Annotated in this window: 48 protein-coding genes and 1 tRNA gene (2 of these 49 cut by a window edge); 18 read left to right on the forward strand and 31 right to left on the reverse strand. The window is 72.5% G+C overall.

Features of this window, described 5'->3' with window-relative positions:
• Window positions 1-1006 carry the 5' portion of an SDR family NAD(P)-dependent oxidoreductase gene (locus AW271_RS03180; RefSeq protein ID WP_062331384.1) on the reverse strand. Its footprint begins 356 nt before the window's first position, so the window shows 1006 of its 1362 coding nt (coding positions 1-1006); its start codon is at window positions 1004-1006; the stop codon falls past the left edge of the window.
• Between the two features lie 30 nt (window positions 1007-1036).
• A tRNA-OTHER gene (locus AW271_RS03185) sits at window positions 1037-1108 on the reverse strand.
• Between the two features lie 168 nt (window positions 1109-1276).
• On the opposite strand from AW271_RS03185, the gene AW271_RS03190 reads away from it, so the two are divergent.
• Window positions 1277-2317: a cupin domain-containing protein gene (locus tag AW271_RS03190; RefSeq protein ID WP_062331387.1), complete on the forward strand. Its 1041-nt coding sequence runs from the start codon at window positions 1277-1279 to the stop codon at window positions 2315-2317.
• A 101-nt stretch (window positions 2318-2418) separates the two neighbouring features.
• On the opposite strand, the gene AW271_RS03195 is transcribed toward AW271_RS03190, so the two are convergent.
• Entirely contained in the window at window positions 2419-3612 is a 1194-nt protein-coding gene (locus AW271_RS03195; RefSeq protein WP_062331390.1) for an Nramp family divalent metal transporter, read from the reverse strand.
• Between the two features lie 207 nt (window positions 3613-3819).
• On the opposite strand from AW271_RS03195, the gene AW271_RS03200 reads away from it, so the two are divergent.
• Window positions 3820-4617, forward strand: coding sequence for an alpha/beta fold hydrolase (locus tag AW271_RS03200; RefSeq protein WP_157553922.1), 798 nt, complete (start codon window positions 3820-3822; stop codon window positions 4615-4617).
• Here the strand turns inward: AW271_RS03200 and AW271_RS39390 are convergent.
• The 6 genes from AW271_RS39390 to chvE are packed head-to-tail and all read right to left on the reverse strand — an operon-like array spanning window position 4523 to window position 10371.
• Entirely contained in the window at window positions 4523-4981 is a 459-nt protein-coding gene (locus AW271_RS39390) for a DUF3147 family protein (protein WP_169806270.1), read from the reverse strand. The genes AW271_RS03200 and AW271_RS39390 overlap by 95 nt on opposite strands.
• The gene (locus AW271_RS03205; protein ID WP_062331392.1) at window positions 4978-5319 is read right to left on the reverse strand and encodes a DUF3147 family protein; all 342 of its coding nucleotides are present in this window, start codon (window positions 5317-5319) and stop codon (window positions 4978-4980) included. Before AW271_RS03205 ends, AW271_RS39390 begins: the two co-directional genes overlap by 4 nt.
• A 57-nt stretch (window positions 5320-5376) precedes the next feature.
• Entirely contained in the window at window positions 5377-6399 is a 1023-nt protein-coding gene (locus tag AW271_RS03210; RefSeq protein WP_062331394.1) for a LacI family DNA-binding transcriptional regulator, read from the reverse strand.
• A 24-nt stretch (window positions 6400-6423) separates the two neighbouring features.
• Window positions 6424-7671: a multiple monosaccharide ABC transporter permease gene (gene mmsB / locus AW271_RS03215; protein WP_062331397.1), complete on the reverse strand. Its 1248-nt coding sequence runs from the start codon at window positions 7669-7671 to the stop codon at window positions 6424-6426.
• A gap of 37 nt (window positions 7672-7708) precedes the next feature.
• On the reverse strand, window positions 7709-9259 hold the full coding sequence (mmsA, locus tag AW271_RS03220; RefSeq protein ID WP_062331400.1) for a multiple monosaccharide ABC transporter ATP-binding protein: 1551 nt from the start codon (window positions 9257-9259) through the stop codon (window positions 7709-7711).
• Complete coding sequence (gene chvE, locus AW271_RS03225) at window positions 9256-10371, reverse strand: multiple monosaccharide ABC transporter substrate-binding protein (RefSeq protein WP_062331403.1); 1116 nt, start codon at window positions 10369-10371, stop codon at window positions 9256-9258. The genes mmsA and chvE overlap by 4 nt, the downstream gene beginning before the upstream one ends.
• A gap of 141 nt (window positions 10372-10512) precedes the next feature.
• Between chvE and AW271_RS03230 the strand changes: the two genes are divergently transcribed.
• Window positions 10513-11403 carry a bile acid:sodium symporter family protein gene (locus tag AW271_RS03230; protein ID WP_245652907.1) on the forward strand — a complete coding sequence of 297 codons (891 nt, stop codon included), beginning with the start codon at window positions 10513-10515 and terminating at the stop codon, window positions 11401-11403.
• Here the strand turns inward: AW271_RS03230 and AW271_RS03235 are convergent.
• Window positions 11357-12097, reverse strand: coding sequence for a class I SAM-dependent methyltransferase (locus tag AW271_RS03235; protein ID WP_169806271.1), 741 nt, complete (start codon window positions 12095-12097; stop codon window positions 11357-11359). The two genes, AW271_RS03230 and AW271_RS03235, sit on opposite strands and share 47 nt — an antisense overlap.
• A gap of 45 nt (window positions 12098-12142) precedes the next feature.
• Here AW271_RS03235 and AW271_RS03240 point away from each other — a divergent pair, with 45 nt between their 5' ends.
• Together AW271_RS03240 and AW271_RS03245 are read left to right on the forward strand one after the other, a co-directional pair.
• On the forward strand, window positions 12143-13231 hold the full coding sequence (locus AW271_RS03240) for an S-(hydroxymethyl)mycothiol dehydrogenase (protein ID WP_062331410.1): 1089 nt from the start codon (window positions 12143-12145) through the stop codon (window positions 13229-13231).
• 5 nt (window positions 13232-13236) lie between these two features.
• Window positions 13237-13824: an MBL fold metallo-hydrolase gene (locus AW271_RS03245; RefSeq protein WP_439648961.1), complete on the forward strand. Its 588-nt coding sequence runs from the start codon at window positions 13237-13239 to the stop codon at window positions 13822-13824.
• 4 nt (window positions 13825-13828) lie between these two features.
• Here the strand turns inward: AW271_RS03245 and AW271_RS03250 are convergent, their stop codons facing one another.
• From AW271_RS03250 to AW271_RS03260, 3 genes are read right to left on the reverse strand one after another with little or no spacing between them, the layout of a single operon-like run.
• The gene (locus AW271_RS03250; protein ID WP_062331414.1) at window positions 13829-14581 is read right to left on the reverse strand and encodes a hypothetical protein; all 753 of its coding nucleotides are present in this window, start codon (window positions 14579-14581) and stop codon (window positions 13829-13831) included.
• Window positions 14578-15105 carry an RNA polymerase sigma factor gene (locus AW271_RS03255; protein ID WP_245652908.1) on the reverse strand — a complete coding sequence of 176 codons (528 nt, stop codon included), beginning with the start codon at window positions 15103-15105 and terminating at the stop codon, window positions 14578-14580. Before AW271_RS03255 ends, AW271_RS03250 begins: the two co-directional genes overlap by 4 nt.
• Window positions 15106-15136: 31 nt before the next feature.
• Window positions 15137-15634 (reverse strand): hypothetical protein, encoded by a 498-nt coding sequence (locus AW271_RS03260; RefSeq protein ID WP_062331417.1) that lies wholly within the window; start codon window positions 15632-15634, stop codon window positions 15137-15139.
• Window positions 15635-15736: 102 nt separating this feature from the next.
• Between AW271_RS03260 and AW271_RS03265 the strand changes: the two genes are divergently transcribed.
• Window positions 15737-16540, forward strand: coding sequence for an SAM-dependent methyltransferase (locus tag AW271_RS03265; protein WP_062331420.1), 804 nt, complete (start codon window positions 15737-15739; stop codon window positions 16538-16540).
• Between the two features lie 106 nt (window positions 16541-16646).
• On the opposite strand, the gene AW271_RS03270 is transcribed toward AW271_RS03265, so the two are convergent.
• From AW271_RS03270 to AW271_RS03280, 3 genes are all read right to left on the reverse strand, one after another.
• Window positions 16647-16994 carry a PepSY domain-containing protein gene (locus AW271_RS03270; RefSeq protein WP_062331423.1) on the reverse strand — a complete coding sequence of 116 codons (348 nt, stop codon included), beginning with the start codon at window positions 16992-16994 and terminating at the stop codon, window positions 16647-16649.
• Window positions 16995-17072: 78 nt separating this feature from the next.
• Entirely contained in the window at window positions 17073-18329 is a 1257-nt protein-coding gene (locus tag AW271_RS03275) for a sensor histidine kinase (protein ID WP_062331426.1), read from the reverse strand.
• Entirely contained in the window at window positions 18326-19009 is a 684-nt protein-coding gene (locus AW271_RS03280; RefSeq protein WP_062331429.1) for a response regulator transcription factor, read from the reverse strand. Before AW271_RS03280 ends, AW271_RS03275 begins: the two co-directional genes overlap by 4 nt.
• A gap of 52 nt (window positions 19010-19061) precedes the next feature.
• On the opposite strand from AW271_RS03280, the gene AW271_RS03285 reads away from it, so the two are divergent.
• Window positions 19062-19466: a hypothetical protein gene (locus AW271_RS03285; RefSeq protein WP_062331432.1), complete on the forward strand. Its 405-nt coding sequence runs from the start codon at window positions 19062-19064 to the stop codon at window positions 19464-19466.
• Between the two features lie 20 nt (window positions 19467-19486).
• Here AW271_RS03285 and AW271_RS42130 read toward each other — a convergent pair whose 3' ends face one another.
• Genes AW271_RS42130 through AW271_RS03300 form a run of 3 tightly spaced genes read right to left on the reverse strand, consistent with a single transcriptional unit; the run spans window position 19487 to window position 24597 of the window.
• Complete coding sequence (locus AW271_RS42130; protein ID WP_062331436.1) at window positions 19487-21271, reverse strand: serine/threonine-protein kinase; 1785 nt, start codon at window positions 21269-21271, stop codon at window positions 19487-19489.
• Window positions 21271-23145 (reverse strand): serine/threonine protein kinase, encoded by a 1875-nt coding sequence (locus AW271_RS03295; protein ID WP_062331439.1) that lies wholly within the window; start codon window positions 23143-23145, stop codon window positions 21271-21273. Before AW271_RS03295 ends, AW271_RS42130 begins: the two co-directional genes overlap by 1 nt.
• A 21-nt stretch (window positions 23146-23166) precedes the next feature.
• Window positions 23167-24597: an MFS transporter gene (locus tag AW271_RS03300; RefSeq protein WP_062331443.1), complete on the reverse strand. Its 1431-nt coding sequence runs from the start codon at window positions 24595-24597 to the stop codon at window positions 23167-23169.
• A gap of 134 nt (window positions 24598-24731) precedes the next feature.
• On the opposite strand from AW271_RS03300, the gene AW271_RS03305 reads away from it, so the two are divergent.
• Entirely contained in the window at window positions 24732-30860 is a 6129-nt protein-coding gene (locus AW271_RS03305; RefSeq protein ID WP_157553873.1) for a phospholipase A2, read from the forward strand.
• A gap of 138 nt (window positions 30861-30998) precedes the next feature.
• A complete protein-coding gene (locus AW271_RS03310) occupies window positions 30999-34010 on the forward strand; it encodes an AfsR/SARP family transcriptional regulator (RefSeq protein WP_062331449.1) in 3012 nt (1003 codons plus the stop codon).
• 4 nt (window positions 34011-34014) lie between these two features.
• On the opposite strand, the gene AW271_RS03315 is transcribed toward AW271_RS03310, so the two are convergent.
• The 3 genes from AW271_RS03315 to AW271_RS03325 all read right to left on the reverse strand — a co-directional run bounded on the left by AW271_RS03315 (window position 34015) and on the right by AW271_RS03325 (window position 36721).
• Window positions 34015-35328, reverse strand: a complete 1314-nt coding sequence (locus AW271_RS03315) for a phytase (protein WP_062331452.1) — start codon at window positions 35326-35328, stop codon at window positions 34015-34017.
• Between the two features lie 35 nt (window positions 35329-35363).
• A complete protein-coding gene (locus tag AW271_RS03320) occupies window positions 35364-35891 on the reverse strand; it encodes a DUF305 domain-containing protein (protein ID WP_062331455.1) in 528 nt (175 codons plus the stop codon).
• 80 nt (window positions 35892-35971) lie between these two features.
• On the reverse strand, window positions 35972-36721 hold the full coding sequence (locus AW271_RS03325) for a lytic polysaccharide monooxygenase (RefSeq protein WP_062331458.1): 750 nt from the start codon (window positions 36719-36721) through the stop codon (window positions 35972-35974).
• 164 nt (window positions 36722-36885) lie between these two features.
• Between AW271_RS03325 and AW271_RS03330 the strand changes: the two genes are divergently transcribed.
• Together AW271_RS03330 and AW271_RS03335 are read left to right on the forward strand one after the other, a co-directional pair.
• A complete protein-coding gene (locus AW271_RS03330) occupies window positions 36886-37233 on the forward strand; it encodes an MmcQ/YjbR family DNA-binding protein (protein ID WP_062331462.1) in 348 nt (115 codons plus the stop codon).
• Entirely contained in the window at window positions 37230-38036 is an 807-nt protein-coding gene (locus tag AW271_RS03335; RefSeq protein ID WP_062331464.1) for an aldo/keto reductase, read from the forward strand. The genes AW271_RS03330 and AW271_RS03335 overlap by 4 nt, the downstream gene beginning before the upstream one ends.
• Here the strand turns inward: AW271_RS03335 and AW271_RS03340 are convergent.
• Window positions 38015-38653 (reverse strand): TetR/AcrR family transcriptional regulator, encoded by a 639-nt coding sequence (locus AW271_RS03340; RefSeq protein WP_062331468.1) that lies wholly within the window; start codon window positions 38651-38653, stop codon window positions 38015-38017. The two genes, AW271_RS03335 and AW271_RS03340, sit on opposite strands and share 22 nt — an antisense overlap.
• A gap of 166 nt (window positions 38654-38819) precedes the next feature.
• On the opposite strand from AW271_RS03340, the gene AW271_RS03345 reads away from it, so the two are divergent.
• Complete coding sequence (locus AW271_RS03345) at window positions 38820-40301, forward strand: TLP1 C-terminal extension domain-containing protein (protein WP_062331471.1); 1482 nt, start codon at window positions 38820-38822, stop codon at window positions 40299-40301.
• Here AW271_RS03345 and AW271_RS42775 read toward each other — a convergent pair.
• From AW271_RS42775 to AW271_RS42150, 3 genes are all read right to left on the reverse strand, one after another.
• Window positions 40298-43054 carry a helix-turn-helix transcriptional regulator gene (locus tag AW271_RS42775; protein WP_062331474.1) on the reverse strand — a complete coding sequence of 919 codons (2757 nt, stop codon included), beginning with the start codon at window positions 43052-43054 and terminating at the stop codon, window positions 40298-40300. The genes AW271_RS03345 and AW271_RS42775 overlap by 4 nt on opposite strands.
• 101 nt (window positions 43055-43155) lie before the next feature.
• Window positions 43156-45267 carry an SF1B family DNA helicase RecD2 gene (gene recD2, locus AW271_RS03355; protein WP_062331477.1) on the reverse strand — a complete coding sequence of 704 codons (2112 nt, stop codon included), beginning with the start codon at window positions 45265-45267 and terminating at the stop codon, window positions 43156-43158.
• A gap of 36 nt (window positions 45268-45303) precedes the next feature.
• Window positions 45304-47238, reverse strand: a complete 1935-nt coding sequence (locus tag AW271_RS42150; protein ID WP_062331480.1) for a fibronectin type III domain-containing protein — start codon at window positions 47236-47238, stop codon at window positions 45304-45306.
• Window positions 47239-47544: 306 nt separating this feature from the next.
• On the opposite strand from AW271_RS42150, the gene AW271_RS03365 reads away from it, so the two are divergent.
• Window positions 47545-47964, forward strand: coding sequence for a hypothetical protein (locus tag AW271_RS03365; protein WP_062331484.1), 420 nt, complete (start codon window positions 47545-47547; stop codon window positions 47962-47964).
• Entirely contained in the window at window positions 47961-48287 is a 327-nt protein-coding gene (locus AW271_RS03370; protein WP_062331487.1) for a winged helix-turn-helix domain-containing protein, read from the forward strand. Before AW271_RS03365 ends, AW271_RS03370 begins: the two co-directional genes overlap by 4 nt.
• On the opposite strand, the gene AW271_RS03375 is transcribed toward AW271_RS03370, so the two are convergent.
• From AW271_RS03375 to AW271_RS03385, 3 genes are read right to left on the reverse strand one after another with little or no spacing between them, the layout of a single operon-like run.
• On the reverse strand, window positions 48263-49642 hold the full coding sequence (locus tag AW271_RS03375) for a sensor histidine kinase (protein ID WP_062331491.1): 1380 nt from the start codon (window positions 49640-49642) through the stop codon (window positions 48263-48265). The two genes, AW271_RS03370 and AW271_RS03375, sit on opposite strands and share 25 nt — an antisense overlap.
• A gap of 54 nt (window positions 49643-49696) precedes the next feature.
• Window positions 49697-51541, reverse strand: a complete 1845-nt coding sequence (locus AW271_RS03380) for a hypothetical protein (protein WP_062331494.1) — start codon at window positions 51539-51541, stop codon at window positions 49697-49699.
• Window positions 51526-52281 carry an ABC transporter ATP-binding protein gene (locus tag AW271_RS03385; RefSeq protein WP_245652909.1) on the reverse strand — a complete coding sequence of 252 codons (756 nt, stop codon included), beginning with the start codon at window positions 52279-52281 and terminating at the stop codon, window positions 51526-51528. Before AW271_RS03385 ends, AW271_RS03380 begins: the two co-directional genes overlap by 16 nt.
• Before the next feature lie 144 nt (window positions 52282-52425).
• Between AW271_RS03385 and AW271_RS03390 the strand changes: the two genes are divergently transcribed.
• Together AW271_RS03390 and AW271_RS03395 are read left to right on the forward strand one after the other, a co-directional pair.
• Window positions 52426-53481, forward strand: coding sequence for a tetratricopeptide repeat protein (locus AW271_RS03390; protein ID WP_062331501.1), 1056 nt, complete (start codon window positions 52426-52428; stop codon window positions 53479-53481).
• Between the two features lie 15 nt (window positions 53482-53496).
• On the forward strand, window positions 53497-54225 hold the full coding sequence (locus AW271_RS03395) for a hypothetical protein (protein WP_062331505.1): 729 nt from the start codon (window positions 53497-53499) through the stop codon (window positions 54223-54225).
• On the opposite strand, the gene AW271_RS03400 is transcribed toward AW271_RS03395, so the two are convergent.
• Both AW271_RS03400 and AW271_RS03405 read right to left on the reverse strand, forming a co-directional pair.
• Window positions 54213-55007: a DUF1295 domain-containing protein gene (locus tag AW271_RS03400; RefSeq protein ID WP_062331508.1), complete on the reverse strand. Its 795-nt coding sequence runs from the start codon at window positions 55005-55007 to the stop codon at window positions 54213-54215. The two genes, AW271_RS03395 and AW271_RS03400, sit on opposite strands and share 13 nt — an antisense overlap.
• A gap of 1 nt (window position 55008) precedes the next feature.
• Window positions 55009-56181: an acetyl-CoA C-acyltransferase gene (locus tag AW271_RS03405; protein ID WP_062331511.1), complete on the reverse strand. Its 1173-nt coding sequence runs from the start codon at window positions 56179-56181 to the stop codon at window positions 55009-55011.
• 38 nt (window positions 56182-56219) lie between these two features.
• On the opposite strand from AW271_RS03405, the gene AW271_RS03410 reads away from it, so the two are divergent.
• Window positions 56220-57434, forward strand: a complete 1215-nt coding sequence (locus AW271_RS03410; protein WP_062331514.1) for an acetyl-CoA acetyltransferase — start codon at window positions 56220-56222, stop codon at window positions 57432-57434.
• Between the two features lie 2 nt (window positions 57435-57436).
• Window positions 57437-57671 carry the 5' end (the start) of a carotenoid oxygenase family protein gene (locus AW271_RS03415; protein ID WP_062331517.1) on the forward strand. The gene runs 1274 nt beyond the window's last position, so the window shows 235 of its 1509 coding nt (coding positions 1-235); its start codon is at window positions 57437-57439; the stop codon falls past the right edge of the window.

The following is a 57671-nucleotide window of genomic DNA, read 5'->3' on the forward strand; positions in this document are numbered from 1 at the left end:
CGAGCAGCCCCCGCAGCCGCGAGGTGAGCAGGAACGGCGCGAAGGAGTTCACCAGCTGCACCTCCAGCCACTCGGCGGCGTCGACCTCGTGCAGCCGCAGGCTCCAGCTGTTGCGGTCGCGCAGGTCGAGCGGCTCCCCGGTCTCGTCGAGCATCCCGGCGGGGAAGAGCGCCTCGAACTCGTCGGCGGCGACGAGCCCGGCCCCGTCACGGGTGGCCGTGACACTCCTCGACGCGGCGATCTCGCGCGTCGCGGGCCCGGTCGTGCGGCGGATCCGGGCGGCCGGGCCCTCCAGCGGGAGGTGCTCCGCCGCCGTCACCTCGCGGTGGTAGGCGGCCGGGCGGCGGATCGTCTGGGCCGCGTTGTTGACCAGCACGTCGAGGTGGTCGAAACGGGCGTGCACGGTCTCCAGCAGGCCCGCCACCCCGGGCAGGTCGAGCAGGTCGACGCCGTGGACGTGCAGCCGGTCGAGCCATTCGGCCGCGTCGGGCACGGCGGCGTAGCGGCGGGCCGCGTCGGCGGGGAACCGGGTCGTCACGAGGACCTCGGCCCCGTCGCGCAGCAGCTTCAGCGCCGTCTGGAAGCCGATCTTCACCCGCCCGCCGGTGACCAGCGCCCGGCGTCCGCGCAGGTCGCAGCGGGCGGTGCGGCGGGCCAGGTTCTCCTCGGCGCAGGCCGGACAGAGCCGGTGGTAGACCGAGTGGACCCGGTCGTAGACGGCCTTGCAGACGTAGCACCGCTGGGTCCCGGCCAGCGGCCGCGAGCCCGTCGGTGTGGCGACCGGGGGCGCGGAGCCGGGGTTCTGGTCGCGGTGGCGTTCGGCGGCCGCGATGACGACGTCGTCGTGCCGGCGGCGGTCGGCGCGGCGGGCCGCCTTGCGGGCCTTCTTGCCCGCCTGGTAGACCTGCGCGGCGGCCTCGCGGACCGGCGCCCAGCGCTCGTCGTCGGGATCGGCCGCGCGGGCCTCGGCCAGGACGCGCAGGCAGGTCTCCACGTCAGAAGCCATGCGCGCGTCCCCCTCCGGCAACAGAAGTGACACGGCCGACCGGATTCGAACCGGCGTCCTCCGCATCGATTTGGGGCGCGACGACCTCTGCGCTACGACCGTGTCGCCGGAAGGTTAGCGCACATCTCCGACATTCCGGATCTTGTCCCTGTCAGGGCGCGACGGCCTCTGCGCTACGACCGTGCGGCCGAAGACCAACGTGTCATTCCCCCGACTTCCGACACATGCTGCTTAACCTGGGAAAACAGTTCGCGTCCGGGGGAGCACGCCATGCGCAAGTCGCCGCACATCACCTCACTGGGGAAGGTCCGGCCCACGTTCGAGAACGAGCTGGGGTCCGTCACCGTGGTCGACGAGAAGGTGCTGCCGATCCTCGACCGGCTCTCGCTGAAGCGGGTCGTGCTGGAGCCGGGGGCGATCCGCGAGCCGCAGTGGAACGTCAACGCCAACCAGCTCGCCTACGTCGTCTCGGGCACCGTCCTGGTGTCGATCCTCGGCAACGCCGACGCGTTCTCGTCGTTCGTGGTGCGGCCGGGGCAGATGTACCACGTCGAGTCGGGCGCGGTTTACCACATCGAGAACATCGGCCCCGACCGCGCCGAGCTCGTGCTGGCCCTGCGTAGCGAGCGGCCGCAGCACTTCTCGGTGCGCGACAGCTTCACCGCGATGACCGACGCCGTGCTGGGCAACACCTTCGACCTGCAGGCGTCGGCGTTCGCCGCGTTCGACCGGTCACCGGCCCAGCAGATCGTGCGCCGCACCGGCCCGGCCGACGTGACGCCGACCGCCACGCTGCCCAACGCCAAGCTGTTCGACATCGAGAGCCAGGCGCCGGTGCTGACCTACTCCTACGGCGACGCGCGGATGGCGCGGCACCAGTTCTGGGCCGCCCTCGACGACATCTCCATGTACTCCCTGCGGGTGAAGGAGAGCGGCATGCGGGAGCCGCACTGGCACCCGGTCACCGCCGAGATGGGTTACGTCGCCAAGGGCCACGCCCGCATGCGGGTGCTCGACCCCGATCTGAGCCTGGACGAATACCTGCTCGGCCCCGGCGACCTCTATTTCGTGCCGCGCGCCTTCCCGCACCACATCGAGGTCATCGGCGACGAGGAAATCCACTTCCTGATCTTCTTCGACCAGCCGATGCCCGCCGACATCGGATACAGGGCCACCGCGACCGCCTTTTCACGGGAGGTCCTCGCCGCGAGTTTCGCCATTCCCGAGAGAGAGCTTCCGCAATTCCCGTTCACCCCGATCGACCCGCTTTTCGTGCCGCGCCTCAATCCCCGCGACCCCGTGGGCAAATAGCGCCAGCAGGCAGAGCGTGAGGGTGAGCCGGAGGTCGGCGTCCAGGAGGAAGGCGACGGCGGCCAGCGCGGCGCAGACCCGGAGCTTCGCGCGGACGGTCGTCACAGCAGCATCGTGATCGGCAGCGAGCAGCCGAGCAGGGCGACGACCGCCGCGGCGGCGGCCGCGATCCAGGTGGTGAGTGGCGCGTTGACCAGCGGGCCCATCAGGTCGCGGTCGCGGCAGAAGTACACGAGCAGGAACAGCACCACCGGGACGCCGAGCGAGATGACCACCTGGCTCAGCACCAGCAGGTCGGTGAGCGAGACCCCGGACAGCAGCGCCAGCACGGCCGGGGTCATCGTCACGATCCGGCGGGCGTGCACGGGCACCCGCACGTTCAGGAAGCCTCGCATCACGACGTCGCCGGCCAGCGTGCCGATCCCGGACGACGACAACCCCGACGACAACAACGCGACGGCGAACGCCAGGGCGGCGAACCCGCCCACGCGGGCAGCCAGTTCGGTGTGGGCGGCCGTCAGGTCACCGGTCCAGGCGCCGCCGCTGGCCACCCCGAGCCCGGCGCCGAGCGCGATCATCGACACGTTGATGACCGTGGCCACGCCAAGGGCCAGCGAGCAGTCCCACCGCAGGATGCGCCGCACCAGCGCGGGCTGGGCGCGGGCCGTCTCGGTCGACATCCCGCGCCCCTGCACCAGGGCGGAGTGCAGGTAGACCGCGTGGGGCATGACCGTCGCGCCGACGATGCCCATCGCCAGCAGCAGCGCCCCCGGCCCGCCGAGGCTCGGCACCAGCCCGGCCGCGAGCCCGCCCGCCGACTGGTGCCCGGTGGCGACGATGTCGTAGCCGACCCCGGCCCCGACGAACATCAGCGCCGCCGCGCTCATCAGCTCGAACGGCCGGGTGCGCCCCTTGCGCCGCAGTTCCAGCAGGGCCAGCGAGATGACCGCGGTGGTGATCGCCGACAACCAGACGGGCATGCCGAACAGCAACTGCATCCCGATGGCCGCCCCGACGAACTCGGCCAGGTCGGTGGCGAGCACGACGATCTCGGCCTGCGCCCACAGCAGCAGGCCGCCGCGCCGGCCGAACCGCTCGCGGCACAGTTCGGGCAGGTTGCGCCCGGTCGCCATGCCCAGCTTGGCCGCCTGGAACTGCACCAGGATCGCGACCAGGCTGGCCAGCACCACGACCCAGACGAGCAGGTAGCCGAGGGTCGCCCCGGCGGTGAGGTTGGTGGCCACGTTCCCCGGATCGACGTAGGCGATGGCCGCGACGAACGCCGGGCCCAACATGGGCGCCAGCGCGGGGACTTTCCGCGTTGATGGACGTATGCCGGATTTAGCGGGATTGGGGCGAGCAATCACAGTGATTTCCTTAATTGTGGGTTATTGGAAATCGCCACACCGAGTCAAATGTTCCCGTTGAAGGTAAGCGGTGAAACTCGGCCCCATTAATTGCGCATTTACGACAAATGCCGATATGTTCGGTTAGTGAGTAATATGAAGTCGCTGCTCGCCGTCGTCATGATCCTCACGGGCGCCGCCCCGGCCCACGCCGCCGAGGCGGCCACGCCGCGGGTGTGCCCGGTCAAACCCACGGTCGTCCTGGTCCACGGCGCGTGGGCCGACACCTCCAGCTGGGCCGGCGAGGTCCAGGAGCTCCAGCGGTCGGGCTACACCGCCCGCGCCATCGGCAACCCGCTGCGCGATCTGACCAGCGACGCCCAGACCGTGCGCGACTTCCTCGACACGGTCAAGGGGCCGGTCGTGCTGGTCGGCCACTCCTACGGCGGTTCGGTCATCACCAACGCCGCCACCGGCGACCCCGACGTCAAGGCGCTCGTGTACGTCGACGCGGCCGCCCCCGCGGCGGGCGAGAACACCATGCAGCTCAGCGGGCCGGGCTCGGCCCTGGGCGGGCAGCCGGAGACCCTCTACGACCAGGCCGCCGCGCCCGGCACCACCGCCAAGGACCTCTACCTGAAGAAGGACGTCTTCCAGAACTCCTTCGGCCAGGACCTGCCCAAGACGCGGTCGGCCGAGCTCTGGGCCGGGCAGCGGGCCGCCTCGACGGCCGCCTTCATGACCCCGTCGAAGGAGCCGGCCTGGAAGACGATCCCTTCGTGGTACTTCATCGCGAGCGGCGACAAGATCATCGTGCCGGCGTCGCAGCGCGCGATGGCCGAGCGGGCCAAGTCGAAGGTCACCGAGTTCGACGGTGGCTCCCACCTCGCCCTGGTCTCCCATCCGGAGGCCGTGACCCGCGTGATCGAAGACGCGATCTGCTCGCTTCGCTGACGACGTAGAGGAGCGCGGCCACCACCATCCACGCCACGAGCGACAGGAGCAGCACCAGCCACGACGGCAGGCGCGGCGCCAGCAGCCACACGCAGACGGCGAACGCCGTCAGGCCGCCCGCTCCGAAGATCGCGCCCATGGCGTCCTTGGCGGCCGGGCCGCGCTTGTGCTCCTCCTCCTCGATGAGGGTCAGGGTGGCGCCCAGGATGGCGGGGAAGCCCAGCCAGACGCCCCCCGCGAGCGGCCCCCAGCGCTCGCCGACCAGCCCGGCGACCACCGAGATGGCCGCGCCGAACACGAACCGCACCGCCAGGTCGCGCACCCGGGTGTGCCGCAGCCGCGACGCCCGGAACGTCACCTTCACGAGACCACCGTCCAGCCCAGCCAGGCCACGAGCGCCCACAGGACCAGCGCGCCGGTCGAGCCCTTGAGCGCGCCGAACCGGCGGACCAGCGGCACCGCCAGCGCGCAGTAGGCGATCAGCGCGACCCCGCCGGCGACCATGCCGAGGCCCGACTCGGCGAGCTCCTCGCGCCCGTCGCTCACCGCGGTGATCACCATCCCCCCGATGGCCACGGCCGGGGCGGCGGCGAAGATGCCGGCGAACCGCTTCGGCGAGGTCGCCTCCCCGAGCAGCGCGAAGCACATCACCAGGACGCCCCCGAACACCCCGCGGGCCGCGATCAACCACACGTCGTCCATGGAAGACCGTTGCCCGCTGGGGTGCTGTGATCAGGTCACGGGCGGGGCAATTCGGTTTTACCGGCGGCTGGTCGACTCCCGGACGACCAGTTCCGGTTCGACCGTGCGGCGTTCGGAGGTGTCGTGGCCGACCATCCGGTTCAGCAGTAACTGGAACGCCTGCCGGCCGAGGGTGGCGAAGTTCTGCCGGACCGTCGTGAGCGGCGGCCAGAAGTGGGCCGCCTCCGGCACGTCGTCGTAGCCGACCACGCTGACGTCTTCGGGCACCCGGCGGCCGGCTTCGCGGAAGGCCCGCATCAGCCCCAGCGCCATCGGGTCGTTGGCCACGAACACCGCCGTCACCGACGGGTCGCGCGACAACCGTTTGCCCTGTTCGTAGCCGCTGTTCGCGGACCAGTCGCCGGCCAGCGGCGGCGGGATCTCACGACCGCGCAGGGCGTGCCGCCAGCCCTGCATGCGGTTGTTGGCGTCGATCCAGTTGGCCGGGCCGCTCAGGTGGTGGACGGTCTCGTGCCCCAGTTCGAGCAGGTGCCGGGTGGCCCTGACCGCGCCGGCGTGGTGGTCGACCGCCACGGCCGGCACCGACAGGCGCTCGCCGCCGCCGACGTCGACCACCGGCAGGTCGGGCGGCAGGTCGCGCAGGCCGTCGGCGGCCGACTCGTGGGGCACGATCACGATCACGCCGTCGACCGACTGCTGCCGCAGCCGGTCGACGCCCTCGGCGATCGACCGCCGGGTCATCGCCTCGAGACTGGCGATGTTGACCAGGTAGTCGTGTTCGCGAGCGGCGCGCTCGATGGCGTAGAGGGTGGAGGCGGGGCCGTACAGAGTCGTGTCGAAACTCACCACTCCGAGCACGCCCGAGCGGCCCGTCACGAGGGAACGGGCCGCGAAGTTGGGCCGGTAGCCGAGCTCCTGGACGGCCGCGAGGACCCGCGCGCGGGTCTCGGGGCGCACCTTCTCCGGAGCGTTGAGGACGCGGGAGACCGTCATCGCCGAGACGCCCGCGAGGCCGGCGACGTCTTCGAGAACGGCCGCTTTGGTGCGTTCGGCCGGCTCGCCGCCGGGGGAAGTGGTCATGGGATCCAAGCCTATGACCTTGACCTAACGGGCGGCACGCCGCTTGGCCCACACGTCGAACGCCACCGCCGCGAGCAGCACCACGCCCTTCACGAGCATGACGCGTTCACTCGGCGATCCGATGAGGGACATGCCGTTGTTGATCACACCCATGATGAGACCTCCCGTGATCGCGCCCACGACCTTGCCGACGCCGCCCTGCACCGCCGCGCCGCCGATGAACGCCGCCGCGATGGCGTCGAGCTCGAAGGCGTTGCCGGCGGTCGGCCCGGCCTGGTTCAGCCGGCCCGCGAAGATGACCCCCGCCAGCGCGGCCAGCACGCCCATGTTGACGAAGATCCAGAACACCACCTGCTTGACCTTGATGCCCGAGAGCACCGCCGCCTGCAGGTTGCCGCCGATGGCGTAGACCTGCCGCCCGAACACCGCCCGAGTCGTGACCAGCGAGTACGCCAGCACCAGCACGGCCAGCAGCACCAGCACCCAGGGAAGGTTGCGGAACCGGGCCAGCTGCACCACCACGAACATGATGACCGCGGCGGCCGTGACGATCTTCAGCAGGAACACCGGCAGCGGGTCGACGGCCTGGCGGTAGCCGAGCCGCGCGGTCCGGGTGCGCCACTGCGACAACGCCATGCCCCCGACGACGAGGACCCCGACGAGCAGCGAGAAGATGTCGGCCCCGCCGAGCACCCCCAGCCCGATGTTGCCGAAGTAGCCGTCGGTGAACCCGTTGGAAAGCGTCCGGACGGGGTCGGGGAAGGGGCCGATGCCCTGGTTGCCCAGCACGGTCAGCGTCAGCGCGCGGAACAGCAGCATGCCGGCGAGCGTGACGATGAAGGCCGGGATCCCGAAGTAGGCGATCCAGAAGCCCTGCCAGGCCCCGATGAGCCCGCCCGCGATGAGGGTGAGCACCAGCGCCACGGGCCACGGGATGCCGTAGTCGACCATCAGCACCGCGGCGATGGCGCCGGTGACGGCGACCACCGACCCGACCGACAGGTCGATGTGCCCGGCGATGATGATCAGGATCATCCCGATCGACAGGATCAGGATGTAGGAGTTCTGGACGATGATGTTGGAGATGTTCTGCGGCTGGAGCAGCGCGCCCTCGGTCAGGATCGTGAACAGCACCACGATCAGCGCGAAGGCGATGTAGATCCCGCTCTGCCGGATGTTCAGCGAGACCCCGAAGACGGTGGTCCGGGCGGGGCCGGTCGACGGCGGCCCGGCGGGGGTGGGCGGGGCGGCGGCGGGGGAGACGCTGCTCATCGGACCTCCAGGTGCGGGTCCAGGGCTCGGCAGTCGGTCATCGGGTTGCGTCCTTGGTGGTCAACGTGGTCATGAGTGTCATCAGGCGTTCCTGGGTGGCCTCGTGCCGGGGGAGTTCGCCGGTGATGTGGCCGGCCGACATGGTGTAGATGCGGTCGCACAGGCCCAGCAGTTCGGGCAGTTCCGACGAGATCACCAGCACCGCCTTGCCGCTGTCGGCGAGGCGGTTGATGATCGAGTAGATCTCGTACTTGGCGCCCACGTCGATGCCCCGGGTGGGCTCGTCGAGGATCAGGACGTCCGCGTCGGTGAAGATCCACTTCGACAGGACGACCTTCTGCTGGTTGCCGCCGCTCAGCTTCCCGGTGACGCTCAGCACGCTCGGGGCCTTGATGTTCATGTCGTGGCGGTAGCCCTCGGCGACGCGGTACTCCTCGTTGTCGTCCACCCAGCCGCGCCGTGCCAGCCGGCCGAGGTCGGCGGCGGAGATGTTGCGTTTGATGTCCTCGATCAGGTTCAGCCCGTAGCGCTTGCGGTCCTCGGTCGCGTAGGCGATGCCGTGGCCGATCGCGTCGCGGACGTTCCTGATCTCCACCTGCTTGCCGTCGCGGTAGACCCGGCCCGAGACGTCGACGCCGTACGACCGGCCGAAGACGCTCATCGCGAGTTCGGTGCGGCCCGCACCCATCAGCCCGGCCAGGCCGACGATCTCGCCGTGCCGTACCGAGAGAGCGGCGTTCGAGACCACCACGCGGTCGCGCTGGACGGGGGAGTGCACGGTCCAGTCCTCGATCCGGAACGCCTCCTCGCCGATCGACGGCTCGTGCGGCGGGTAGCGGTGCTCCAGGTCGCGGCCGACCATGCCCGAGATGATGCGGTCCTCGGTGACGTCGTCGGCGTCCATGTCGAGCGTCTCGATCGAGCGGCCGTCGCGCAGGATGGTGACCCGGTCGGCGATCGCGGCGATCTCGTTCAGCTTGTGCGAGATGATCACGCAGGTGATGCCCTCGGCCCGCAGGCCGCGCAGCAGGTCGAGCAGGTGCGCCGAGTCCTCGTCGTTCAGCGCGGCCGTGGGCTCGTCGAGGATGAGCAGCCGCACCTCCTTCGACAGGGCCTTGGCGATCTCGACGAGCTGCTGCTTGCCGACGCCGATGTCCGAGACCGTGGTGACCGGGTTCTCGGGCAGCCCCACCCGGTCGAGCAGGGTCTGCGCCTCGTGGTTGGTGCGGTTCCAGTCGATCAGGCCGCGCCGCGAGCGCTCGTTGCCCAGGAAGATGTTCTCCGCGATCGACAACTGCGGGCAGAGCGCCAGCTCCTGGTGGATGATGACGATGCCCCGCTGCTCGCTGTCGCGGATGCCGGCGAACCGGCACTCCTGGCCGTCGAAGGAGATCTCCCCCTCGTACGAGCCGTGCGGGTACACCCCCGACAGCACCTTCATCAGCGTCGACTTCCCGGCGCCGTTCTCGCCGCAGATGGCGTGGATCTCACCCCGGCGCACGGACAGGTTCACGTCCTGGAGCGCCCGTACGCCGGGGAAGGTCTTGGTGATCTCCTGCATGCGCAGGATGTCGCCCTGGGATGTCATTGCAGTTCGGAGGCCTCGTAGTAGCCGGAGTCGACGAGCGTCTGGGTGTTGGACTTGTCGACGATGACCGGGTCGAGCAGGTAGGACGGGACCACCTTGTTGCCGTTCTCGTAGTCGGTCGTGTTGTTGACCTCCGGCTTGCCGCCCTTCAGGACGGCGTCGGTCATCTTCACGGTCACGTCGGCGAGCTGGCGGGTGTCCTTGTAGATCGTCGAGTACTGCTCGTCGGCGAGGATCGACTTGACCGAGGCGAGCTCGGCGTCCTGGCCCGTGACCACAGGGTACGGCTGCTCAGAGGTGCCGTAACCGCTGGACTTCAGGGCCGACAGGATGCCGATCGACAGGCCGTCGTAGGGGGAGAGCACGCCGTCGACGTGGTCGCCGCCGCTGTAGGTCTTGGTGAGGATGTCCTCCATGCGCTTCTGCGCGGTCGCCGGGTCCCAGCGCAGGATCGCGACCGTCTTGAAGTCGGTCTGCGTGCTCTTGACGTTCAGGACCTTCTTGTCGATGTACGGCTGGAGGACCGACATCGCGCCGTTGAAGAAGAACGTCGCGTTGTTGTCGTCGGGCGACCCGGCGAACAGCTCGATGTTCAGCGGACCCTTCGTCGAGTCGTCCACCTTCAGGCCCGCGAGGAGCGAGGTGGCCTGCTGGACGCCGACCTTGAAGTTGTCGAAGGTGGCGTAGTAGTCGACGTTGGGGGAGTTGCGGATCAGCCGGTCGTAGGCGATGACCGGGATCTTCTTGTCGGCCGCCTGCTGGAGCTGCGTGGTGATGGCGGTACCGTCGATGGAGGCCACGATCAGGAGCTTGGCGCCCTTGGTGATCTGGTTCTCGATCTGGTTGATCTGGGTGGGGATGTCGTTCTCGGCGTACTGGAGGTCGACCTGGTAACCGAGCTTCTCCAGCCCCGCCTTGACGTTCTCACCGTCGGAGATCCAGCGCTCCGACGACTTCGTGGGCATCGTCACACCGACGAGGGCGCCCGCGGGGCCGGCGGCGGCCGACTGCGAGGCTTCCGCGTCAACGGTCTTCTGGGTGGATCCGCACGCGGCCAGGGCAGTGGCCATGAGTAGAGCGGCGGCGATCCGGGGGAATCTCACGTGCGTCATGCGAAGACTGTTATCGCTAACATAAAACGTGTCAATAGCTCGTTATGAAACCGAGTCAACGGGATGGGAGCGTTACCATCCCTTGATCGCCGCTGGGACGGCTGCTACAACCGGCGGAACCCCCGAGAAATACGGTGTTCCGTGCAACAGTCGATCCTCACCACCGTCGCGCTGCCCGCCGCCCTCGCGCTCATCATGTTCGGGCTGGGCCTGTCCCTCACGATCCGCGACTTCGCCGACGTCGCCACCCGCCCCAAGGCGGTCGTGATCGCCCTGGTCGCCCAGGTGCTGATCCTGCCGGCCGTCTGCTTCGGCCTGGTCGTCCTGTTCGACCTCGAACCCCTGCTCGCGGTCGGCATGATGCTGCTGGCCGCCTCGCCCGGCGGCACCACCGCCAACCTCTACAGCCACCTGTTCGGCGGCGACGTCGCCCTCAACGTGACGCTGACCGCGGTCAACTCCGTGCTGGCCGCCTTCACCCTGCCGCTCGTGGTCAACCTGTCGATCGGCCACTTCGTCGAGGGCGGCGCCGAGCTCGGCCTCCAGGCCGACAAGGTCCTCCAGGTGTTCGCGCTGGTCCTGATCCCGGTCGTGATCGGCATGCTGGTGCGCGCCTGGAAACGGTCGTTCGCCGACCGCGCCGACAAACCGGTCCGCATCGCCTCGGCGATCGTGCTGGCCGCCGTCATCGTCGGCGCGATCGTGCAGGAGCGCGAGCGGCTGCTCGACCACCTCGCCTCGGTCGGCCTGGTCGCGGTGCTGTTCTCGGCGATCAGCCTGACCGTCGGCTACTGGCTGCCGCGCCTGTTCCGGGTCGAACGCCGCCAGGCCATCGCCTCGGGCATGGAGATCGGCATCCACAACAGCACCCTGGCCATCACGATCGCCCTCAGCCCGACCCTGCTGAACAACTCGGCGATGTCGATCCCGCCCGCCGTCTACGGCGTGCTGATGTTCGGCACCACCCTGGTCTTCGGCTACGCCGTCAGGGATTCGTCCAGATCCGGGCCAGCGTCGCCGGAAAGGGGATGACCTCGGGCTCCGACAGCAGCTCGCGCAACCGCCGGTCGAACTCGGGCAGCCGCGCGCCGAAGCGGTGCCGGGTCGAGCTCGACATCGAGTAGACCTCCGCGACCCGGGTCTCCGGGTCGCGGGTCAGGGTGTCGGCCGTCCGCATGCTCAGCCGCTTGGGGCCCGGCCAGCCCGCCGCCGCGATGATCTCCTCCTCGTCGCCGAGCCTCGGCACCCGGTATTCGCCGAGGAACTCGGTGATCAGCTCCTTCACCCGCGGCGGGATGCGGCCGGGCCGGTGCATCTCGGAGACCAGCACCAGATGGCCGCCGGGCCGGACGAAGGTCCGCAACCGGGCGGCCATCAGCGCCCGGTCGGTCCAGTGGAACGACCGCCCGAACACCGCCGCGTCGAGCTCGCCCGGCTCGAACGCCAGGTCTTCGGCCCGTGCCCGGAGCCAGGTGACCGACGGGTCGCGGCGGCGGCCCCGCGCCAGCATGTCGGGGTCGGGGTCGACGCCGACCACCCGTCCGCAGAAGGGCGCCAGCGCGACCGCGAGCAGCCCCGGCCCGCACCCGATGTCGGCCACCACCGACGCGGGGCCGAGGCCCAGCTCCTTGGCCAGCACCTCGGGCAGCTGGGCGGCGTAGGGGAGGCGGCCGAGCTCGTAGTAGTCGGCGGCGCCCTTGAACAGGTCGTCATCCCGCGGGGGCACGGCGTCCTCCTTCCGGTCGGAGATCCAGTCCATCACAATCGGTCCATGACACACGAAGTACGCGGCGTGGTGGCCCGGGCCAAGGGCGCCCCGGTGACGCTGGAGACGATTCTCGTGCCCGACCCGGGCCCGGGCGAGGCGCTGGTCAAGGTGCAGGCGTGCGGCGTCTGCCACACCGACCTGCACTACCGCGAAGGCGCGATCAACGACGACTTCCCGTTCCTGCTCGGCCACGAGGCCGCCGGCGTCGTCGAGGCGGTCGGCGAAGGCGTCACCGAGGTCGCGCCCGGCGACTTCGTGATCCTGAACTGGCGCGCCGTCTGCGGCCAGTGCCGCGCCTGCCTGCGCGGCCGGCCCTGGTACTGCTTCAACACCCACAACGCCACCCAGAAGATGACCCTCGCCGACGGCACCGTGTTGTCCCCGGCGCTGGGCATCGGCGCGTTCGCCGACAAGACCCTCGTGGCCGCCGGGCAGTGCACCAAGGTCGACCCGGCCGCCGGCGCGGCCGTGGCGGGCCTGCTGGGCTGCGGCGTCATGGCGGGCTTCGGCGCGGCGATGAACACCGGCAACGTCGGCCGGGGCGACTCGGTCGCGGTCATCGGGGCCGGCGGCGTCGGCATCGCGGCGGTCATGGGCGCCCGGCTGGCGGGGGCCGCGAAGATCATCGCGGTCGACATCGACGGCCGCAAGCTCGAATGGGCGAAGAACCTCGGCGCGACCCACACGGTCGACTCCTCCTCGGCCGACGCCGTCGAGGCCATCCGCGACCTGACCGGCGGCCACGGCGCCGACGTCGTGATCGACGCGGTCGGCATCCCGAAGACGTACGAGCAGGCCTTCTACGCCCGCGACCTGGCCGGCACCGTGGTGCTCGTCGGCGTGCCGTCGCCGGAGATGCGCCTGGACCTGCCGCTCCTCGACGTGTTCGGCCGAGGCGGCGCGCTCAAGTCGTCGTGGTACGGCGACTGCCTGCCCACCCGCGACTTCCCGATGCTGATCGACCTGCACCTCCAGGGCCGCATCGACCTGGCGGCGTTCGTGTCGGAGGAGATCCCGCTCGACGGGGTCGAGGCCGCGTTCGAGAAGATGCACCACGGCGACGTGCTCCGGTCCGTGGTGGTCTGGAAGTGACCCGGATCGACCACGCCGTCACCTCGGGCACCTTCAGCCTCGACGGCCAGACCTTCGACGTCGACAACAACGTGTGGGTGCTCGGCGACGACGCCGAGTGCGTCGTGTTCGACGCGCCCCACGACGTCGACGCGATCCTGAAGGTCGTCGCCGGCCGCCGGGTGACGGCGATCCTGGCCACCCACGCCCACGACGACCACGTCCGGCAGGCCCCGGCGCTGGCCGAGGCGACCGGCGCGCCGATCCTGCTCCACCCCGACGACCTGCCGGTGTGGCGGCTCACCCACCTCGACCGCGCCCCCGACGGCGAACTGGCCGACGGGCAGACGATCGAGGTGGGCGGCACGACCCTGACGGTCCTGCACACGCCGGGGCACGCGCCCGGGGCGTGCTGCTTCCACGCGCCCGAACTGGGGGTCGTCTTCACCGGCGACACCCTGTTCCAGGGCGGGCCGGGGGCGACGGGCCGGTCGTTCTCCGACCACGACACGATCGTGGCGTCGATCAGGGAGAGGCTGCTGACCCTGCCCCCGGAGACCGTCGTGAAGACGGGCCACGGCCCCGACACGACGATCGAGGCCGAACGTTTCTGACGGGTCAGCACAGACTCCGGGTGTTCACCGGGCCGACGTCCTGCGGCACGTCCGCGGTCGGCCCGGCCAGCAGCAGCGCCGTGCCGGCCGACCACATGACGCCGTCGTGGACGAACCAGTCGTCCTCGGCGACTCCGCCGGCGGCCGTCACGTCGGTGACGCCCTTCTCCGCCAGCAGCGCCTTCACCGCGCCGAAGCGCAGGCGGCGGAAGTCGACGCAGTGCAGCGGCTCGCCGGGGGCGTCGATCTGGCCGGGCATGGCATACCGCTCACCGGCCGCCGCCTCCCGGCCGAGCCTGATGTCGATCCCGCCCGGTTGCCCGGCCTCGATGCGCAGGGCGACGACGCAGTCGGTGAGGACGCAGTCGCCCTCCTTGGTGAGGAGGCCGACCTGCCCGCCGACGGGGATCGCGGTGCCGACGAGGCTGGGCGCGGCCGGGACCGTCCGCAGGGTCACGTCGAGGCCGACGCCGCGCAGCAGGTTCCCGTAGGTCTCCGGGTCGGCGGTCAGGTCGTTGACGGTGACCACGTAGGCGTTGCCGTCGCGGCGGATGTCGAGGGCCGCCGCCGGGCTGGGCCAGGCCGCCCAGGTGACGGCCGCGGCGGTGGCGGCGGCGACCGGCACGGCCATCCGGGCGCGGCGGCGTCTCGGCGTGGGGAGCGTCTTGACCGCCTCCAGGAGCGCGAGGGCGCCTGGCGTGATCGGGGCGTCGTCACGCGCGGGGTTGATCCGCGCCACCATCTCGTCGACGTTCATGAGTGTCCTTTCGCGAGGGATCCGGCGCGGGAGCCGTACCGGGACAGGTCGAGGTCGGCCGCGGCGAGCAGCCGGGCGAGGCGTTTCCTGGCGCGGTGGAGGCGCACCCGGGCGACCCCCTGCGGGCAGCCGAGCACCGTCGCGATCTCGGCGGTGGTCAGGCCCTCCCATCCGGCCAGGGAGAGCACCTCGCGGTCGAGGTCGCTGAGCTGGGCGAAGGCGGCGCGCACGGCGTCGGGGTCGTCGTCGGGCTCCGGGTGTGGCCGGGTGGCCAGTTCGCCGCGCAGCCGTTCGGCCAGGGCGGTGTGCCGGTGGTCGGCCCGCCGCTGGTTGGCCAGCACCCGGCGGGCCACCCCGAACAACCACAGACGGGCCTCGGCGGGGATCGTGTCGCGTTTGCGCCAGGCGGTGGCGAAGGTCTCGGCTATCGCGTCGGCGGCGTCGTCGGGTAACGCCGCGCGGCGCCTGATGTAGCCCATCACCGCCGGGTAATGGGTCAGGTAGAACTCGTCGAATGCCGTCACGATGAGGTAAGTGTCCGGCTCCCGGCGGAAGTTACAGGACGGACGCCGTGACGCCCGCGATCGCCAGCAGCAGCCCGCCTGCCGACAGCGCCGCCCCCGCGACGGCCGCGACGCGGCGGCCCGGGAGGCGGGCCCAGTACATGAGCACATAGGGCAGGAAGCCCAGACCGCCCAGCCCGACCCCCGCCAGGCTCAGCGCCGCCAGCACGCCCTTGGTCCCCGTCGGCACCGCCCGGTCGCCCTCGGGGGTGAGCTGGGCCGGGGTGACCTCGCCCGCCTCGGAGTCGGGGGAGGCGTGGACCGCGATCGACGGGCCGCCCGACGCGGGGGCGAAGACGCCGTCGCAGTCGTAGCGGCCCTGGCCCAGGGTCACGCACGACGTCACGGTCAGCGTGCCGGGGGTGCCCTCCTGGCCGGTGGCCAGCGACAACGACGGGACCGAGCCGTAGATGGACAGGCCGCAGACGGCGAGCCAGCACAGGATCAGGATGATCTTGCCGATGGGGCCGGGGCCGGGAGTCTTGCTCATGTGGCCCAGTTTGTCGGGGACGACTTGTACTGGTCTTGTAACGTACTTTGCCCCAGAAAGTATGATCTTGGCGTCCCGGACTTTTCCGTACAGGGAGCCGAAATGGCCGACGAATACACGAATCCGCGTGCCGACTACGCGGCCAGACTCAATACCAGCACGCCGCACGCCGCCCGCATCTGGAACTACTGGATGGGCGGCAAGGACAACTACGCCGCCGACCGCCAGGCGGGCGACGCGGTCGCGTCGGTCTACCCCGACATCGTCACGATGGCCAAGCAGTCGCGGAAGTTCCTCATCCGCGCCGTGCGGTGGGTGGCCGAGGAGGGCGGCGTCAAGCAGTTCCTCGACATCGGCACCGGCCTGCCGACCATGCAGAACACCCACGAGGTCGCGCAGTCGGTGCACCCCGACGCCCGCATCGTGTACGTCGACAACGACCCCATGGTCCTGGTGCACGCCCGCGCCCTGCTGGTCAACACCACCCCCGAGGGCGTGACGACCTACGTCGAGGCCGACTACCACGACCCCGAGCTGATCGTCGCCGACGCGAAGAACGTGCTCGACTTCACCAAGCCGATCTGCGTCATGTTCATGGGCGTGCTCGGCTACGTCGAGAAGCTCGACGAGCTGAAGTCGATCGTCGACCGGGTCATGGCGCACGTGCCGTCGGGCAGCTACATGATCTTCTGGGACAGCTCCGAGGGCGACGAGATCGGCGACGGGGCCGACAAGCTGGTGGAGTCGGGCGGCGTGCCCTACTACCTGCGCAGCGTCGAGGAGCTCGCGTCGGTCTTCGACGGCCTGGAGTTCGTCGAGCCCGGCCTGGTCGCGCTGTCGCAGTGGCGGCCGACCGAGTACGAGCGCCCCATCGACTCCTTCGGCGGCGTCGCCCGCAAGCCGTGAGCCGATGACCACGGCGGCCGGACCGGGCCGGCCGCCGTGACGTCACAGGCCTCGATCTCCGTTACGGCTCCCGCCTGAGGCCGGGCCGTCCACGGCCGAAGCCGTGTCAGTCGTCGTCGGCGTCGTCAGCGGCGTCGTCCGCGTCGTCGGCCTCGTCCGCGGGGGCCTGGACGACCGTGCCCTTGGCCGCGTCGACGTAGACCTCCTTGACGGCGCCGTCGGCGCCGGCCACCTCGATCTCCCAGGTCGTGCCCTCCAGATCGGACGAGACGACCCAGCCGCCGGCCACCTGGCCGAGCGCGGTGCGCTGGGCGGCGTCCACGAGCACCGTCGGCCGGGTGGGGGCCTTCTCGGCGCTGTCGTCACTGTCGGCGTTGGCGATCCCGACCCCGGCGGCGCCCGTGGCCAGGGCGGCGGCGAGCACACCGGTGGCGATGACGGTCTTCCTGCGCATATGTCGTCTCCTTCTGATGGCTTCGTGCGTGTTCCTCCACCATCGGAGACCCCGGCCTATCGAGGCCCTGCCGGTTTCCTAAGGATTTCCGAAGTCGACGATCACCTGCGCGCCCGCCGGCCCGTTCCGCACCCGCAGCGTGCCGCCCGACTCCTCGGCCGTGCGCCGGGCGATGTCCAGGCCCAGGCCGGTCGAACCGGCCCCGCTGACGCCGCGTTCGACCAGGTCGGAGCCGGGGAACCCGGGGCCCTCGTCGCTGACGGTCAGCCTTGCGCCGCCGGGCCGTCCGGCCAGGTCGACCGCGAACGCGGTGCCCTCGGGGGTGTGCGCGAACACGTTCTCCAGCAGCAGGTCGACGAGCGCGGCCAGGTCTTCGGCGCGGACCGGGACGGGGAGCGGGCCCGGCGCCAGCCGTACGGAACGGGGGCGGTTCTGGTCGTCGGCCAGGGCCGACCAGAAGGCGACCCGCTCGGCGACCACCTCGGCCGCGTCGCAGCCGGGGCCGCGTTCGGCCCCCGACCGGCGGGCCTCGGTGATGACCTGGGTGACCATACGTTCGACGCTGGCCACGGCCGCGCCGACGCGGGCGGCGTCCTCGCGGTCGCGCATCGCGTCGACCTCCAGCCGCAGCGCCGTCACCGGGGTGCGCAGCCGGTGGGACAGGTCGGCGACCGACTCGCGTTCGCGCCGCAGCAGGCCGTCGATGCGCCCGGCGAGCTGGTTGAGCGCCGCGCCGACGTCGCGGATCTCGGGCGGGCCGTCGGGGGTCACCCGCGCGGCCAGGTCGCCGCCCGCCAGCCGCCGCGACACCCCCGCCGCCTCGGCGACCGGGCCGATCAGCGACCGGGCCAGCCGGTCGGCCACCAGCGCGCCCACGGCCAGCAACGCCAGGCCGATCAGGCCGAGCACCAGCCAGGTGCGGGTCACCCCCTCGCGCAGCCGCTCGGGCGGCACCAGCGCCCGGACCACGGTCGTGCCGTCGCCCTGCACGGCGACCAGCACCTCGCGGCCCTGCGGCGTGTCGACGGTGAGGCTGCGGCCGAGCCGCGCCAGCCGCACGCCCGGCCCGCCGGCGGCGGGTTCGCCCACGAACCGGTCGCCCGGCAGGAAGACCGTCACCGGCACGCCCGCGCCCTTCGCCTGCGCGATGGCGGCGGCCAGCGCCTCACGGTCGCCGAGCGCGGCCGTCGCGGCCACCGACCCCGCCCAGGCCGCCGCCGTGCCGGTGGCCCGCTCGGCGGCCAGCGCCTGCACCAGCACGGCCAGCGGGACCAGGAACGCCACCAGCACCAGCGACGTCGTCGCCAGCGCCAGCGACGCCAGCCGCCGCCTCACCGGTCCGGGTCGACGATCTTGACGCCGACCCCGTGCACGGCGTGCAGATAGCGGGGCCGCTGGGCGGTCTCGCCGAGCTTGCGCCGCAACCACGACAGGTGCACGTCGACCGTCTTGTCGCCGCCGCCCCAGGCCATCCGCCACACCTCGGCCAGCAGCTCCCGTTTCTGCACGACCTGCCCGGCCCGCGCGGCGAGGTAGGCGAGCAGGTCGAACTCCTTCGGCGTCAGGTCGAGCCGGCGGTCGTCGAGCCACGCCTCCCGGGCCGCCGGTTCGACCCGCAGCCCACCGACGACGATCACCTCGGGCTCGGCCTGCTCCCGGCCGCGCCGCAGCACCGCCCGCACCCGGGCGTCGAGCTGGGCCGCGCCGAACGGCTTCACGACGTAGTCGTCGGCCCCCGCGTCGAGCGCCTTCACGATCTCGGGTTCGGCGTCGCGGGCGGTCGCCACGATCACCGGGATCGTGCTGACCGCCCGCAGCATGCGCAGCACCTCGCAACCGTCGACGTCGGGCAGCCCGAGGTCGAGCACGACGAGGTCGGGCCGGTCCTCCAGGGCCCGGGTCAGTCCCTCCATGCCGTGGGGCGCCGAGCTGACGGCGTGCCCGAGGCCGGTCAGCGCCCGGGTGAGGGCCGATCTGACCTGGGGGTCGTCCTCCACGAGAAGCAGGTGTGCCACCTGTCCGCCTTTCTGGGTACTACCTGTCGGGGTTCCCCGAGAAAGGCGGACGATGCGCGGAGCGGGACTGGCGGCCTGGCTGCTCGCGGCGGCCTGCGCCGCGTCGGCGGGCACCTGGGCGGTCTCGCTCATCGCCCCCGGCGGGGCCCTGACCGAGGCCCAGGTGGAGGAGGCGCTCGCCACGGCCTCGGCGCAGCCGCCCCCGCCCCCGGGCGTGACCCTGCGCGCGGGCGGCAGCTTCGCCTACGCCGAGGGCTCCGTCACCGCCGCGTGCTCCGGCGACCGGGCCGTGCTGCTGTCGTGGACGCCGGCGCAGAACCACAACGTGGAGGACGTCGAGAGGGGCCCGGCCCCGTCGGCGTCGGTGACCTTCGAGTCGGCCGACGACCGCACGACCACCGTGACGGTCCGCTGCCCCGGCCCGGTCGCCTCGGTCGCGCGCGGCACCGACGACTGAACCGGCGACTGAACCGGCGACTAGCGGGTGGTCCAGAAGATCCGCATGTCGTCGAACACCGCCTCGGGGCCCTCGGCGAGCAGCCGGACCTGCTTCCCGTCCAGGTCGAGCAGCACGACCTCGAACCGGTCGTCGCCGCGCCGGGTGGCCATGACGTGGTCGTCGTCGAGCCAGCCGCCCACGCTCAGCCCCCTGGCCAGGGGGAACCGGCGGCGCTCCGCGCCGGTCGCCGCGTCGAGCAGGCACAGCCGCCGATCGGCGCAGCCGGTCAGCAGCAGGCCGTCGCGGGTGGCGTGCAGGTCGCCGGTGCCGGCGAGCTCCGTGACGACCTGGCCGGTCAGGGTGTAGACGGTGGTCGTGCCGCCGGTCTCGCGGGCGAGCGTGCCCTCCTCCGGTCCCCAGAGGAACGGTTCGCCTCCTCCGATCGCGACGCGGACGACGGCCGAGGTCCCCTTCACGGCGTCGACCAGCACGAACCCGGTGACCGGGTCGCCCTCCTCCGGGCCTCCCATGGTGATCAGCAGGGTCGAGCCGTCGGCCGACCAGGCGGGGTGGCGGCCCAGCTCGGGACGGGGGACCGTGTCCACCTCGCGGGTCGTGCCGGTGTGGCGGTCGGTGATCTGGACGTAGTCGGAGTCGGGCGTGAGCAACCGCAACCCCGGGAAGACCGCGACGAACTGCCCTCCGGGGGAGACCCGCGCCTCGGCCAGGGGCCCGGCGGAGGTGAACGCGCCCGTGTCCGGGTCGCGGACGTAGCTGTGGCTCTCGCCGTCGCCCCGCGAGTCCTCGTAGGCGGACACCCACAGGCCGTCGGCGGGGTTCTCGTGCAGCGTGATGCCGAGGGGTTCGATCTCGACCTCGTCCGTGGCGGTCGCGGCCATGGGCCGGGCCACGACCGGGGCCACGACCGGAACGGGGGCCGGGGGCGGCGCGGCGGCCGGGGCGTCGGGCCGGGTCAGCACGACGGCCGCGGTCACGCCCACGGCGAGCAGGAGGGCGATCCACCACGACCGGGGACGGCGCGGCCGGCCGGGGGCGTCCGGCGCCGGGTCGCCGGGGGAGGCCGGTTCCCCGAGCAGCCGCATGAGCGCGGCCTGGGCGGTCGGCCGGGCCGCCGGGTCCTTGTCGAGGCACGTCTCCACCAGCTCCCGCAGTTCCCCGTCGAGCCCGTCGAGGTCGGGCTCGCGGGTGAGGATGCGGTTGATGACGGCCGGCGCCGGTTCGGTCCCGAAGGGCGGCCGCCCGGTCGCCGCGCAGACGATCGTCGACCCCCACGCGAACAGGTCGGCCGCGCTGCCCGCCGGGCCGCCGCGGAACTGCTCGGGGGCCATGTACGGCGGCGTGCCGACGACGTCGTCGGCGGCCGAGTCGCCGAGCTGGGCGATGCCGAAATCGATCACCCTCGGCCCGTCGCGCCCCAGCAGCACGTTGGCCGGCTTGAAGTCGCGGTGCACCACGCCCGCCCGGTGGATCGCCGCCAGGGCCGTCATCGTCCCGATGGCCAGCCGGCCCAGCTCCGCGCCGCGCAGCGGCCCCCGTTCGGCCAGCGCCAGGGCCAGGCTGGGGCCGTCGACGTACTCGCTGACGATGTAGGGCGAGCCGTCGGCGATCCCGGTCTCCAGCACCTGGGCGGTGCAGAAGGTGCGCACCCGGCGGACCATCTCCGACTCGGCCAGGAACGCCTCGGGGTCGCCGTCGCGCAGCACCTTGACCGCCACCCGCTCCCCGGAGGGGGATTCGCCCAGGTAGACCACGCCCTGACCGCCCGACCCGAGCCGGCCGACGATCCGGTGGCCGCCGATCATCACGGGAGCACGCCGAGTCGGAAGAACACGTCGTCGCGCTTGTCGTCGACGGTCGCCAGCACCCGCTCGAGCTTGCCGAGCAGGTCGACGACCCGGAGTTCGTACCCCTTCTTGACCGGCACCCGCAGGATGAGATGGCGGTCGGTGAACCACCCGTACCAGAGGGAGTCCTCGGGGATCGGCACGGTCGCCAGCCGGGCGCCCGAGCCCAGGTCCCAGACGCACATGTCATCGGACTTCGGGCAGAGCGTCGCCAGCCTGCGGCCCGACGGGCTGAACCAGCTCCGGTCACGCGGCAGGCCCACCCAGTGCAGGGTGCGCACCACCAGGCCCGTGCGGTCGTAGACCTTCACCCCGAGATGACTGGTGTCGGCGTACCCGCGCGCGACCTGCCCGTCGGGCATGAACCCGAACGGGTAGGCGGGCCCGCCGGTGTACTCGGTCTCCACGATCTCGGCCGCCCGGGTGTTCACGTCGACGACGGCGAATCCGTCCGTCCGTTCCTCGTCGGTGTTCTCGACGGAGAGCACGACCTCGGTGCCGTCGCGCGACCAGCTCGGCGTGACGGTCCGCTGGGGTCTGCGCACCGTGTTCACCGTGAACTCGGCCCCGGTCCTCAGATTGCGGAACCTGACGTAGTCGAAGTCGGACCGGAGGTACTTCGCCCACGGGCTCAGCACCACCCATTGGCCGTCGGGCGACACCACGGGCTCCTCGCCCCGCCCGACCTCCGTGTAGGTCCCGTCGGACCGCCGGACGTACGCGGTGAACGGATTCTTCAGCGACAGGTAGCCGTTGAGCCGCACCGGGTCGTCGGGGCTCTCGTGCAGGGTGATCGGCGTGCCGGGGACCTTGACGTCGGTCGTGTTCTCGGGCACCTCGTCGAGTTCCGCCGCGACGGTCGCCGCCGTGGTGACCGAGGGGGGCACCGCCTGTACGCGCACGTACTCGACCCTCGGCGGCACCGCGAGGAAGACCGTCAGGCCCGCGACCAGCGCGCCCGCGAGGAACGCCGTCGCGGCCCGCCAGGGGAGCCCGCGCCGGGCCGGGCGGGTCACCCGGCCGGTGACCTGGAGCAGCGACTCCTCGCCGATGAGGCGTAACAGCACGTCGCTGGCCACGGGCCGGTCGTCGGGGTTCTTCGCCAGGCAGGCCGACAACACGCTGCGCAGCTCGACGTCGATCCCGGTCAGGTCGGCGGGCTCGCGCACCACCCGGTTGACGGTCGCGGCCACCGAGTCGCCGGCGAACAGGTCGCGGCCGGTCGCCGCGAACACCATCGTCGCCGCCCACGCGAACACGTCGGCCGGGGGGCCGGGCGGCGCCGCGTCGAACTCCTCGGGCGCGCGGTAGGCGGGTTTGCCGACGTGCCGGGTCACGGTGGTCTCCGAGCCCCGGAGCGCCTCGTTCAGCCCGAAGTCGGCCATCCGGGGGCCGTCGGGCCCGAGCACGACGGTCGCGGGCCGGATGTCGCCGTGCAGCACGCCCGCCTGGTGGATGGCGACGACCGCGCTCATGGTGCCCACCGCGAGGCGGTGCAGCGCCGCCCCGGTCAGCACCCCGCTCTCCGGTACGGCCTCCGCCAGCGTCGGGCCGTCGACGTGCTCGGACACGACGTAGGGCCGGTCGCCGAGCGTGCCGCCGCCGAGCACCTGGGCGACGCAGAACGCCGGCACCCCGCGCAGCGGCCCGACGGCGGCCGTCACCCGCTCGGGCTCGGCGACGGGGGCCAGCAGCCGGATGACGACGGGTGTGCCCCGTGGGTCGGTGGCCAGGTAGGCGTCCTCGGGCCCCGGCTCGTCGATCTTGCCGGTGATCCGGTACTCCCCGACGACGGTGGGATCGTCGGGCCCCAGCGGAACGGCGCGCCCCATGCGGACATTATGGGCGAGTCGCTATGGATGCCACATCTTCTCCAGAGGATGTTTGTGGACCTGCCGGTAGACGGCCCGCTGCGCCCACCGCCCGGTCGTGAGCAGCCCGATGCCGAGCACCAGCGTGCCGCAGAACACGATGATCGCCCAGCTGATGCGGTAGGCGGCGGTGAAGCCGGGACCCGGCGCGATCACCGTGACGTGGGTGGCGATGACGCTGCCGATGATGGCCACCCCGAAGGTGACGCCCGTCTGCCGCATGGTCGACACGATGCTGGCGGCCACCCCGGCCTGCGCGTTGGGCATCCCGGAGACGGCCGTGGTGGTGATCGCGGCGTTCATCCAGCCGAGTCCGAACCCCATGAGGCCGTAACAGAGGAACATGCGCGGCCCGGTCGGCAGGTCGGGCGGCACGGCCGCGAGCAACCCGGCGCAGATGCTCCCGATGCTGCCGATCACCAGGGACCGGCGGGGTCCGTACCGGCCGACGACCCGCCCGGAGATCGGCCCGCAGACCGCCTGCAGCAGCGGCATCGGCAGGATCGCCAGCCCCGCCTCCAGCGGCGAGAAACCCCGCACGTCCTGCAGGTACAGGGTGTTGGCGATCAGGAAGCCGCCCTGCGCGGTGTACATGAGCAGCGCGATCCCGGTGGCCCCCGCGAACGGCGGCGCCTTGAAGAACCTGACGTCGATCAGCGGTTCGGGCCGGCGCCGCTCGACGATCACGAGCGCGACGAGGCAGGCCGCCGAGCCGAGCAGGGAGACCACGGTCTGCGGCGACCCCCAGCCGGTGTTCGGCGCCTCGATGATGCCGAACGTCAGCAGGAACACGGTCCCGATGACGAGGATCTGCCCGGCCGGGTCGAAGCGCCGGGCGTGCGCCGCCCTCGACTCCGGCACGTGCAGCTTGGCCAGCACGAACGCCGCGATCCCGATCGGGACGTTCACCCAGAACACCGACCGCCAGCCGACGAACTCGACCAGCGCGCCCCCGATGAGCGGCCCGGCCGCGACGCTGACCCCCACCACGCCGCCCCAGACCCCGATCGCCCGGGCCCGCTCCTTGGGCTCGGTGAACGTGTTGGTGATGATCGACATGGCGACGGGGTTGAGCATGCTGCCCCCGACCGCCTGCAGGGCCCGGAACACGGTCAGCGTCTCGAGGGTGGGCGCGATGCTGCACAGCAGCGAGCCGGTGGTGAAGACGACCAGGCCCGTCTGGAACACCTTCCGCCGGCCGATCCGGTCGGCCGTCGAGGCCGACAACATCAGGAACGAGGCGAGGGTGAGGGTGTACGCGTCGAGCGTCCACTGCGCGCCGGAGATGCTGCCGCCGAAGGCGTGCCGGATCGAGGGCAGCGCCACGTTCAGGATGCTGCTGTCCATGCCGACGATGAACACGCTCACGCAGCAGATGGCCAGCACGACGCCGGGCCTCGCACAGGTCGCCATCCGCAGGGACTACCCGCCCTGAACTGGGGAGATGTGGCCCGCGACGGGTCTTTGCGGTCCGCTGGCCGTGATCGTCAACGCCGTTTATACGAGAGCTATACGGCCGCTCACGAGGCTGGCCTCCGATAAGCCGGATGACTCTTCTCGGAGGCCCGACGGTGTTGCGCGAACGGCGGCAGGGCGCCGCATTACCCACCCTCATCTCGCTTGCTCTGATGTCCAGCCTGATCACCTCCGTGCCGGCGAAGGCGCTCGCCCCGCCGGTACAGACTCCCGTGCGAGCCGCGGCGGTGACCTGTCCCGAGGAGATGCCGACCGAGATCGCCGCGCGGCTGGCCGCGCAGGTCTGCGGCACGCGGGTCAGGGCCGCGGCGATGACCACGGAGAACGACGAGTACTTCGTGAACCCCGACGGCACCCTCACCCTTGAGCACCGCTACCGGCCGGTCCGGGTCAAGCGGGCCGACCGCTGGGTGCCGGCCGACGCGACCCTCGTCGCGGCCGACGACGGCACGCTCGTGCCGAAGGCCGCCTCGGTGTCCTACGGCTTCTCCGGCGGCGGCGACGGGCCCCTGGTCCGCGCCGCCCGCGACGGCGTGGAGTTCACGCTCGGCTCGCCGCTGGGCCGGTTGCCGAAGCCCGTGTTGTCCGGCGCGACCGCGACCTACCCGGAGGTGCTGCCGGGCGTCGACCTGGTGCTCACCGCCGACGTCGACGGCTTCACCCAGAAGCTGATGGTGAAGAAGCGGCAGGCCGCCGCCGACCCGAGGCTGAAGTCGCTCACCTTCGGCGCCGACGTCGAGAAGGGCGAGCTGAAGGCCGACCGGCACGGCAACCTCACCGTCGTCGACACGAAGGACGCCCCGGTCTTCGCCGCCGTCGCCACCGAGATGTGGGACGCCGCCGCCGAGAACGCGGCCAAGAGGACCCCGGCCGCCGCCGCGAAGACCGGCGCCGAGGCGCCGAACCCGGGGAAGCGCGCCACGATGGACGTCAAGGTCGGCCGCGACGCGATCACCGTCACCCCGGACGCGGCGCTGCTGGCCGACCCGGCCACCGTCTTCCCGGTGACGATCGACCCGAGCTTCACCGCCGCCAAGTCGGCCTGGACGTACGTCGACTCGCGCTACCCGACCAGCACCTACTGGAACAGTTCGAGCGACGCCACCGCGGGCACCGCCGAGTCGGGCGCGTTCAAACGGCGCTCGTTCTTCAACATGAACCTCTCGGGCATGGGCACCCGCAAGCAGATCGTGGCCGCGACGTTCAACATCTACGAGCACTGGGCCTGGTCGTGCTCGCCCAGGAACGTCGAACTGCACCGCACCGCCGCGGTGTCGTCGTCGACCAACTGGAACAACCAGCCCGCCTCGAACCTGTCGATCGGGGCCAAGAACGTCGCGCACGGCTGGTCGTCGAGCGGCCAGGGCGGGGCGTCGAGCTGCCCGTCGGCGTGGCTCGGCTGGAACGTCGCCGCCGCCCTCCAGGGCATCATGGACGCGGGCGGCACCTCGGTGACGTTCATGGTCAAGGCGTCCAGTGAGACCGACAACACCTACTGGAAGCGCTTCGCCAACAACCCGAACATCTCCATCACCTACAACACCCTCCCGGGCACGCCCGGCTCCCTGGCGATGGCCCCCTGCTCCACCTGCGCCAGCCCGGCGCTGGTCGGGGCGGCGCAGCCGAACCTGTCGGCGAAGGTCTCCGACGCCGACGGCACGGCGCAGCGGGCCGACTTCGAGGTCTGGAACGCCGCCAAGGCGACCAAGATCACCGGTGGCTCGGTGTCGGGCGTCGCCAACAACGGCACCGCCACCTGGCGGGTCGCCACCCCGCTCGCCAACACCTCCTACAACTGGCGGGTGCGCACCTACGACGGCACCGCCTACGGCGCCTGGTCGTCGTGGTTCGCCTTCACCGTCGACGCCGCCGCGCCCGACGCGCCCGAGGTGAGCTCGTCGGACTACCCGGCCGACGCGTGGTCGAAGGGCGCCGGGCAGGCCGGGTCGTTCACCATCACCCCGGCGGGCTCCGACGTCTCGGCCGTGCTCTGGTCGTTCGACGGCGGCGCGCAGCAGTCGGCCGCCAACAGCGGCGCCGCCCACACGGTCACCTGGACGCCCGCCGCCGACGGGCCGCACACGCTGCGGGCCTGGGTGAAGGACAAGGCCGGCAACCTCTCCGAGCCCGCCGAGCACGCCTTCAACGTCGGCACCTTCGCGGTGACCTCGCCGCAGGACGCGAGCGCCACGGCCCGGCGTGCCGTGCTGGCCGCCGCGGGCAGCTCGGGCGTGAGCGCCGTCAGCTTCTCCTACCGGCGCGGCGAGGCCGACGACTGGCACCAGGTCCCGGCGTCCGACGTGCGCCGCCGCTCCGACGGCGCGGCGATCACCTGGCCCGTCGCCCTGAGCGGGGGCGTCTCGCCCGAGCTCGTCTGGGACGTCACCCGCACGCTGACCACCGACGGCGCGATCCAGATCCGCGCCGAGTTCGGCTCGGGCGCCTCCGCGCCGGTGGACCTGACGGTCGACCGCGACGCCGAGGGCGCGACCACCGGCCCGATCGGCCCCGGCACGGTCAACCTGCTCAACGGCGACTTCCGGATGACCGCCACCGACGCCAGCATGTTCGGCGTCGGCCTCATGCGCTCCTTCTCCTCCCGCGACCCGCGCAAGGGCTCCTCCCTGCCGGGCGTGGCCCCGATCTTCGGCGCCGAGTGGACGCCGAACGGGCTGGCCCAGTCGGGCGACGGCACCTTCACCGAGCTGCACGCCACCTCCGCCACCTCGGTGGAGATCACCGGCGACGGCTCGTCTGTCGCCTTCACGAAGAACGCCGACGGCTCCTGGACGCCCCAGTCGGACGCCGGCAACCTCCGGCTGACCTACGACGCGACGGCCGACCGCTACACCCTGACCGACTCCACCACCGCCAACAGCACGGTGTTCGCCAAGGTCAACGACGCCTACCTGGTGCGGGCGGTCTACCCGGCCGGCGGCAAGGGCGGCACCGTCTTCGTCTGGGAGTCGGTCACCGGCGCCGACGGCACGCGGCTGGCCCGGCCCAGCCGGATCATCGCCCCCGCCTGGTCGGTGGCCTCGCCGAGCGACTGCGACGTCGCCACCCTGGCCGCGCTGCCCGAGGGCTGCCGCCTGATCGTGATCGCGTACGCCGCCACGACGACGGCGGGCGCCCAGCTCGGCGACGTCGCCGGGCAGGTCAAGCTGATCAGCCTGTGGGAGGGCGGCGCGGCCGCGCCGCAGCACCTGTCGGAGTACCGATACGACGACCTCGGCCGCCTGCGCGAGCGCTGGGACCCGGCCACCCCCACCGTCAAGACCCGCTACGACTACGACCTCGGCGGCCGGGTCAACCGCTTCACCCCGCCCGGCGAACTGCCGTGGACGCTGACCTACGGCCGCGCCGGCAACGCCGACACCGCCGCCGACGGCATGCTGCTGGCCGCCTCGCGGCCGACCCTGCGCCCCGGCACCCTGAACGAGACCAACGGCACCGCCGTCACCTCGGTCGTGTACGACGTGCCGACCAGCGGCAGCGGCGCGCCGTACAACCTCTCGCCGGCCGCCGCCCTGACGTGGGGCCAGACCGACCCGCCGTCGGACGCCACCGCGGTCTTCCCGCCCGACCAGGTGCCCGCCAACCACACCGGGCGCGGCGGGCTGGCCGGGTCGGACTACGGCCGGGCCACCGTCACCTACCTGAACGCCAACGGCGCGACCGTCAACCGGGCCGAGCCCGGCGGCGGCCTGTCGGCCAGCCAGTACGACGCCCAGGGCAACACCGTGCTCAACCTGTCGGCGGGCAACCGGGCGCTGGCCTTCGGCCAGGGGCCGGGCGCGGCCGAGGAGCTGACCCGCCTGGGCCTGATCAACAGCTCGACCGCCGAACGGGCCCGGCTGCTGTCGGAGGAGACCGTCTACTCGGCCGACGGCCAGCGTATGGTCGGCGAGTTCGGCCCGCTGCACCTGGTGCGGCTGAACGGCGTGCCGACGCCCGCCCGCAAGCACCAGGTCAACACCTTCGACGAGGGCCGGCCCGGCGACGCCAAGGTCTCCGGATTGGTCACCACCACCGCCGTCGGCGCCTGGACACCGGGCGGCGGCGCGGACGCGGACGTGCGCCTCAGCCGCACCTCCTACGACTGGGCCACCGGCAAGGTCGTGAAGTCGGTGACCGACCCGGGCGGCCTGGCCGTCACCCGGAACACCGGCTACGACGCCGACGGCCGGGTCGTCAGCGCCACCATGCCCAAGTCGTCGGGCGACGACGCCGGCACCACGACCAGCGCCTACTACACCGCCGACGGCTCCGGAGCCTGCGGCGGCAGGCCCGAATGGGCCGGCCTGCTCTGCCGCACCCAGGCCAAGCAGGCGGTCTCGGGCGGCGGCTCCAACCCGTCCGAGCTGGTCACCAAGCTCTTCGCCTACGAGGAGGGCGGCCGGGTCACCTCGGTGACCGAGACCGCCAACGGCGTCACCCGCACCACCGCCACCACCTACGACACGGCCGGCCAGGTGCTCACCACCACGGTCACCGGCGGCCTCGGCACGGCCGTGCCCGCCGTCACCAACACCTACGACGCGGCCGGCCGGCTGACGAGGACGACCGCGTCCACGGGCGGGTCGATCACCCGCGAGTACGACGTCCTGGGCCGCCAGACCTCCTACACCGACGCCGACGGCGGCGTCACCCGGGTCGAGTACGACGCGCTCGACCGGGTCGTCAGGAAGAGCGACGGCGCCCCATCCACGATGACCTACGAGTACGACCTCGACGCCGACCCGCGCGGCCTGCTCACCGCGATGACCGACTCGGTCGCCGGGCGCTTCACCGCGACCTACGACGTCGAGGGCGGCATCGTCGCCGAGCAGCTGCCGGGCGGCGTGTCGTACACCGTGAGCAAGGACCCGACCGGCGCGCCGACCCGGCGCGTCTACCAGAACGCCGCCGGCGTGAAGCTGCTGGACGACGCGGTCACCTGGTCGATCCACGGCCAGCAGGTCACCCGCACCGGCCTGTCGGCGCAGATCGTCGGCTACGACAAGATCGGGCGCATCTCCTCCGTCGACGACACCGTCGGCGGCGTCTGCACCCGCCGCGCCTACGGCTACGACGCCAACTCCAACCGCACCTCGCTGACCAGCGGCGGTTGCGACGGAAGCGGCGCCACCACCCGCACCCACGCCTACGACACCGGCGACCGGCTGGTCGACCAGGGCTACGTGTACGACGCCTTCGGCCGCACCACCGCCACCCCCGACGGGCTGGCCGTCGACTACTACGCGACCGACCTGGTCAAGGCGATGACCTCGGGGGACGCGCGGCAGTCGTACACGCTGGACCCCCAGCTGCGGCGCAGTAGCACCCTGACGGAGGCGCGGACCGGCGGGACCTGGGCCGCCACGGCCCGGCGGGTCGAGCACTTCGACGCCGACGACGACACCCCCGCCTGGGTGGTGGAGGACGTCGCCACCGGCCGGGTCTCCCGGAACGTGCACTCGGTGTCGGGCGGCCTGGCGGCGATCACCTCCGCCACCGGCGAGGTCCGGCTCCAGCTGACCAACCTGCACGACGACATCAACGCCGTGCTCGACCTGACGACCGGGGTGCCGCTGGCGCTCGACTTCGACGAGTTCGGCAACCCGCGCCCGGGTCAGCCGGCCGGCCGCTACGGCTGGCACGGCGCGGCCGAGCGGGTCACCGACACCCCCGACGGCACGATCCTCATGGGCGTGCGGCTCTACCAGCCGAAGCTGGGCCGGTTCCTGCAGACCGACCCGGTCGAGGGAGGCAGCGCCAACGCCTACGACTACGCCGCCCAGGCGCCGACGTCCAACGCCGACCTCGACGGCCGCAAGTGGTACTGGTGCCGCACCTTCTCGCACTTCGCCTTCAACCACTGCGGCGTCACCCGCGCCTGGTACCACGGCAGCTGGCGCACGGTCCGCTGGGTGAAGACCCCGCGCGGCTGGTGGGTGCGCGGCGTGCTGTACGACTACTGCACCAGCAGCCCCGACCGCCCGCTGGGCTTCGACTTCCGGCAGGCCTGCATGATGCACGACTACGGATACGCCCTGCGGAGGATGGGCTACATCTCCAGCAAGTACCAGGCCGACAGCGTCTTCTACCACGTGCTCTGGAACGGGGTCTGCCCGGCGTACGCCTGGTGGAAGCGCGGCGCCTGCCGCAACCTCGCCACCAACTACTACCTGGCCGTCTTCTACTTCGGCCGGGTGTGATCGCCCGGTGAGGCCGCCGGCGGGGACCGTCCCACGGTCCCCGCCGGTGTCTTTCTGACCCAAGAGTTGACGGTGGTGACTCCATCGTGCACATTTGAGCGGCTTTGATCGTCTTCATCGCCGTTCCACTGGAGCCTGATGGAATTCGCCGTCCTGGGGCCGCTCCGCGTGTCGGACGACGCCGGGGTGCTGACGCTGAGCGCCGGCAAACAGTGCGTCATGCTCGCCGAACTGCTCTGCCGCGCCAATCGCCCGGTGTCCGCCGACACCCTGGTCGAAGCGCTCTGGGGGCACCGTCCGCCCCGCACCGCCAGCGACAACCTGCGCCTGTACGCGCACCAGCTGCGCCGCGTGCTCGGCCCCGACCGGGTCACCCGCACGGGCACCGGCTGGATGCTCACCGTCCATCCGGGGGAGCTCGACGCCGAGGTGTTCGAGACCCTGGCCGGGCAGGGGCGCGCCCTGCTGGCCGCCGGCGACTGCGAAGCGGCGTCCCCGGTGCTCGCGCGGGCGCTGGAGTTGTGGCGCGGCCCCGCCTACGACGGCCTCAACGTCACTGACGGACTGCGCGACCACGCGCGCCGCCTGGAGGAGGAGCGCCTCGGCGCGCTGGAGAACCGCATCGACGCCGACCTCGCGCGCGGCCTGTCGTCGGCGCTGGTGCCGGAGCTGACCGCGCTCGTCGACGAGCAGCCGCTGCGCGAGCACCCGCGCGCCCAGCTGATGACGGCCCTGGCCCGGTCGGGCCGGCAGGCCGAGGCGCTGGCCGTCTTCCACGACGCCCGCCGGGTGTTCGCCACCGAGCTCGGCCTCGACCCCGGCGACGAACTGCGCGACCTGCACCAGGCGATCCTCACCGGCACCCTCCCGGACGAGCCGGGCCCGCCGCCCCCGCCGCCGAGGGAGGCCACCCCCGCGCAGCTCCCGGCCGACATCTCCGACTTCACCGGCCGCGACGAGCAGCTCGGCCGGATCACCACCCTGCTGGGCGGCGCCCCGCCCGCCGGCCCCGGGCACGTCCGGGTGTGCGTGATCGCCGGCATGGGCGGGGTCGGCAAGACGACGCTGGCCGTGCACGCCGCCCACCGCCTCGCCGGCGACTACCCCGACGGCCAGCTCCACGTGAACCTGCACGGCGTCGAGCCGTCGCCCGCCGACCCCGGGCAGGTGCTGGCCTCGTTCCTGACCGCGCTCGGCGTGCCCCGGACCGCGATGCCGGAGACCACGGAGGAGCGCGCCGCCTACTTCCGCAGCCAGGTCGCCGACCGCCGCATGCTGATCGTGCTCGACAACGCCGCCTCCGAGCGGCAGGTGCGCCCGCTGCTGCCCGGCTCGTCGGGCTGCGCGGTCGTCGTGACGAGCCGGACCCGGCTGACCGGCCTGTCCGGCGCGACGCTCATCGAGTTGTCGGTGCTGCTGCCCGCCCAGGCGGTGCAGCTGCTCTCGCGGATCGCCGGGGCCGGGCGGGTGGCCGCCGAACCCGAGGCCGCCGCCGAGATCGCCCGCCTGTCCGACCGCATCCCGCTGGCCGTCCGGGTCGCCGGGGCGCGGCTCGCGGTGCGCCCCAACTGGCCGCTCAAACGGCTGGCCGGCCAGCTCACCGACGAGCGGCGGCGGCTCGACCAGTTCGCCACCGGCGACCTGGCGGTGCGGGCCAGCCTGGCGCTCAGCTACCTCGGCCTCGACCCGATCACCCGCCGGGCCTTCCGGCTGCTCGGCGCCCTCGACGCCCCCGACTTCGCCGCCTGGACCGCCGCCGCCCTGCTCGACCTGCCGCTGTCGGCGGGCGAGGAACTCGTCGAGTCCCTGGTCGACCGCCAGCTCCTGCTCATCAGCGGCGCCGACGCGGCCGGGCAGTCGCGCTACCGCTTCCACGACCTGGTGCGCCTGTACGCCCGCGAGCGCGGCGCCCTGGAGGACGACGACGCCGCCGTGCTGGCCGCGCTGGGCCGCGCCTTCGGCGGCTGGCTGGCCTTGGCCGAACGCGCCACCGAGAAGGTGCACGGCACCTCGCTGGCCATCATCCACGGCGACGCCCCCCGCTGGCGGCCGCCGGAGGAGGAGCCCGCGGAGCCGTGGGAGCCGCTGGCCGACCACGACCCGCTCGCCTGGTTCGACGGCGAACGGGCCGCGCTGGTCGCGGCCGTGCGGCAGGCGTGCGGGCTGGGCCTGGTCGGGATCGCCTGGGACACCGCCTGCTCCCTGGAGCGCTACCTCGACGTGCGCGGCCGGTTCGACGACTGGCGCATCATGCACGAACCGCTGCTGGAGGCGTGCCGGGAGGCCGGCGACCGGCTCGGCGAGGCGACCGTGCTGCGCGGCCTCATCTCGGCGACGAGCTGGATGGACAACGAGGCCATGGCCGCCCACTACGACGGCGCCGGGCAGCTCATCGCCCTGTTCACCGAGGTCGGCGAGGACCGGGGGCTGGCCGACGCCTACGTGATGCGGGCCTGGGGCCAGGCCGCCCGGGGGGCGCTGGCCCTGGGCCTCGAATCGGGCCGGACCGCGCTGCGCCTGGCCGAGGGGGCCGGCCACCTGAGCGGCCAGGCCCGCGCCCACGTCTGCATGGCCGTCACGTACGGCCTGTCGGATCTCGACATGGCGATCGTGCACCTGCACCAGGGCCTGGAGCTGGCCGAACGGGTCGGCAACGCGCGCTTCGAGGCGACCGCCCTGCAGTTCCTCGGCCTGGCCCACGCCCACCTGCGCCAGTACGAACAGGGCATGGCCTACCTGAGCCGCGCCATGGCCGACCGCCGCTTCGGCGACGCCCTCGTGGACGCCACCGGCATGGTCGCCCTGGCCCGCCTCTACGCCGTGGCGGGCGACCCGAGGGCACGCGGCGCGGCCGAGGCCGCCGAGGAGTTGTGCCGCAACCACCGGCTGGCCCACCACCGCGCCGACGCGTTGTGGGTGCTCGGCGAGGTCGACCTGGCCGAGGGCCTGGTCGACGACGCCGTCGCCCATCTGGAGGAGTCGGTGCGCCTGTGGCGGGTGCGCGGCTGGCAGGCGTTCATCGCCGCCGCCCTGGCCAGCCTCGCCGAGGCGTACGCGGCGGCGGGCCGGACGGAGGAGGAGGAACGCGCCCGCGAGGAGGCCGAGACGCTCAAGGAGAAGGGCCGCGAGCAGATCGGCCTCCCGGGCTGAACCGTCAGAAGCGCGGGTCGTTGCCCGGCTTCGTGCTGACCTTCAGCTTCAGGGCGCGGGCCACGTCGCCCCACGACACGTACGAGAAGTTGGTCGCGTCGCGCTCCTCGTCCACGTTCGCGCCCGTGTCGGGCTCGTCGTGGGTGACCAGGAGGCCCTTGGTGTACTTCCCGACCGGGCGGTTGGTCACGGTGAGGCCGTCGGAGCCGTTGACGTCGTCCGCGCCCTTGACGCCCTTGACCCGGAAGGTGCCCAGCGCCTTGTTCCCGCCCTGGCGGTCGTAGACGGTGAAGGTGTCGTCGCCCTGGCTGGAGACGATCACGTAGCCGCTCGCGCCGCCCGCGTAGTAGAGGTCGACGCCCTCCGCGTCGGCGGTCAGGCGGTCGCCGCCGAAGCCCGAGGCGTTCGGGTCGACCGGCGCGCACTCCTCGGTCTCCTCGTCGTAGACGTCCTCGATGCCGAAGTCCTTGACCTTGTCGACGAGGGTCGGCTGCTTCGCGCCGAGGGGCAGCGGCACCCGCCACAGGCCGACGTCCTCCTGGGCGGCGTACAACACCCCCGAACGCTGGTCGACGGCCAGGCCCTCGAAGTGGGGGAGCACGCCCGGCTCCTCACAGGGCTTCCAGGTCTTCCCGTTCGGGAGCGGGAACTCCGACGGCATGGTGAGCTTCTCGACGGAGGAGTAGCCGAGGCGGCCGTCCTTCTCCACGATCCGGGCGGTCGCCAGGGTCGTCGCGCCCTCCTGGGTGACGACCGCGTAGGCCGTGCCCGGCGCGGGCTGCCAGACGGCCAGGCCGTAGGCGGTGTGCTCCTCCTCGACCGTCTCCCGGTCGGGGCTGAACAGGAACTCCTGGTCGGGCGCGGTCACCTCGCGCAGCGGCTCGGCCGCCGACGGGTCGATGGCGAAGAAGCGGATCTGGTCGTTGTAGCGGTCGGACACCACCGCGACGTCGACCTTCCGGCCGCCGAGCCGGATGCCGTAGGCGATGTCGACGTTGTTGTAACGGCCCTCGACGCCGTCCTCGCGCGGGGCCTTGGCGGCCTTCAGCGACTGGATCTGGCGCGACTTCAGGTCGTAGACGCGCAGGCCGCCCTCCTTGGCGGTCACGATCACGATCGACTTGGCGGAGTCGTGCGGGTGGACCCAGATCGCCGGGTCGTCGCCGGAGGCGTTGCCGCCCTGCTCGTCGTCGTAGAGGACCGGGGTCTCGTTGTCGGTCGTCACGACCTTGGGGCCCTCCGCCGAGGCGGGGACGGCGGACAGCAGGACGGTGGCGAGGACGCCGACGGCGAGCGCGGCCTTGGGGGTGCTATTCACGCGTGCGAGGCTGCCGGACCAATCTGTCGGGCAGGTTAACGCTGCGGTGCGGCCAGGAGCCGGAGCATCTCCTGGATCTGCGCGCCGCGCGACTCCTCGATGCGCTTGGCCAGATCCTTCGTCGAGGCGTCCAGGCCCGTCTTCACCTCGGTGCGGGCCATGTCGACGGCGTTGTGCTGGTGACCGGCGAGCAGGTTCAGGAAGTTCACGTCGAACTGGTCGGCCGGCGCCTTCTCCAGCGACAGGATGTCGGAGGGACGGGTCTCGTGCAGGCCGCCGTGGGCGTCGTGGGAGCCCGGGGGCGCCTCCATCGGCTGCTCCCACCGGGTCAGCCGGGTCGTCATGGTCTTCGCCTCGTCCGACTGGACGGCCCGGATCGCCGACGCCAGGGCCCGCACCTCGGGGCGCGCGGCCCGCTCCTCCGCGATCGTCGCCATCTGGATGCCCTGCTCGTGGTGCGGGATCATCATCTGCAGGAACATCACGTCGGCGGCGTTGAACGCGGGCTCGGCCGGGGAGGAACATCCGGCCACGAGGGCGAGGACGATTGCCAGACGCTTCATGGCTCCCTCATTGTTGGTCGGAGCCGGCACGGCGCGCGGACTGCGCCGTGCCGGCGGTCTTCAGGTGAGGTCACGCGTCACTACACGCGGGCCCAGAGCGCGGGCACGTTCGGCGGCTCCCAGCCGGCGAGCGAGGTGTGCGCCTGGAGGCAGCGGTAGGTCGCGCCGCCGTAGGTCACGGTCGACCCGGTGGCGTAGTAGGTGCCGGTGCGCCACGTGCCGCCCGCCGGGGGCGGGGTGACGGTGGGCGTGGGCGACGGGGGACGGGGGGTCACGGTCGGCGTCGGGGACGGCTGCGGGTTGGGGTTGCCGCCGCCACCGCCGATCTGGAGGTCGACGCAGCTGTAGAAGGCCATCGGGGTGTCGGCGATGTTCCAGATCGCCAGCAGGCGCTGACGTCCGGAGAAGCCGCCGAGGTTGACGTTGTGCGAGACCGTCGCACCCGGCTGGCGTCCGCCGTCGTTGAAGACGGCGACCCGGGTGTTGCCGATGTAGTACTCCCACGTGCTGGTCGCGTGGCGGGCGGTCAGGATCCAGTTGAACGTCACGTTCTGCCCGACCGACGTGGCCGGCCAGGGCTTGCTCTCGTCGCTCAGCTGGGCGAACTGCGAGAGACCGCCGTGACAGTTGCGCTGGCCCTTGGGGCCCTCGACCGACTGCGGCTCGTAGATGATCGGGCCGCAGTTGGCGACCCGGCCCTGGGCGCAGTTCGCCTGCCGGCTCGGCGGCGAGGAGATGTAGCCGTGGGCCTGGGCCGGACCGGTGAGCACGACCAGAGTCGACGCCACGGCGGCTAGGGCCGTGACGATCGACAAGATCGTTTTCCTCATGTGAAGCACTCCTTCCTGGGGGGCTTCCGAGCAATGTAAAAGAAAGTTTCCTAAGAGTAAATGGTGTAAGGGGCCTCCTGTCAGGGCCGTGGTCAACTACGTCATTTAGTTGTCGGTACACCCAGATACGGTGCCCTGGACGCTCGCGTTCAAGGAGGTTTCCGATGGTCGGAGTCGACGACGTACGCCGGGTCGCGCTGGCCCTGCCACGCACCACCGAGCACCTGATCCGCGACCGGGTCAAGTTCCGGGTCGGTCGGATCGTCTACGTCGCCTTCTCGCGCGACGAGACCACGATGGGCTTCGGCTACCCCAAGGAGGAGCGCGCCGCCCTGGTCGCGGCCGAGCCCGGCGTCTTCTTCCTGCCGGGGCCGGCCGACATGCGCTACCAGTGGGTGGAGTGCCGGCTCGACCGCCTCGACCCCGGGCGCATGCGCGAGCTGGTCGTCGACGCCTGGCAGATGTGCGTCCCCAAGAAAGTGGCCCGCGAACACCTGGGAGATCCGTCATGACCGTCCCCACCGGCACGATCGGCTTCGGCGCGATGCGGCTGGCCGACGCCGGCATCTGGCACGGCCCCGCCGACCGCCCGGCCGCCGTCGCGCTGCTGCGGAAGGCCGCCGAACTGGGCGTGCCGCTGATCGACACCGCCGACGCCTACGCCCTCGGCGACAACGAGAGCCTCATCGCCGAGGCGCTGCACCCCTACCCCGACGGGCTGATCGTGGCGACCAAGGCGGGGGAGGCGCGGCCCTCGCCCGGCGAGTGGGTGCCGGTCGGCCACCCCGCCTACCTGCGGCAGCAGGCCGAGCTCAGCCTGCGGCGGCTGCGCACCGACCACATCCCGCTGTTCTACCTGCACCGGATCGACCCGCTCGTCGCCCTCGACGACCAGCTCGGGGCCCTCGTCGGGCTGCGGGAAGAAGGCAAGATCGGGGCCATCGGCCTGTCGGAGGTGAGCGTCAGGGAACTCGAGGCCGCGTTGCGGATCACCGACATCGCGGCGGTGCAGAACGCGTACAACGCGGGAGACCGCACCCACGAGGCGATGGTCGAGCGCACTGCCGAGCTGGGCATCGCGTTCGTGCCGTTCTACCCGATCGCCTCGTCGCACCCGGGGGTGAAGGAGGTCGCCGCCGAGCTCGGGGCGACGACGTCGCAGGTGTCGCTGGCGTGGCTGCTCCGGCGGTCGCCGAACATGCTGCCCATCCCGGGCACGACGTCGGAGGTCCACCTCACGGAGAACGTGCGCGCCGCCGACCTGGTGCTCACCGACGAGCAGTTCGACCGGATTCAGTCGGTCACCGGGGGATAGAGCGCGGTCGCGGCCGTCAGGACGAAGTCGATCAGCCGGTCGGCGTAGGCGGGGGCCTGGGCGCGCATGTCCTCGCGGAGCTCCTCCGGCGTGGCCAGCACGTGCTGGAGCACCGCGCCGAGCAGCGTGTCGAGGATCAGCGTGGGCGACGCCCCCGGGCCGAGCTCGCCCCGGACGATGGCGCGGCGGATCATCTGCCGCGCCTCCAGCACCCGCGACTTCCTGATCACGCCCGTCACCGGGGAGAACAACTCGGGGTAGGCCCGCGCCTCGACGTGCAGCCGCAGTCCCGCCAGGCCGTAGGGGCCCAGGTAGTGGGCCAGCATCGCGCCGATGAGTTCCCGCAGGTCCTGGCGCAGGGTGCCGGTGTCGATGTCGAACGACGGCACCACCAGCGCCGACTCGATGGCGTCGGCGATGAGTTTCTCGCGGCTGGGCCAGCGCCGGTAGAGCGCCGCCTTGCCGATGCCGGCCCGGCGGGCGACCGCGTCGAGGGTGAACTTCGCCCAGCCCAGCTCGGCGTACAGGGCCAGCGCGGCTCTGAGGGCCTTCCGGTCGACCTGGGCGTCCCGCGGACGGCCGGGTCCCGGGACGGGCAGGCCGGGGTCGGTGCTCACAAGGTCAGCAGGCTAACCGCGCGGCTCGCGGCCGAACCCGGTTCGCGGGGGGCTGTCGCCGAGCAGTCGGGCCGGTGAGATGAACGGCGTTTCAGTCAAATTGACGATTCCGCTGGTCACCAGTGACGTCAGGGCGTGAGGCCCAGGTTGATACGTTGATGATGATATGAACGATCACCGCACCCCCGTCCTCGTCGGGGCCGGGCAGGTCTCCGAACGCCTCGGCGACCCCGGCTACCGGGCCCGCTCACCCGTCGACCTGGCCGCCGGGGCCGCCGCCCTGGCGCTCGCCGGCGTCGACCCCCGCGAGATCGACGTGATCGCGGCGGTACGGCAGTTCGAGATCTCCACCCCGCGGGCGGTGGCCCTGCTCGGCCGGTCGGACAACTTCCCCCGCTCGGTCGCCCGCCGCGTCGGCGCCGACCCGGCCCGCGCGATCCTCGACGTCACCGGCGGTCAGTCGCCGCAGCGCCTCGTGACCGAACTGGCCGCCGCCATCGCGGCGGGGGAGTCGGCGGCCGCCCTGGTGGTCGGCGCGGAGGCCATCTCCACCGTCGCCCACCTGATCGGGCGTGCCGACCGGCCCGACTTCACCGAGCACACGCCGGGCGGCCTGGAGGACCGGGGGCACGGCCTCGACGGCCTCGTCGACGCGGAACTCGACCGCCACGGCCTGCGGGGCGCGCCCGCCCAGTACGCCCTCTTCGAGAACGCCCGCCGGGCCCGCCTGGGCCAGACCCGCGAGGTGTACGCCCACGGCATGGGCGCCCTGTTCGCCCCCTTCACCCGGGTCGCCGCCGCCAACCCGCACGCCGCCGCCCCAACGGAACGCACCGCAGAAGAGCTGGTCACGGTGTCGGAACGGAACCGGGTGATCGCCGACCCCTACACCCGCTACGTGGTGGCCAGGGAGAAGGTGAACCAGGGCGCGGCCGTGCTGCTGACGTCGGTGGCGACCGCGCGCCGCCTGGGCATCCCGTCGGGCCGGTGGGTGTACGTCCACGGCCACGCCGACGTCCGCGACCAGGACCTTCTCCACCGCCCCGACCTGAGCCGCGGCCCCGCCGCCGTGCTGGCCGTGACCGACGCCCTCGCCCAGGCGGGCGCGACCCCCGCCGACGTCGCCGCCGCCGACCTCTACAGCTGCTTCCCGATCGCGGTCACCAACGTCACCGACACGATCCCGCTGACCTGCCCGCTCACCCTGACCGGCGGCCTCCCGTTCTTCGGCGGCCCCGGCAACGCCTACTCCCTGCACGCCATCGCCGAGGCCGTGGCCTTCTGCCGCGCCCACCCCGGCGACCTGGCCCTGGTCGGCGCGAACGGCGGCCTGCTGAGCAAATACTCCGCCGGCCTGTACGCCACCACCCCCGCCCCCTGGCGCGAGCAGTCCGACCTGCAGGGTCAGGTCGACGCCTGGCCGAAGGTCCCCACCGCCACCGAGGCCGACGGCCCGGCGACGATCGAGACGTACACGATCAGGCACAGCCGGGACGGCCGCCGGACCGGAATCGTCCTGGCCCGCCTCGACGACGGCCGCCGCTTCGTCGCCACGGCCGACCCGGCCCTGCTGACGACCGGGGAGCCGATCGGCGCCCGCGTCGTCGCCCGCGCGTCGAGCGAGGGCAACAGGGTGACCGCCGCCTAGCCGAGGGCCGTGGTCAGGTCGGCCCGGTTCGACACGCCCAGTTTCCGGTAGACGTTCGACAGGTGGACCTCGACCGCCTTCGGGGTGACGAACAGCGTCTGGGCGATCTCGCGGTTGCCCGCCCCTTCTCCGGCGAGCGCCGCGACCCGGCGTTCGCTCGGGGTCAGGCTGGCGGCGCCCGTCTGGGTCAGCGGGCGGGGCCGCGCGCCCAGGGCGCGCAGCTTCACGGTCGCCTCCTCCACCAGCGGCCCCGCGCCGCAGCGGAACGCGAGTTCGCGGCCCCGGGACACCATCGGGGCCGAGTCGCCGAGGGCGACCAGCGTCTTGGCGTGCTCCAGCCGGGCCGGCGACAGCGCCAGCACCTCGGACGACTCCTCCAGCAGCGCCCGCGACCCGGTCACCGTGCCGGCCACCCGCAGCGCCCGGCCGAGCGCCGGGGCCGAGCCCCACGCCCGCGCCAGCGCCAGTTCCTCCCGGGCGTAGTCGGCGGCCAGGTCGCGCCGGCCCTGGCCGCACAGCGCGAGCGCGGCCTCCGACCGCCACGGCACCACGGCGGGGTTGCGGCCGCCGAAGGCCGCGTACCCGGCCCCGGCCCTGACGGCGGCGGCGCGGGCCTCGTCGAAGCGGCCGCGCGCCCGGTGGATCCGGGCCCGCGCGAACTCCAGGTGGTGGGGCGGGCCCGAGCGCGGCGCGGTCGCGACGTCGTGGAAGTGGGCGAGCACGGCCTCGGCCTCCTCGGGCCCGCGCTGCTCCAGGACCGCCTCGGCCAGCCAGCCGACGCTCTGGCCGACGGTCACCTCGCTGTGGGTGAGCCGGGCGGTCCGCACGGCCTCCCGCAGGTCGTTCTCGGCTTCGGCCAGGTCGCCGCGCAGCAGCCAGCAGCCGCCCCGGATGTGGGTGTGCAGGCCGAGCAGCGCCAGCGACCCCTGCGCCAGCGACGTCTCGACGGCCGCGCTCGCGCCCGCGAGGCCCTCGTCGAGGTCGCCGAACGGCAACACGCTGTAGGAGGGCGCGAGCGAGCGGCCCCGGATCTCGGGGGAGTCGTTGGGGTCGGCGGGGTCGACCGGCCGCGCCGCCAGGCTCGCGACCGCCCGGCGGGCCAGGCCGAGGCCGCGCGGGTCGCCGGTGTGCAGGTCGTAGACGGCCAGGGTGCCGTCGAGGCTGGCCGCCGCGATGGTGCCGGTGCGGGGGAGGGTGTGCAGGCGGTCGACCTCCTCGGGGGTGAGGGGCGGCGCCGAGCCGGTCGACGGCCCGGCGACGACGATGGTCTGCAGGCGGCGGCACAGGTCGTCGAGGCCGGGAGGCAGCGCGCCGAGCAGGCCGGTGGCCAGTTCGGTGGCCTGGGCGCCGCGACCGGCGTACACGAGGGCGAGGCCGGTCAGCACCGTCAGCCTGACCCGGGTCGCGAGGTCGGGCTCCAGCGCCAGCGCGCCCGACAGGTGGCCGACGGCGAGGTCGTGGTCGAAGCGCAGCGCCGCCAGGCCCGCCTCGATCTCCAGCTCGACGCGTTCGGGGCCGGGCGGCAGGGCGGTCAGGGCGTGCCGGAGGTAGGCGTGCGCGGCCTGCGGCGCGCCCCGCGACAGGGCGTCGGCCCCGGCCTCGCGGAGCGTCCCGGTCATCGCGGCGTCGACGGGGGTGACCCGCAGCAGGTGGGCGGCCACCTTCTCGGCCCCGGCCCCGGCCGCGCGCAGGCACGCGGCCGCGCGGGCGTGCGCCTCGGCGGCCCGGCCGTGGTCCATCCGCTCGTGCACGGCCGCGCCCACCAGCGGGTGGACGAAGTCGTAGCCCCGCAGCCCGGCGCAGACGAGGTCGGCGCGTTCCAGCGCCGCGATCGCGCCCTTGACCTCCAGGACGGGCGCGCCCGTCAGCGTGGCCAGGTTCGCCGTCGTCGCGTGCGGCCCGAGCACCGCCACCGCCTCGGCCACCCGCGTGTGCCCCTCGGGCAGCGCCGCCAGCTCCAGCCCGACCCGCCGGGTCAGCGCCCGCGCGCCCAGCTCCCGCAGCCGCCCCGCGTTCGCGGCCGTCGGCGCGGTGCCGGTCGTGACCAGCGCCCGGGACGCCTCGCTGACCAGCAGCGGGACCCCGCCGGTCGCCTCGGCGCAGGCGCGGGCGAACGCCTCGTCGGGCGACCGGCCGGTGACGCCGCCGAGCACCGCCGCCACCCCGCCGGGGGTCAGCGGCGGCAGCGGCAGCCGCTCGGCCTCGGTGAGCACGACGTCGAGCAGCCCGCCGTCGGACTCGGGCCGCGACCCGGCGGCCACCAGCAGCGGCAGCCCGTCGACGCGCGGCAGCAGGTAGGCCAGGAACCGCAACGACGCCTCGTCGGCCCAGTGCAGGTCGTCGACGAGCAGGACGGCGGGACCGCTCTCGCAGACGTTCGCGACCAGCCAGAACAGCCCGTTCAGCACGGTGTGGTCGCCCGGCGGCTCCCCGGGGGCCCCGAGCACCGCCGACGCGGCGGCGGCCGGCCCGGCCAGCAGCCGCTCCCGGTCGGCGGCCCGCGCGACGACGGGTTCGAGCAGCTGCCGCACCACGCCGAACGCGTAGGTGCGCTCCAGCCGCGACGCCCGCGCCGACAACACCCGGTGCCCGTCGGGCACGGCGGCGCGCACGGCGGCCAGCAGCCGGCTCTTGCCCGCGCCCGGCCCGCCGTCGACGACGACGAACCGCCCGGCCCCGGAGGCCAGCGCGCGCAGATGGCCGTCGAACGCGGCCAGCTGCCGCTCACGCTCGACGAGAGGTGTGTCGATCACGCGGGCATGGTCTCCGAATCGGGAGCCGCCGTCTATGCCGGATGTCACGTTCGGGCCGCCGCGTTCTTTCTCCGGGGTCCGCGCCGGCCGGCCACCCCCGGTCAGGCGTTCAGTCTTCGGGCCAGCCCGGTGTTCCTGGCGGTGCCCAGCTGGTGGACGGCCTGTTCGAGGGCGTCGCGGTGGCCCACCAGCACCACCCACGACTTCGCCCGGGTCACCAGCGTGTAGAGCAGCCGCCGCCGCAACATGACGCCGCCCGACTCGGCCACCAGCGGCGCGACCACGAACGGGTATTCGCTGCCCTGCGCCCGGTGGACGCTGATCGCGTAGGCGTGGGTGAGGTCGTCGAGCTCGTCGAAGCCGTAGCCGACCTCGCGTCCGTCGTCGACCCGCAGCGCGGCGACGCGGCCGGGCAGGTCGATCGCGGTGATCGTGGCCGTCTCGCCGTTGAAGACGCCCTTGTCGTAGTTGTTGCGCACCGGCATGACCCGGTCGCCCACCCGGAACACCTCGGGACCCGACCAGAACTCGGCCACCCCGTCGCGGGCCGGGTTGCGCCGCTCCTGCAGCAACCGCCCGATCTCGACCGTGCCGGTCACCCCGCGCCGCATCGGGCAGAGCACCTGCACCTGGTCGGGCGGCACCCCCTGCTTGCGCGGGATGCCCTCGGTCGCCAGCTCGACCACCCGGTCGGCGACCAGCTCGGGATCGCCCGCCTCCTCGAACCAGAACCCGCCCCGCCCCGGCAGCTCGGGCAGGTTCCCCGACCGGATCAGGTGGGCCGCCCGCACGATCCCGCTGCCCTCGGCCTGCCGGAACACGTGGGTCAGCCGCACCCTGGGGACGCCGGGCACCTTCAGCACGTCGGCCAGCACGTTGCCCGGGCCGATGCTGGGCAGCTGGTCGGTGTCGCCCACCAGCAGCAGGTGGCCGCCGTCGGGGATCGCCGCCGTCAGCCGCACCGCCAGGTGGAGGTCGAGCATCGACGCCTCGTCGACCACGACCAGGTCGGCCCTGGCCGGGGCCTCGGCGAACAGGGTGGTGCCGTCGTCGTCGGGGGCCATCAGCATGCGGTGGACGGTCATCGCCGGCAGGCCGGTCAGCTCCGACAGCCGCTTGGCCGCCTTCCCGGTGGGCGCGGCCAGCGTCACCGTGCCGCCCATGGCCCGGACCGCCCGTGCGATCGACCGCACGGTGTGGCTCTTGCCGCAGCCCGGACCGCCGGTCAGCACGGTCACCTGGCAGGTCAGCGCCAGCGTCACGGCCGCCCGCTGGTCGTCGTGGAGGGAGGAGTCTTCGTCGTAGTGGCGCATCGGCATGCCCGATTTGGCCGACATGAGGCGCTGGAGGTGCCCGGCCAGCGCGACCTCGCGGCTGTGCAGCTCCTTTTCGTACACGACGACCCTGCCGGGTTGTTCCCCCGCCTCGACCACCACGCGGCGTTCGGCGGTCAGCGCGTCGACCATGGTGCGGACCAGCTCGGGATCCTGCTCGACCAGCTCGGCCGTCTGGGCCAGCAGCGCGGGCATCGCCAGGTGACAGTGGCCACCCCGGGCGGCGGCCGATTCGAGGCGGTCGAGGATCGCCGCCTTGATCCGCTGCGGGCTGCGTTCCGGTACGCCCGACCGCAGGGCGATGCGGTCGGCGACGTGGAACCCGACCCCGCGCACCCGCCCTATCAGGCGGTAGGGGTCGGTCGTGACGAGCTCCTGGCTGTCGGAGCCGAACGCCTGGTAGATCTTGGCCGCCAGCAGCGGGGAGACCCCGAACCCCTGGAGGGTCACCATGAGGGCGGCGACCGCCTTCTGGTCGAGCCACGCCTCGACGATCTGGGCCCGCCGCTGCGGGCCGATGTTGATCACCTCGGTCAGCCGGTCGGGCTCGGCGTCGATCACGGTCAGGGTGTCCGCGCCGAAGTGCCCGACGATCGCCGCCGCCAGCCGCGGGCCGATGCCCCGGATCAGCCCCGACCCCAGGTAGGCCTGGATGGCCGGGATCGTCGCCGGGGTCACCCGCTCGCACGACTCCGCCGCGAACCTGCGCCCGTGGCGGGGATGGTCGGACCACGCCCCGGTGAGCCTGAGGGTCTCGCCGGGCTGCACGCCCGCCAGCACACGACCGGCGGCGACGAAACCGCCGCCGCCGTCGCTCATCCGCGCGACCGTGTATTCGTCGTCGCGGACGAACACCAGCCGCTCGACCGTCGCCTCCACGGGCGCCACTTTAGGAGCACCCGGCGACAGTTCTCGTTACGCGGTCACGATGTCGAACTGCTCCCAGCCGCCGATGGCCGCCCGGTTGGCGATCAGCGCGGCCGCGCCGTTGTTCTCGGCGCAGACGTACTGGTTGTTGGCCTGCGCGCGGAGGCTGACGGAGCCGTTCGGGTTCTGCACCACCGTGAACGTCTCCCAGGGGCCGACGGCCGCCCGGTTGGCGATCAGTGGCGCGGCGCCCGCGTTCTCGGCGCAGACGTACTGGTTGTTCGAGCGGGCCCGCAGCGCGATCTGGCCGCCCGCCAGGGTGACACGCTCGAACTGCTGGGCGGCGCCGATGGTGGTGGCGTTGGCGATGAGGTTCTGCCCGGCGTTGGCGGTGACGTACCTGCTGTTGACGCGGGCCCGCAGGGCGACGTAGGCGGTGGTCTGCGGCAGCGTTGTGGCCGACACCCCGCCCGAGGGCGCCGAGGCGTTCCCGGCCGCGTCGCGGGCGACGACGGTGAAGGTGTAGGCGGTGTTCGGGGTCAGGCCGGTCACCGTGAACGTCGTGGCCGAGGTCGTGCCGGCCGCCGTGCCGCCCCGGTTGACCTGGTAGGACGCCACCCCGACGTTGTCGGTCGAGGCCGCCCACGACAGGGTGACCGAGGTCGCCGTCCGGTTGGTCACCACCAGGTTGGCGGGCACCGAGGGGGCCTGGGTGTCGCCGCCCGACGACGCCACCGGCGGGGTCGGCCGGGTCGCGGTGAGCGCGATCTGGCCCTTCAGCATGCGGCCGCCGTCGCCGGTCAGGCGCAGGTAGTAGTCGCTGGAACAGAAGGTGCCGTCTTCGTCGAGCGACAGGATGCCCGACCCGGCGGGCACGGTGGCCTGCGTCTCGGTGGTCTTGGCGATCTGGTTGCCCTCGTTGTACTCGTCGAACATCGAGATGTAGATGCCGTGGGAGCCCGCGCGGATGGTGTTGTAGAACATGCGCCACATGAAGTCGCCGTGGGCGCGGGCCCGCGACTGCAGGTCGCCGGGCATGACGCACGGCTGGTAGTCGATGCCGTTGGCGTTGCAGTCGGCCACGTCGGGCACGACGTTGTTGGCGTAGAAGTTGTCGAGGCCCGAGATGGTGTGGGTGCGGCCGACCATCCACGGCGAGATCATGTTGAACGCCCGGTAGACCTCGCCGAAGCCGCTGCGGGAGTCGTTGACGCCCTGCCGCCAGTAGGTCGGCACGCCGCCGATGACGTAGCAGCCCTGGGCCTTGAACCAGTTGATCACTTCGAGGCAGGGCGCCGGGGGGAAGGGGCGGCCGGGGTCGTTGAAGCCGAAGCCCCAGATGCAGACGACGGGCTTGCCGTTCTGCTTGGCGTACATCGGGCTCTGCGTGTAGGCCGACATCTTGGTGGTCCAGTCGGTCTTGATCTCCGACTGGAAGTTCGTCCAGCTGGTGACGTCGTACATGATGTAGAACTTGCGGCCGAAGGCCTCGGCGGCCTGCCGGACCTTGGCGGTGATGCCGTCGCGGATCGGCCCTTCGGCCCCGAACGGGTTGAAGCGCTGCAGCGCCGCGGTGTCGCAGTTGTAGTCGCGCATCCAGCGGAAGTGGGTGTCGATCGTCTGCTGGTCCCACGACGAGAACAGGTTGGCGGTCTGGCCGTTGTTCAGGTTCTGGTAGAGCGTCGGGTAGGTGCGCGTGTAGTCGCGGATGTCCGGCCACGACACGATCGTGTTGTTCGAGGGCGAGGGCGGCACGGTGTTGTCGGCACCGCTCCAGTGCCACCACCGGTCGATGGGCGACCCGTCGCCACGGCAGGCGAACCAGCCCTGGTATCCGACGGTGATCTTCCCCACCACGTCACCGGGCGGGCTCGCCGCGTGCGCCGGGCTGGAGAGCGCGGACAGCACACCGGTCGAGGACACCGCGGCGAGGGCGGAGCCGGTCATGGCGGAGGTCATGAACCCCCGGCGGGAGACGGCCACGTGGGACTCCTTCGGTCTGGCGGAGGGAAGGGCGCGTCGCGGTGTTATCGCCGCGTAACATCGGACGGCTCGGCGTCATCTTGACAGCCGTCGACACACGAACGCAACATTCGGCAGCCTTTTGGAAACTTCTGGATGAAAGCTCGGTAAGACTCCGCAGGTCAGGGTGCCATGGTGGACCGATCCAGGTTGTCGAGTTCTGTAAAGAACCCTTCGACTGACTCGAAAAGATCGGATCTCTAGCTACTCACTTGAATGGGAGTTGAGTACTTGGTAGCGTTTGAGTACCGGAACGGAGGAGGAGTTGTGGAACTGTCCGCTGGCGCCGCTCTCGACGAGGTGCGCAGGGTCGGGGAAGAGGTGCGCAAGACGCGCCGGGCCTACGGCGCGGTCCTGCTGGCCCTGGGCCTGGCGTCCGGCCCCTACTGGTGGGCCATGCTGCTCGGCCCCGACTGGGCCGGCTACGTCGCGGGCGCGGTCTGGATCGCCCTGGTGATCTGGATGCTGGTCCTGCCGCGGCGGTCCGGCCAGCGCGGGCGGATCAACACGCCCTGGGTCTCCCGCCTCACGCTGCTGGGCGGGGTGACGTTCCTCGCGCCGATGCTGGTCGCGACCGGTCTCAAGATCGCCGGTGTGGAGAGCGCGACCTGGCTGGTGGCGGCGTTGTGCCTGATCTCGGGCCTGCCGATGATCTACGCCGGCTGGCGGCTGCGGAGCAGCCGGTGAACGCGGCCCGGCCGCCGCAGGAGCACACCCACCCGCGCCACGACCTCGACGACCTCATCCACGCCCCCGTGCGCCTGTCGATCATGGCCGCGCTGGCGGCGGCCGACCAGGCCGACTTCCGCTTCCTCAAGGAGACCATCGAGGTCAGCGACTCGTTGTTGTCCAAACACCTGCTGGCGCTCGAAGAGGCGGGCTACGTCAACGCGACCAAGGCGTTCGAGGGCAAACGCCCCCGCACCTGGTTGTCGCTGACCGACCAGGGCCGCGCGGCGTTCGGCAGATACATGGACGTGCTCCGTCAGATCATCGGGGAACCCTCCTGAGCCGACGGCGGGATGTGCAGGGGCAGACGCAGAACCATGCACGCGCCCCGATCCGCTTCCTCGACGGCGAGCGAACCCTGGTGGGCCTGGGCGATCTCACGGCAGATGGCTAGGCCGAGGCCGGTGCCGCCGGGATCCAGCTCGCGCGATTCCGGCAACCGCGCGAACCGTTCGAAGACCAGCTCACGATATTCCGGGGGGATGCCGGCGCCGTCGTCCGCGACCGCCAGCACCCCGGTGCCCTCCTCGCCCCTGACCGCGACGGTGACGCGGGTGGCGGCGTGCCGCTGGGCGTTGTCCAGCAGGTTCGCCAGCAGCCGGGCGATCAGCAGCCGGTCGCAGAAGACGATCACGTCCGGCGCCAGGCCGGTCTCGATCGGCACCCGGCCGGGCAGGCGGCGCTCGATCTCGCGTCTGGCCAGCAGGCCCAGATCGGCGGGCGCCTGCGGAGGCAGCCGGTCGCCGCCCAGGCGGGCCAGGGTGAGGATGTCCTCGGCCAGCGCGTGCTGGCGTTCGATGTCGTTCAGCAGTTCCCGGGCCGTGCGCGGCCAGTCCACGCCGGGATCCGTCAGCGCCTCCTCCAGCCGCAGCCGGGCCGCGGTGATGGGGGCGCGCAGGTCGTGGGAGACGTCGGAGGTGAACCGGCGCTCCCGCTCGATGGCCTCCTCCAGGTGGTGCAGGGTGCGGTTCGCGGTCGTCGCCAGATAGCGGATCTCATCGTGGTGGGCCGGTACGGGCACCCGGCGACCGGGGCGTCTCTCGGTGATCTCGGCGAGTTCGGAGGTGATGGCCACCACGGGACGCAGCGCGCGGCCGACGAGGAAGTCGGTGCCCACCGCCACCAGGATCAGCCAGATCAGCGCCCCGGCGATGAGGATGGCCGCGAACGCGCCGCCGCCGTACCACGGGTGGACCGGCTCACCTCCGTAGACGATCAGCGGGCCGCCCGGGGCGGTGATCCACATCGCCGCCACGATCAGGCACTGATCGGGGAAGACGGGCACGTCGCAGACCACCCGGTCCATCGCCCCCGGCCGCCGCGGCGGGGCGAAGCCGGCCATCCGCGGCTGACCTTCCATCTGGGCGTTGGCCGACAGGATCGTGCCGGCCGCGTCCACCACCTGCATCGCGGCCGGCCCCTGGTCGGGCAGTGTGGGCGGCACCACCGCGGCGTCGGCCAGCTGGTGCAACACCCGCAGGTCGGCCGAGTACACCTCGCGGAGCTGGTCGGACATCCTCGACTGGTGGTTGCTGTCGAGGACGAACCCCACGGTCACGGCACAGGCCAGCGTGGCCGCCGCCGTCGCCCAGATCGTCAGCCGCAACCGCACCGACCACTGCCGGGGAGGCTTCATCCCGGCCGGTCCGTGAGGCGCTCATCCCGTTCCATCACTAAACGTTATCAATTGCTACTCTTCGTGCATGAGGGCGGGATCGGCCCGGTCGTGCCGGTTCGGGATGACCGTGCCGAAATAGATCATCACGGCCCCCAGGGTGACGAACGCGACGGCGACCGGAACCCGCCACGGGTCCTGCAGGTGCAGCGCCAGGAACCAGAGCCGCGCATCGCTGCCGGTCCAGATCGTCCACAGCGGCACCAGCCCCTGCGGGAACAGCGGGATCCAGCAGAAGATCCACAGGAACGTGACCAGCGCCTGCTTGCCCGCCGGGAGCTTCACCTTCGGCCGCCCGAGGGCCGTCTCGCCGGAGCCCGGCGTCACGGTCCCGCCCGAGCGCATCAGGCCCAGCAGCTCCGGCCCCTTCGCCGCCAGCCGCCGGTGGGCCAGCCGCCCGAACCACCACGTCAGCCCGGCCCCCGTGGCCGCCCCGACCACCACGGCCAGCCAGGAGACGACCGGCAGGCCGAGCGCGCCGCCCAGGTAGGCGACGCCGCCCGCCGGGAGCGCCGTCACGGTCACCAGCAGCAGCATCAGCACGACCTGGCCGAAGATGGCGCCCGCCTCCAGCGGGTTGCCGCTGCGCTTGTTCGGCTCGGTCACCGGCACCAGCATGGCGACCGACACCAGGGCGATGAGTCCCGCTCCGCCGCCGAGCACCGCCGCCAAAATCGACAGGGTCCACGGCCAGGTCCAGCCTTCGCCGCCGAGGACGGTCCCGGCGACGGTGAGGACGGCCGCGATCGGGGCCACCCGCAGCAACCAGGCGACCTGGCGGCCCCGCACCTCGGCCCGCTCGGTGCCGGGGTTGACCAGGGTCAGCCACAGGGAGGTGCCGTCGAGGCCGAACAGGTTGGCCGAGGTCGCGGCGGCCATCACGACCACCAGGACGCCGGCCCACGGCAGCATGCCCCACCAGCCGATGATCAGGGGGACGAGGGTGTAGAGCACGCCGAAGAAGACGGCGAACCACAACAGGTGGGTGCGCATCAGGTCGCGCGACCACGTCCGCAGCTCCTTGGCCGCCACCGCGCCCACCGGGCCGCGGGCGGCCAGATCGCGCCCGGTGCCCTGGGGCACCCAGTGCAGGGGCTTGGTCGTGGTGCGCCTGACCAGCAGCTGCGACCAGACGAGCAGCGCGAGCGCGATGAGCGCGCAGATCCCGAGGAGGGCCGCCGCCACCACGAGCCAGTCGCCCCGCCCGGCCGCCTCCACGGCCGCCAGGCCCCAGCCCGACGGCAACCAGCGCACCACGGACGAGAAGGCCGGCGGGAAACCCGACGTCAGCAGGTCGAACTGGATCGCCGCCCAGATCAGCACCCACGACTGGTTCAGCACGACGTTCATCGACGCGTTGACGAACGCCGCCAGGATCGCGCCGGTCCGCGACCTGACCGCCACCCCCAGCACGCCGATCATCAGCCGCGACAGCGCCACGACGAGCGCCACCATCAGCGGGATCGCGACCAGTGCGACGGTGAACCCGGCCAGGCCGAACGACCCGGCGTAGACCGCCAGGGCGCTGAAGGCGACCAGGCTGACCAGCGGCGGGACGCCGACGAAGGCGGTGCCGAGAAGACCGAGGGCCAGCCTGCGGGGGTCGATCGGCAGCAGCGAGAAGTGCTCGGGGCGCACGCTCTCGTCGCCGCCGCCCGTGTAGACGGGGCCGAGCATCCAGCCGAACAACCAGACCGCGAAGACGGCCGCCAGCAGGTCGCCGTCGAGGCCCGCCACCACGATCGTGCCGATCGCCAGGGCCAGGCCGGCCAGGCCGCCCATGACCATGCCGGCCGCGCGGGAGCCGCCGATCGAGTGCCGCAGCACCCGTATCTTCATGGCGATCAGGACGCCAACCACGACGGCCCCTTCACGTCGTCGACGTCGGCCCCGACCAGCTCGACGAACCGGTCTTCGAGGGAACGCCCGTCCCGCACCTCGTCGAGGGGCCCGGCGGCGGCGACGCGGCCCCGGTCGATCACCGCGACGTGGTCGCACAACTGCTCGACCAAGGCCATGACGTGGCTCGACAACACGACCGAGCCGCCCCCGGCGACGAAGCCCTTCAGCATGGCCCGGATGGTCAGCGCGGAGACGGGGTCGACCGCCTCGAACGGCTCGTCGAGCACCAGCAGGCGGGGGCCGTGCAGCATCGCGGTGGCCAGGCCGATCTTCTTGCGCATGCCCGTCGAGTAGTCGATCACCAGGGTGCGTTCGGCCTGGTCGAGCTCCAGGATCTCCAGCAGCTCGCCGGCCCGCGCGCCCGCCGTCTCGCGGTCGAGCCCGCGCAGGCGGCCCAGGTAGCCGAGCAGTTCGCGGCCGGTCAGCCGTTCGGGCAGGGCCAGCCCGTCGGGGAGCACGCCGACCCGGGCCCGCGCGGCGACGGGGTCGGCCCACACGTCCACCCCGAAGACGCGGGCGTGGCCGGTGTCGGGGCGCAGCAGGCCCACCGCCATCGACAATGACGTCGTCTTGCCGGCGCCGTTGGGGCCGACCAGGCCGTAGAAGGATCCGGGCGGGACGGAAAGGCTCACGTGGTCGACCGCGATTTTCGGGCCGAAGCGTTTGCCGAGTGCGTCGAGTTCCAAAGCCGCAGCCACCACGGCACCCTATCGGGCCGAAAGCCAAAATTTAATACGCAACAATTGCCCAATAATGTCCCGCTTGCGCCATCTTCGCCCGGAGCCCGAACTTCTCTGGTCGAACACGCGTAACGAACGGAGAAATCCCGGCAATATGCTCATATGACTTCACCGGACGAGGACGTCGAACGAGCCCTCCGCGCGTTGAAGCACGACCCCACGCCCGCCGTCGCGATCGAGGCGGCCCGCGTCGTCGACGAGCGGCTGCGGACCGCGGGGCCCACTCCCGCCCTCGTCCAGGCCGCCGCGACCGCGCACTCCCGCGCCGGGGAACTCCTGCTGGAGCACGCCATTCCGGGGCTGGGCATCTCGTTCCTCGACGCCGCCCTCATGGCGCGGCGGACCTCCCCGGACCTCACCGAGGCGGCGCGGCACCTGCTCGCGGCGGTCGGCCACGACCCGCACGACGCCCACGCCCTCCTGCTGCTCGGCTCGGTCGCGCTGGCCACCGGCGACCACGCGGCCGCGCTCACGGCGGTCGGGGAGGGACGCCCGGCCGACCCCGACCACGCGGCGATGCTCGGCACCCTGTACGCCTGCCTCGCGGCCTACGACCCCGGCACCCCGGACGGCCGCCGGCTCTCGATCCTGCGCGCCGCCCTGGAGGCCCCGCCCAGCCTGATGCGCCTGCCCGCGTTGCTCGCCCTGGGCAACCTGCAGACCACCAGGTCGGAGGCGCCGCACGACCTGGCCGAGGGCGTCGACGCCCTGGTCGAGCTGATGGAGCAGGCCAAGCCCGGCGACCCCGAGTTCGACCACGCCATGATCCTGGTGCTGGCGGCGATGTGCCGCCACCTGACCGTCGAGTTCCCCGCCGACTTCGGCCGCCTCGCCGCGGCGCTTCCGTGGGGCACCCGCGACGACCTCACCCTGGCCTGCGCGGCGGCCTGCCGGTCGCGGGTCGAGCGCGACCCCGACTACCTCACCGAGACCGCCCGCCACCTGCGCAGGGTGGTCGAGAACCCCCGGCCGGACGACCGGGAGACGTTCCTGTTGGCGGGGGCGGGGCTGGTGCTCTTCTACGACCGGTTCGTGGCCGAGTTCACGCTCGAATGGCTGAACGCGGCCGACCGGTGCTGCGACATCCTGGAGGCGCTGCCGTACCGCACGGACGTGTCGGCCATGCGGCGGCGCATTGCGGAGCAACGGTCTGCCTAGAGCAAAATGTCCCTTATGACCGACATGCTCACCCGGTACGCCCGCCTGCTCGCCGCCTCCGCCGACGCCCACGTCGCCCTCCAGGGCGGCAAGGTGGCGCGGAGCGACGACATGTGGCTGGCCGACTTCGGGGGAGCGGCCGGCTTCGCCAACGGGGCGACGCTGCTGCGGGAGCCGGAGCACCTCGACCGGCTGGCCGGCGAGGCGATCGAGTTCGCCGGGCTGCACGAGGGTCCCGGCCTGTTCTACTTCTGGGGCGGCTGGCCGCTGCCCGAGCCGGTCGCGCCCTGGCGGACCGACGGACAGCCGCCGCTGATGATCCGCGAGCCCGGCGAGCCGCCGGCGTCGCCCCACCACGTCGAGGAGGTCACCGGCGACGCCGCCGAGTTCGAGGCGACGGTGGCGCGGGCCTACCCGCTCGACCGGGCGGGCTGGCGGCCCGGCCGCCTGTTCGGGCCCGACGTCCACCGCACCGGCTGGCGGTTGTTCCTCGGCCGGCTCGACGGGCTGCCGGTGGCGACGGCGGCGGCGTACACCCACGACGGGCTGACCGAGGTCAACTACGTCTCGGTGGCGCCCGAGGCGCGCGGCCGGGGGTTCGCCGCGGCGGTCACCTTCGCCGCCGCGTGCGCCGACCCGGCCGCCTCGGCGATGCTGCTGGCCAGCGACCTCGGCCTGCCGGTCTACCGGAAGATGGGGTTCCGGGAGCTGACCCGGTTCCACATGTGGGCCTACGAGCGCTGACGCGGCGGCAGGGGGAAGAACCCGCTGGTCCGGTTGACGTAGTCGACGTACTCCTGGCCCTTGCTCTTGGCCATGCGCTTCTCGGTGAGGGCCTTGCCGCTCTTGGAGATCAGCAGGTACGTCATCAGCCACGGGCACACGATGGTGACGAGCGCCCACGGGGTGCCCAGGGCGATGAGGAACAGGCCCCACCAGACGGCGGCGTCGCCGAAGTAGTTGGGATGCCGCGTCCACGCCCACAGGCCCCGGTCCATGACCCGGCCCTCGTTGGCGGGGTCGGCCTTGAACCGGGCCAGCTGCGCGTCGCCGATCGCCTCGAACGCGAAGCCGACGATCCAGAGCGCCACGCCCAGCCAGGTGAAGACGTTGAGCGGCTGGGGCTGGAACATGGCGATCTGCACCGGCAGCGACACGAACCACATGACCGCGCCCTGCGGCAGGTAGATCTTCTTCAGCACGAAGGGCGCCACCGGGCCGTTGTTCTGGCGCAGCATGGCGGCGTACCGGGGATCCTCGCCCTTGCCCCGGTTGCGGTGGTGGATGTACGCGCCCAGCCGCACCCCCCAGACGGCGGTGAGCACCAGCGCGAGCAGCGACCGCGTGAAATTGCCCTCGCCGGCGGCCAGCGAGAGCACGAACGAGACGACCGCGACGACGGCGAAGCCGAGGCCCCAGACCGAGTCGACGATCGACTGGTTGTCCGTGCGCAACGCGTAGGCCATGGTCAGGGCCATGGTCAGCGCGACGGCCACGAGGGTGGCCGCCAGATTTATCCAGATCACGTCAACCGTCTACCCGTTCGATGAGGACTGCCACCCCGAGCCCGGCCGCGCCGCTGACGGCCGCCACCCCGTAACGGCCGCCGAGGCGGGTGAGGTTCTCGGCGCACTGCCCGACCATGATCGCGCCGGTCGCGCCGAACGCGTGCCCCATCGCGATCGTGCCGCCGCCGGGGTTGAGCCGGTCGGGGCCCGGCCCGAGGTCGCGCCGCAGCCGCAGGCACAACGCGGAGAACGCCTCGGCGAACTCGTAGACGTCGACGTCGGCGGGGGTGAGCCCGGCCCTGGCGATCACCTTCTCGACGGCGGCCTGCCCGGCGGTCAGCATGATCACCGGGTCGACGGCGGCGGTCGCCGCGCCCACGACCCTGATCGGGCTCTCGGTGGTGCCGAGGACGAGCAGGGCCGCGCCGTCGGCCAGCGCGGGCGAGGAGCCGACCGTGTGGTGGTGGACGATCTCGCCCACCTCGGGGTGGGCCTTCAGCACGATGGCGTCCTGCGCCGGGTCGGCGAAGGCGGGGGCCAGCGTGGCCAGCGACGCCATCGAGGTGCCCGGCCGGATCAGCTCGTCGCGGTCGAAGACCGTCCCGTCGGCGCGGGCCTGCGGGATCACCGAACCGGCGAAGTCGCCCCGGTCCCAGGCCGCCGCGGCCTTCGTGTGGGTCTCGACGGCGTAGGCGTCGAGCTGCTCGCGGGTCCAGCCGTCGAGGGTGGCGTTGAGGTCGGCGGCCACGCCCATGTGGACGGAGCCGACCCGCTCGATCGTCGCCGGGTCGGTCCAGAGGGGCGCGCGGTCGCTGAACATGGCCACCCGGGACACGCTCTCGACGCCCCCGGCGACCGCCAGGTCCATCTCTCCGGTACGGATGCGCGCCGCCACCTGGGCCACCGCGTCGATCCCGCTGGCGCAGAAGCGGTTGACCGTGCCGCCGGGGACCTCCTCGCCCCATCCGGCCAGCAGCGTGGCCACCCGGGCGAGGTTGCCGCCCTGCTCGCCCACCTGCGAGGCCGACCCGACGATCACGTCGCCGACGGCGGCCGGGTCGAGCCCCCGGTCGACCAGCGCCCGCTGCAGCCCGGACACCAGGTCGACCGGGCTCCGGTGGTGCAGCGAGCCCTTCGCGGAGCCCTTGGCCCGGGGGGTGCGCACGTAGTCGAGGACGTAGACGTCAGACACGTTTGCACTGTAACTCTGTTTGTTGTAGTACGGGAAGTATGCCGGATGCCGTATGGGTCCTGGGTGGCCACCAGACCGACTTCGCCCGCAACTGGTCCCGCGAGGGCCTCGACTTCGCCGACCTGACCGCCGAGACGGTCCGCGGCACCCTCGACGACGCGGGCGTCTCCGCCGCCGACGTCGACGTCATCCACGTCGGCAACGCCTTCGGCCAGCTCTTCACCGGCCAGGGCCAGCTCGGCGGCATGCCCGCCACGGTCGTGCCCGAGCTCTGGGACGTGCCCGCCACCCGGCACGAGGCCGCCTGCGCCTCCGGCGGCACGGCCCTGCTCGCGGCGATGGCCGACATCGAGTCGGGCCGCTACGACTGCGCCCTCGTCCTGGGCCTGGAGCTCGAACGCACCGTCCCGGGCGACGACGCGGCCGGCCACCTGGGCGCCGCCGCCTGGGTCGGCCACGAGGGGCGGGACGCGAGATTCATGTGGCCCCACATGTTCAGCGCCCTCACCGACGAGTACGACCGCCGCTACGGGATCGACGAGGCCCACCTGCGCGCCATCGCCCGGCTGAACTTCTCCAACGCCGCGGCCAACCCCAACGCCCAGACCCGCAAGTGGACCTTCACCGACGCGAGCTTCGCCGCCGACGACGCGGCCAACCCGGTCGTGGAGGGCCGGGTCAGGCGCACCGACTGCTCCCAGATCACCGACGGCGGCGCGGGCCTGGTCGTGGTCGGCCGCCGGTTCCTGGAACGCACGCGGGCCCGCCCGATGGCGCGGATCCTCGGCTGGGGCCACCGCACGGTCGGCCTGCCGCTGGCCCAGAAGCTCGCCCGCAGCGCCGATGAGCCCTACGTCCTGCCGCACGTCCGCCGGGCGATCACCGACGCGTTCACCCGCGCGGGCGTCTCTTTGCCGGAAATCGACGGCATAGAGACACACGATTGCTTCACCATGTCGGAGTACGCCGCGATCGACCACTTCGGCATCACCGGCCCCGGGGAGAGCTGGAAGGCCGTCGAGAACGGCGACCTGGAAATCGGCGGGCGGATCCCGGTCAACCCCAGCGGGGGCCTGATCGGCGGGGGCCATCCGGTCGGCGCGACCGGCGTGCGGATGGTGCTCGACGCGTGCCGGCAGGTGGCGGGACGGGCGGGGGCCTACCAGGTCGAGGGGGCCCGGCGCTTCGCCACGCTCAACATCGGCGGCAGCACCACCACGACCGTCGGTTTCGTGATCGGGACAGGGGAGTAGCCATGGACGTCGACGTCGTCGCACGGGTTCTGTCGACCCTTCCGGAGGATGACGACCACCCCTACCGGACCGGCCCGTGGCGGCCGCAGACCACCGAGTGGCGGGCCGACGACCTCGACGTGGTCGGCGAGATCCCCGCCGACCTCGACGGCGTCTACCTGCGCAACACCGAGAACCCCGTCCACCCGGCGTTCGAGCGCTACCACCCGTTCGACGGCGACGGCATGGTCCACGTGA

Source organism: Herbidospora sakaeratensis (assembly GCF_001570525.1).
In the GTDB taxonomy this organism is placed as follows: Bacteria; Actinomycetota; Actinomycetes; order Streptosporangiales; family Streptosporangiaceae; genus Herbidospora; species Herbidospora sakaeratensis.

Coding starts and splice junctions, on each gene's coding strand:
- AW271_RS03190 (WP_062331387.1), top strand. CDS start 1,277: ATGCGCAAGTCGCCGCACATCACCTCACTGGGGAAGGTCCGGCCCACG.
- AW271_RS03195 (WP_062331390.1), bottom strand. CDS start 3,612: ATGTTGGGCCCGGCGTTCGTCGCGGCCATCGCCTACGTCGATCCGGGG.
- AW271_RS03200 (WP_157553922.1), top strand. CDS start 3,820: ATGAAGTCGCTGCTCGCCGTCGTCATGATCCTCACGGGCGCCGCCCCG.
- AW271_RS03205 (WP_062331392.1), bottom strand. CDS start 5,319: ATGGACGACGTGTGGTTGATCGCGGCCCGCGGGGTGTTCGGGGGCGTC.
- AW271_RS03210 (WP_062331394.1), bottom strand. CDS start 6,399: ATGACCACTTCCCCCGGCGGCGAGCCGGCCGAACGCACCAAAGCGGCC.
- mmsB (WP_062331397.1), bottom strand. CDS start 7,671: ATGAGCAGCGTCTCCCCCGCCGCCGCCCCGCCCACCCCCGCCGGGCCG.
- mmsA (WP_062331400.1), bottom strand. CDS start 9,259: ATGACATCCCAGGGCGACATCCTGCGCATGCAGGAGATCACCAAGACC.
- chvE (WP_062331403.1), bottom strand. CDS start 10,371: ATGACGCACGTGAGATTCCCCCGGATCGCCGCCGCTCTACTCATGGCC.
- AW271_RS03240 (WP_062331410.1), top strand. CDS start 12,143: ATGACACACGAAGTACGCGGCGTGGTGGCCCGGGCCAAGGGCGCCCCG.
- AW271_RS03250 (WP_062331414.1), bottom strand. CDS start 14,581: ATGAACGTCGACGAGATGGTGGCGCGGATCAACCCCGCGCGTGACGAC.
- AW271_RS03260 (WP_062331417.1), bottom strand. CDS start 15,634: ATGAGCAAGACTCCCGGCCCCGGCCCCATCGGCAAGATCATCCTGATC.
- AW271_RS03265 (WP_062331420.1), top strand. CDS start 15,737: ATGGCCGACGAATACACGAATCCGCGTGCCGACTACGCGGCCAGACTC.
- AW271_RS03270 (WP_062331423.1), bottom strand. CDS start 16,994: ATGCGCAGGAAGACCGTCATCGCCACCGGTGTGCTCGCCGCCGCCCTG.
- AW271_RS03285 (WP_062331432.1), top strand. CDS start 19,062: ATGCGCGGAGCGGGACTGGCGGCCTGGCTGCTCGCGGCGGCCTGCGCC.
- AW271_RS42130 (WP_062331436.1), bottom strand. CDS start 21,271: ATGATCGGCGGCCACCGGATCGTCGGCCGGCTCGGGTCGGGCGGTCAG.
- AW271_RS03295 (WP_062331439.1), bottom strand. CDS start 23,145: ATGGGGCGCGCCGTTCCGCTGGGGCCCGACGATCCCACCGTCGTCGGG.
- AW271_RS03300 (WP_062331443.1), bottom strand. CDS start 24,597: ATGGCGACCTGTGCGAGGCCCGGCGTCGTGCTGGCCATCTGCTGCGTG.
- AW271_RS03305 (WP_157553873.1), top strand. CDS start 24,732: ATGACTCTTCTCGGAGGCCCGACGGTGTTGCGCGAACGGCGGCAGGGC.
- AW271_RS03310 (WP_062331449.1), top strand. CDS start 30,999: ATGGAATTCGCCGTCCTGGGGCCGCTCCGCGTGTCGGACGACGCCGGG.
- AW271_RS03320 (WP_062331455.1), bottom strand. CDS start 35,891: ATGAAGCGTCTGGCAATCGTCCTCGCCCTCGTGGCCGGATGTTCCTCC.
- AW271_RS03325 (WP_062331458.1), bottom strand. CDS start 36,721: ATGAGGAAAACGATCTTGTCGATCGTCACGGCCCTAGCCGCCGTGGCG.
- AW271_RS03330 (WP_062331462.1), top strand. CDS start 36,886: ATGGTCGGAGTCGACGACGTACGCCGGGTCGCGCTGGCCCTGCCACGC.
- AW271_RS03335 (WP_062331464.1), top strand. CDS start 37,230: ATGACCGTCCCCACCGGCACGATCGGCTTCGGCGCGATGCGGCTGGCC.
- AW271_RS03345 (WP_062331471.1), top strand. CDS start 38,820: ATGAACGATCACCGCACCCCCGTCCTCGTCGGGGCCGGGCAGGTCTCC.
- AW271_RS03375 (WP_062331491.1), bottom strand. CDS start 49,642: ATGAAGCCTCCCCGGCAGTGGTCGGTGCGGTTGCGGCTGACGATCTGG.
- AW271_RS03390 (WP_062331501.1), top strand. CDS start 52,426: ATGACTTCACCGGACGAGGACGTCGAACGAGCCCTCCGCGCGTTGAAG.
- AW271_RS03395 (WP_062331505.1), top strand. CDS start 53,497: ATGACCGACATGCTCACCCGGTACGCCCGCCTGCTCGCCGCCTCCGCC.
- AW271_RS03410 (WP_062331514.1), top strand. CDS start 56,220: ATGCCGGATGCCGTATGGGTCCTGGGTGGCCACCAGACCGACTTCGCC.